We start from the raw sequence: 56,859 nt of genomic DNA, 5'->3' as shown, positions 1-56,859 counted from the left end.
GCGTTGCAGGCGGAATCGATTATTCTACAGGTGAGCGAAGAAGACTCAGGACAACTCGCCAAGCTTGCTGCTCTGGAGAAGCGTGCTCGTGGAAAAAAAGCCATCTTGACTGCAAATAATATCGCTTACTTTATGGCTAATAAATCCAATTCTTCTGATGGCGACAGAAAGAATCGAATGAAGGAAATTGCGAATAGCGCGATAAAAAATGGTGACGAGTATAGCGCCGCACGAGCGGTTGTTGCGATGGGGACGGCTTCGCGAAATGCACTTGCAAAACTTGGAAATGACGAGCTGTCAGCATCCATCAGTGCGTATCACTACCTTTTCAAAGAGAGGATGGACTCCATGTTTGCGAACTGTCATCGCAATCTATGGTTCGAATTCAAGAACCGGAATCAGCATGACGACATGCTGAAACTATTCCGGCACAGCTCCTTCGTATGGCGTCTCCATGGAGATGACCATAGAGAGAAAGAGTACATAAACGAGCTCGCTACGCTAATTTCAAACGATCGAAGCGCGGCATTACTTGAGGGAGCCGAGCTTGGTTATTTCGTTACCCGCATGGAGCGACTCCGCATTAAATAGGTGATTTTTATTGCCCCCGGTCAGCAGTGGTGGCATTGCGGCAGAGGCGAACCTACTGGCGTCGTAGGGGGGCGTTGCCGCATATTTCGTGGAGCGTCGACCCTACCAAAGAGCTTCAAATGGGCTGAGTTCGTGTGGAAGAATCGCGTCCGATTGCGGTAAGCCGATACTCGTCGCCATTGCGCCACGAGTATCGGCTTACCCTCTTCTCTTTGATCTGCCGGTGGGAATGCCGGTAGTCGACGTTGGTCGAGGAGTCCCCACCTATGTCGTCTCGCGAATGTCCGCTATACATCCGAGATGCGTCGCGTGGACCGGAAAGTGATGACCGGCGGCAACGGGTCGATCTGCGCCGGTCATGCGTCACGGACCGGCGGCCGGCCGCAGTCGGCGATGGATTCAAGCGGCCGTTCGACACAGCTTTTTAGATCGTCGACAATCGGTGCAGATAAGGGCGTAGCCTTTAGCGGTTACCGTCGATCAGATCGTTCAGCAGCGCATCGAACGCGGCCTGTGCGTCTTCAAGTTCCTGCAGGGCGGCATCAAAGGTTTGCAGCGCGAATGGCGATGGCTCGCCGCTGCCTTGCGGCGGAAATTGCTTCTGCATCGAGGCGAACGTACTCTGCACGCGCAGCGTGGCGGCCACCATGCGCTCCATCGCCTGGGTTTCTTCGGCTCGGGCCTGTTCCGGATTCATTCCTCTCTCCTTGGATGGTTTTCTTGAAGATCAGATCGTACACGCTGTGTCCGTTCTTGCCGCCCTTGGCAGAACGACTCCGCTGAAGGTTCCAACGGCACGCTGCGGGAGAAGCGATTTAATCGGGAAGGATTCCGCAGTCGCGCCGAGGCCAAGATACTCATCGGGCGTGGCTGCAAAATCCCGCCGCAGGTCACTATTAGTAAAATCAAATCTCGATGGTTATAGACATGAACCTCAATAGAACGCGCACGGCCGTGTGTTTGCTCGCGCTCTTATTCTTGTCAAAGGTTGGAGCGCAAGGCGTGAGGACCGAGCCGTTGCCTTGGCACCGGCGCCATCAAGTACTTGCCTACGGTAGCTGTGGATGTGCCGATAGTTGCTGGGTCGCGACGTTAAGCGATACCCGGACTCATGCAAAGGTGGCAACCTTACGCTGCGATTGCGCGGAAGTATTTTTTTCCAAGAATGACGGGAAGGAACAGGTATACGCACGGACCTGTGCGGCCTTTGAGGGCAATGACAAGTTTGGCCGTATTGTCCAAACCATGGAAGCTTTAACGCGCTAGCACCGGGATAGGCACCGCTATGCAGTGCAACGTTCGTGGCGAATGCTTCGAATGTCCGTTTTGCGCAAACACGACCCCCTTGCGGGTCGCCAACTACCGCTCCGACGAAGCGTGAGCTCAGGTGTCTTCCCACAGGTTTGCGCGCCGAGCCTTCAGACGCAGCGCACGTCGCACTACACCTGCCATAACCTGCCGAATCCCCAGACGGCGTGCCGCACCAATCCGCACAACGACTGTTCAGTTTCCGCACACAAATTCGCAGACGCCCTCCATTCCACGCGCCCTCCGCGGGTGGGAAGAAACCCGGATAGCCCCGCTTCGCCGCGCCCGCCTACCCTCGCGCGCATGCCGGTCGGGACGATGCAAGGCCCGATCCGGCGGGTCGGAATTTCCTCAGGAGCGTACATGGATAGCAGCAGCAACACGGCACTGTTCGACGCCGACATCTGGCACGGCAAGACTTTCAACGGACGCTGGCACGCCAGCCCGCACGCGGCCGACGTGATCGAACCCGCGACCGGCAACACGCTCGGCCGCCTCGGCCTCGCGGATGGCGCAGCGGTGGCCGAAGCGTCGGCCGCCGCACATCGCGCACAGCCCGCATGGTTCGCGCTGCCGTACGACGAGCGCGCGGCCGTCCTGCGCCGCGCGGCCACCGTCGCGGAAACGCACTTCGATGCGATCGTCGACTGGCTCGTGCGCGAAAGCGGCTCGACGCGCGCGAAGGCGTCGTTCGAGACGTCGGTCACGATCAAGGCGCTGCACGAAGCAGCCGGGCTGCCGTCGCGCGCGGCCGGCGAAGTGCTGCCGTCGGCGGCCGGCCGGCTGTCGCTCGCGCGCCGCCGCCCGCGCGGCGTCGTTGGCGTGATCTCGCCGTTCAACTTCCCGCTGTACCTCGCGATGCGCGCGGTCGCGCCCGCGCTCGCGCTCGGCAACGCGGTCGTGCTGAAGCCCGATCCGCGTACCGCCGTGTGCGGCGGCGTCGCGATCGCCCGCGTGTTCGAGCTCGCCGGCCTGCCGGAAGGCGTGCTGCACGTGCTACCCGGCGACGGCGCGGCCGGCGCCGCACTGGTTGCCGATCCGCACGTCGCGATGATCCAGTTCACCGGTTCGACCGCGGCGGGGCGCAAGGTCGGCGAAGCGGCCGGCCGCCACCTGAAGAAGGTCTCGCTCGAACTCGGCGGCAAGAACTCGCTGATCGTGCTCGACGACGCCGACCTCGAGCGCGCCGTCGCCAATACCGCGTGGGGGGCGTATCTGCATCAAGGCCAGATCTGCATGGCGACCGGCCGCGTGCTCGTGCAGCGCAGCATTCACGACCGCTTCGTCGCGAAGCTCGTCGAGAAGGCGCGAAGCCTGCGCGTCGGCGATCCCGCGAGCGCGGACGTCGGCCTCGGGCCGCTGATCAATGCCGCACAGCTCGACCATGCGGCGAGCCTGGTGGACGCAGCCCGTCGCGCGGGCGCGCGCGTCGAGACCGGCGGCGGCCATCGCGACCTGTTCTTCGAGCCGACCGTGCTGAGCGGCGTCGCGCCGGGCAACCCGGCGTTCGACGAGGAGATTTTCGGGCCGGTCGCGGTCGTCGTGCCGTTCGATACGGACGAGGACGCCATCGCGCTCGCGAACCGCACCGAATACGGGCTGTCGACGGCGATCCTGTCCGCCGACGTCGGCCGGGCACTCCGGATCGGCGAGCGCCTGAACACCGGGCTGCTCCACATCAACGACCAGACGGTCAACGACGAAGTGATCAACCCGTTCGGCGGCGTCGGCGCATCGGGCAACGGCTCGAGCATCGGCGGCGCGGCAAACTGGGAGGAGTTCACGCAGTGGCAGTGGCTGACGATCAAGGGTGAAGCGCCGCTGTATCCGATTTGACAAGGAGACCGAACATGTACACGGAAAACGATACCCGCGTCGTCACCGCGGCCGTCGCGCGCGCGGCCGGCGCACCCTTCTCGATCGAATCCGCCCGCCTGCGCGCGCCGCGCGGCGACGAGGTGCGGGTGCGCGTCGTCGCGACGGGCCTGTGCCACACCGACCTGATCGTGCGCGACCAGTACTACCCGGTACCGCTGCCGGCCGTGCTCGGTCACGAGGGCGCCGGCGTGGTCGAGGCGGTCGGCCCGAACGTGAAGACGCTCGCCGTGGGCGACCACGTGGTGCTCACCTATGGCGCGTGCGGCCACTGCCCGTCCTGTGTCGGCGGTCACGGCGCGTATTGCCGGCAGTTCTTCGGGCTGAATTTCGGCGGCGCCGACGCCGACGGACAGACCGCGATCCGCGACGAACACGGGCAACCGCTGCACGATCATTTCTTCGCGCAGTCGTCGTTCGCCAGCTATGCGCTCGCGCGCGAGAACAACGCGATCAAGGTGCCGCCGGAAGCGCCGCTCGAACTGCTCGGGCCGCTCGGCTGCGGGATCCAGACCGGCGCCGGCGCGGTGATCAATTCACTCGCGGTGCGCCCGGGCAGCAGTTTCGCAAGCTTCGGCGCGGGCGCGGTCGGCATGAGCGCCGTGATGGCCGCGCGCGTCGCCGGCGCGACGACCATCATCGCCGTCGACATCGTGCCGTCGCGGCTCGCGCTGGCGCTGGAGCTCGGCGCAACGCACACGATCAACAGCAAGGAAGTCGATGTCGTCGACGCGATCCGCGCGATCACCGGCGGCGGCGTCGACTACGCGCTCGAATCGACCGGGCTGCCCGCCGTGCTGTCGCAAGGGATCGAAGCGCTCGGCTCGCGCGGCACGATGGGCGTGGTCGGCGCGCCGAAGCTCGGGACGAAGGCGGAATTCGACGTCAACAACCTGCTGCTCGGCGGTCGTTCGATCCGCGGCATCGTCGAAGGCGACAGCGTGCCGCAGACGTTCATTCCTCAGCTCGTCCAGCTGCATCTCCAGGGGCGGTTTCCGTTCGACCGGCTGGTGAAGTTCTATCCGCTCGAACAGATCAACCAGGCCGCGGAGGACAGCAGCCGCGGCATCACGCTCAAGCCGATCCTGCGTTTGCCGCATTGAGCGGCGACGCCCCCGGTCGCGGGGTAAATCGCGACCGGGGGCGCGCATGGGCCTCGTGCGGCGGCGTAGCCGCCGCGAAAATACCGCGCCGCGGGCGCCGGGCTATATTACGCATTCGCGCGACACGCGGGCCGGCACGTCCGGCCCGAACCTTCGACCCAACTGGAGCGCAGCGTGAATGCAGCCCCCGAATCCCCTGCACGGCCGGTCGACCTCGACCGGCTCCGCGCCCGCTTCGCGGCGGGCGAACCGCTGCCGGAAACGGCGTTGCCGGCCGGCGTCGCGCGCTCGTGGCTGCGTTCGCGCGACGCCGGGCTCCGGCCGTGGCAAACCGCCCGCTACGAAATGCAGCGCGAACTCGACGAATCGCGCGCGGACCGTCGGCTGACCCGCTGCGTCGCGCCGGAAATCGAGCAGCTGTGGGCCGCGTTCGGCGGCAGCGAGTGGACGATCTTCTGCGTCAATCCGCGCGGCACGATCGTCCACGCGCGGCGCAGCCCGCATTGCGACAACACGCTGCTGACGCCGATCGTCGCCGGGCGCCGGATCGTCGAGCCGAACATCGGCACGACCGCGCCGAGCTGCGTGATTCACGACGGCACCGAGGCGGTCGTCGCGGGCGCCCAGCACTATCTCGACGAATTCTCGCGCGTGTTCTGTCTCGCGGTGCCGCTGGTCGGTTTCGACGGGGAAGTGATCGGCGCGCTGGACATCACCGGCGTCGGCCGGCGCAATGTCGTGCAGTTGCGCGAACAGTTCCGGCATGCGGCGCTGTCCGCCGAGCAGCGGCTGTATGCGATGCTGCGCGACTGCCATCTGCTGCAGGTGCAGTACGATCCGCGCTGGCTCGGCACGCCGCTCGCGGGCGTCGTCGCGCTCGACGAGGCGGGCCGCGTGCGCGCGGCGAGCCGGCTCGCGCGGCAGATGCTCGAGCTCGCGCCGGCCGGGCCGATCGAACCGCACGATCTCCGCCAACTCTTTCCCGGCGCGACGCCCGCGCAGCAGCGTCGTTTGCTGACACCGGCGCGTACGCCGCAGCGGATCGCGCGCGACGACGGCAGCCACATCTGGGTGCGGGCCGTGCGCGCACCGCTCGATCGGGCGGCGACGCGGCGGCAATCCGATGTGCTGGCAGACGCCGCCGACGCGTGCGGCACGGCGCCGGCCGCCAGCCCGCAGGCCAGCCTGCATGAGCAGTCGCTCGACGCGATCCGCCGGGCGGTCGACGAGCACGACGGCAATGTGTCGGCCGCTGCGCGGCAACTGGGCATCTCGCGCACCACGCTGTACGCGAAGCTCAGGCAGCTCGATGCAGCGGGAATCACGAACGCCGGCGCGCATTGATACTGCGTGCGGCGATGGCGCCCGCGCCCCCACCCGCCTCTCGTGCTGCCGCAACGTGAGCCCCACGATCCCGACCGCGCCGACCCCGCCGCCCAAGATGCCGATCCACGGCCGTTCGGCGTCACGGGAAACCGCCGGTCGTGCATGCCGGCCATGCTTCGCGGCGAGCGCCGCCGGCTTCGACGATTCAGCCGCCGCCACGTCCACGTCCGCGTCCACGTCCGCAGCGCAGCAACATGGCGACGTGGCGACGTGGCGGCGCGGCGTCAGCCCGGATAACCGCCCAACCTGCCCCCAACCCCGAACCCGTCGTCCGGCGCCGGCAGTCGCCCGAGCACCCGCTCGACCTCCAGCGCGACCGCGATGAGTTCGCGATCGGTGCCGGCCGCGCCGTCGAGTGCGAGGCCGACCGGCAGCCCGTCCGCCGTCAGGCCGGCCGGGACGGTCATGCCCGGCACGCCGGCATTGCTGCCCGGCTCGGTATTGCGGATGTAGGTCGAGAACACCGAAGCGGTTTCGCCGTTGAGCATCATCGTGTCGCCCGCCGGGATCGGGCACGCGGTGGCGATCGTCGTCGGAAAGACCAGTGCGTCGGCACCGCTGTCTGCGAGGCACTGCCGATACGCGGCACGCGAACGCGTCCGCCGGTCGAGCGCGGTGCGGTAGGCCGCTTCGCCGATCCCGTCGGGGCCGGTGACATGGCGGGCGATCTTCGCGACGTCCGGGCTCCCCACGTTCGCGACGATGTCGTCGACCGTCAGGTCGTAGCCGTTCTCGACCAGGTACGCGTGCATCGACGAACGGAATTCGTACATCGCGATGACGGCCGGCTCGTCGTCGAAGAACCCCGGATAGTCGTTCAGGTCGAGGTCGACACACTCGAATCCCGCCTGCTCCAGCTTCGCCACCGCGGCATTCGCGACCGCGTCGACGTCCGGCGCGAGGCCGCGCCAGAACGTCGTGCGCGGAATCGCGAGACGCACGGGGCGCGTCACGCTGCGCACAGGGGGCGACAGCGGCGCGGCGGCGCCGGCGAGAATCGCGTCGAGCAGCGCGATGTCCTCGACCGACCGCGCGATCGGGCCGACGGTGTCGCGCGTGCGCGAAATCGGCGCCACGCCGCCCGACGGGTAGCGCCCCACGGTCGGCCGCAGGCCGACGGCACCGCACAACGCGGCCGGAATCCGGACCGAGCCGCCGGTGTCCGTGCCGAGCGCGGCGGGCACCACGCCCGCGCCGACCAGCGCGCCCGAGCCGCTGCTGCTGCCGCCCGGAATCCGGTTGAAATCGTACGGGTTGCGTACCGCGCCGGTGACGCGGTTGTTGCCCGACACGCCGAATGCCAGCTCGTGCAGGTTGGCCTTGCCCGCGATCAGCGCCCCGTGCGCGAGCAGCCGCGCCACCACCGGCGCGTGCTGCGGCGGCACGCGGTTATGCAGCGCCAGCGTGCCGTTGCCGGTCGGCAGGCAGGCGGTGTCGATGTTGTCCTTGATCGCGATCGGCAGGCCCAGCAGCGCGTGCGGGGTGGCCGACGTCGCGAGGTCGCGGTCGCAGCGGGCCGCTTCGGCGAGCAGCCGCGCATCGTCGACGCACGTGAAACCGTTCAGGTAGCGCCAGCGTGCGTGCCGCTCGATCAGCGCGTATGCGTACTCGACACAGGAAAACTCCCGGCGCAGGATCGCGTTCCGGGCTTCGGTGAGCGTCAGGGTTCCCAGGGTGGGCATCGTCGTCGTTCCTCGTCACGGGGGATCGCCACAAGGTAGGGCGTGCCGATTTTGACGCCCATCATCACAATGGATGACCCCGGCCGACGGCCGCGCCGCCGGTCACGCCAGCGCGGCGGCCAGGCTCGCGCGGTTGGCGACGCCCTTCTTCGCCATCACGCGCCGCAGATGCGTGCGGACCGTCGCCAGTCCGATGCCGAGCGTGCGCGCGACGTCCTTGTCGGTGTAGCCGGCGGCGACGAGCCGCGCGACGTCGCTCTCGCGTTCGGTCAGCCCGGTACACGCATGACGCCGCCTCAGCAGCGCACGCCGGAAAAACGGCTCGATGCCGTTCAGCAGCAGCTTGTCGCGCTCGGTGAAGTCGGGCCGGCCCTGTGCACGCCAGATGCGCAGGTCGCCGACGTGCGTCGCGCCATCGAATGCATAGACGTTGATCCCGTGATGCATGCCCTCGCGGCTCAGGAAGTCGCCGTAGAACGCGGTGCGTTCCAGCTCGCGGCGACTCATCACCTCGTCGACGCAGGTCGCCACGCGGCGCGCGCACAGTTGCGACGTAACCGGGTCGATATGCTGGAACCACGCTTCGTACCGCGCGATCTGCGACGGGTCGAGGTTGTACGAGAATCCGTTGCGCCAGAGCCCGGTTTGCGCGTCGCACTCGAACGACGCGGCGAAATCCGCGCGCATCAGCCGGGTGATCTCGGGCAACACGACCGTCCTCACGTCGACGACCGGCCCCAGTTCTTCCAGGCGGGCGACGATGTCGCCGAACAGCCGAAGTTCCTCCGGCGTGATCTCGGAGACGGAAAGGTTCATGATGCGGCCGCGACCGTCGCCTGCCATAACGCGGCCACGCCGATGTAATCGTCGACCTTGAAAGCCGAGCCATCCTGAACATGGACCCAGCCGAACGTGCGAGCGGCCAGCGGCTTGTCGTGGTCGTCCGTCGCGATCTTGACGATCGCATGCGCGCGGATATGCACGACTCCGTTCGGATAGTCGGACGACGGGTTTGCCAGCGTCACCGTCACGAACGGGCCGAGATCCTGCAACAGCTGCGCAGCCGGCGGATTGTCGGCCATCAGCAACGAGCCGCCCTTCACGCGGTCGTCCACGCGAATGGCCGTGCCGCCCGGCCGCCGGTGCGCGGCGGTCGGCAGCGACATCCACAGCACGTGCGCCGGGTTGAGATAGACCACATCGGGTTCGCCCATCGCGTCGCGGGTTTCAATCCGGGTAATCGGCATGCAGGGTCTCCAGTCGAATGTCGGGCACCGCGTGCGGGTGCGCCGGCACCATGATGATGCCGCAATATGTCGGCTTGCAACGTGCCCGTCGATGCATGGCGCGACCGCCCTCGACCGGGAAGCCGCGCCACGCGCCCGTCATTGCTTGGCCGGCGCGCCGATGCCGTCGATATCGGGTGCCCAGCCCGTCGGATTGGCAAACTTCAGCGTGTTGGCGCTGCCCTGCCGGAACGCGCCCGTTACCGTCAGCGTCGACACGTTCCCCCATCCGCCTGTCGACGGGAACGACACGGACACGGGGGCCGCGCCGTCGAAGCTGAGCTGCGCGCTGCGCGGCGCCGAATCGCCGTTCACGTAGGCGATCGCGACGCTATAGGTGCCGTCCGCCGCCACCGAGATGCCGTTGATCGTCAGCGTGCCGTTGCTGGTCCCGTCACCATTGCCGACATAGCCGACGTCCTGCCCGCCCGAGCACGCGCCGCATGACGACACGCGTGCCGCACCGCCGAGCGTGTTGCCGGCCGCCTCGGCCTCGTAGGCCAGCGGCGGCGGCGGCGGAACCTTCACGGGGCCGGCCACCACGGCGATCGACGTAACGTCGGGGGCCGCCGTCGTGCCACCGAGGCTCGACAACGTCAACGTGTTCTGCCCGGACTGCAGGTTGACGAAGACCGTCACCGTGCCGACGGCCTTGCCCGTGGGCGGAAACGCGAGTGTCGTGCCGTTGCCGCCGTTCGCACCGAGCCGTGCCTCGACGGTTTCCGTCCCGGTGTTCAGGTACGCAATCTGCACATAACCGCCCGCCGTTTGCGAGCTCACGTCATTGAACGTCACCGCACCCAGCCCCGTCACCTTCCTGCCGCTTGCACACGCCGCGCAGTCCGCAACGGTCGCGCCGCCCGACAGGGTGCCCGGCAGGTAGGTGGTCGACGGCAGGTCCGTGCCGCTCAGCACGAGCATCACCGTGCCGCCGGCCGGCACACTCGCGACCGTATAGGAACCCGTGGCCGCACCGAGATCCTTGTGCGCCCAGACGTCGCGGACGACGGCCGAGGTGCCGGCGGCGAAACCCAGTTGCTGCCACGTGACCGTCATGTCGCTTGCCGCCGTACCGTTGTTGAACAGCAGAACCGCGCGTTTGCCTGCGCCGGCCAGCAGCTTCGCCCACACCTGCTGCCCGTTGGCGTCGGCGACCTTCAAGCCCTGCAGGCCCAGCATGTCCTGGTCGATCGCGATCAGCTCGGGATTGGTCAGCAGGCTCACCGTCTCGCTCGACAGCGACTTCGACAGGTCGTTGCCGAGTATCATCGGCGCGCCGGCGATGGCCCACAGGTTCACGTGCGCAAGATCGTTCGCCGCCGTCATGCCCATGCCGGCCACCATCATGTCCGGGTCGTTGTAATAACCGGTGTGCTGGCCTTCGGGGTGATAGTTGCCGTTGAAGTTGCCGAGCACCGAGCCGAACTTCGGCACGCCGCTCCCCGGCCCGTAGATGTCGCCCGTCGTGCGCCATGACGTCGCGATGCCCGCGCCCCAGTCCCACGGCCCGAGGTTGTAGTCGGGATAGCCGCTTTGGCCGAGCGTGCCCCAGTCGCACATGTTCAGCACCAGCCGCTTGCCGGTGGCGACATAGGCTTTCTGGATCGCCTGCGAGATCGCCGTATAGGCTTGCTGCGGATCGTATCCGGCCGCACGGCCGCCGCACCAGTCGACCTTGACGAAGTCATAGCCCCATTGCGCGAACTGCAGGAAATCGTGATCGTAGTGCGCATAATCGCTGCCGACGAAATGCGTGCCGTTCGTGTTGCCGCAGCCCTGCGGCCCGGAATCGATATAGATGCCGGCCTTCAATCCCTTGCCGTGAATGTAGTCGGCCATCGCCTTCATCCCGCCCGGCCACTGGTTGGTGGGATTGCCGTTCATGTCGACGTTGAGGATGAAATTGCCGTTCGCGTCGCGCTTTCTCGACGTCCACCAGCCTTCGTCGATATTCACGTACTGGTACTTGTTGCCCGTCGCGAGGTTCGCATTCAGCGCAGCCAGCCCGTCCGCCTGCGCCTTGATCGTATCGAAGCTGACGTTTTCTTCGAGGCTGTTCCATGACGACCAGCCCATCGGCGGCGGATTCACCGCGATCTGCTGCAGTGCAGTCGGCGACGTGTCCGTCGTGGTCGTGCTGCCGCCCGTCGTCGAGGTCGCTCCCGTTCCCGTCGCCGACGTGCTCGTTCCCGGCGACGAACCGACATCGTCGCCTCCGCATGCGGACAGGCCGATCGCTGCCGCCGCAAGGCATATCATCAATATTCCTAAATGATTTGTGCGCTGCATCTTCGTCTCCCGATTGTTGTGAACGACGCACGTCGATCAGCCTTGTGCGCGTACGCAGATTAATGACGTTCGTTTCCCCGTTTCAATCTTTGCGGCACGCGGCCACATATTGGGAGATGGCGGTTTTCCCGTTGCCCGTCGCCTTGTCGCCAATGGTTTAAGCAAATGACCGCAAAAACCCAATCTTTGGAAACTCGATCGACTGGACGGAAACAATTCGGATCGTTGTTGCCGGTTTGACGCGAAACCGGACAGGCGTGTTGCCCCCGCCATGAGCGGGCGGGCTGCCGGACCACGCGGACGCATCGCCTACGCGCGCGACGTTGCGTGCGCGAGCTTCGCCACCAGTTCGTCGTACACCACCCGGATACGCCGCGGCATCGGGCCGCGCCGCGGCCGATACACGTGCAGTTTCCACGGCTCGGGTTCGATGCTCGGCAACAGGCGCACCAGGCGCCCCTTCTGGACGTGCGGCCTGACCAGGTACTCCGAGCACTGACCGAACCCGATCCCCGCGCACACGGCCTCGATCTCCACTTCGGTGTCGTCCGTCAGATAGGCCGGCGATGACGGAACGAATTGCTGCTCGCCGCGAAACACCCATGGCCACGGCCGTCCGTTCGCGCGGTCGATCAGGCAGGTCACCGGCATCGCCGCGAGTTCCTTGCGGCTTTTCGGCTCGCCCATCCGCATGATCAGCGACGGTGCCCCCACGACCCACATCGGCAACGGCCCGACCATGCGTGCGACGAAGCGGTTGTCGCCGATTGCGCCGACACGCACGCCGATGTCGATCTGCTCGTCGACCACCGGCGACGGCGCATCCGACAGCCGCAGGTCGGGCACGAGGTCCGGATACCGCTGCATCAGGTCGATCAGGATCGGCTGGACGTAACGACGCCCCATGCCTGACGGCGCCGTGACCCTGACGATACCGGCGGGTTCGTCGGCCTGCCCGGCCGCCGGCCCGAACAGCCCGTCGACGGTAGACAGCGCCGCCTTCGCGTCGCGCGCGAACGACTGCCCGAACGCGGTGATCCGGATGCTGCGGGTCGTCCGGTGAAACAGCGTTTCGCCGAGCATCTCCTCCAGTTCGCGCACCGCGCGCGTCACGACCTGCGGCGACACGCCGAGACGCGCCGCCGCCTCGCGGAACGTGGGTGCCGCGGCCGCCGCGGCAAAAATCTTGAGGAGATCGAGTCGATTGAGCATGGCGAACCCTTCTGACGTTCCCTGAGCGACGCGTTTAATTCCGAAATCAGGAATTCTGAATGCGAGATTGTTCCATTTTATTGCGGCAACCGAGCGACCACAATGAGCACCAGACGTCGCATTGACGTGGATGATCAACCCCTCAGGAGCAACACATCATGAACGCAAGCACGCAAACCGCCCCACTCGCAAACCGCGTCGCCGTGGTGACGGGCGCCAGTTCCGGCATCGGCCGTGCGTCGGCGATCGAACTCGCGCGACGCGGCGCGAAGGTCGTCGTCAGCGCCCGGCGCAAGGCCGAACTCGATCGACTGGTCGACGAGATCGTGACGGCCGGCGGCGACGCCCGCGCATTTGCCGCCGACGTCGCGAACGAAGACGATCTGCGCAAGCTCTTCGATTTCACGGTAGCGACCTACGATCGCCTCGACATCGCGTTCAACAATGCCGGCACGGAAGGCGTATTCGCGCCGCTGCTCGAGCAGAATGCCGAGCGTTTCGACAAGGTGTTCGAGCCGAACGTGCGCGGCGTCTTCAACTCGATGAAGTACGCGGCCGAGATCATGCTGCGCCAGGGGTCCGGCAGCATCATCAACAATGCGTCGATGGGCGGGCTGATCGGATTCGAGAATGCGTCGGTCTATATCGCGAGCAAGCACGCGGTGATCGGGATGACGAAGACGGCGTCGATCGAGTGGTTCAAGCACGGCGTGCGCGTCAATGCGCTGTGCCCGGGGCTGATCGAAACGCCGTTCCATCACCGCGGCATCTGGCCGTCGGACGATGCGCAACAGGCATTTGCCGCATCGACGCCGGCAGGACGGTGGGGCTCGGCCGAGGAGATGGCGACGATCGTCGCGTTCCTCGCATCGGACGATTCCAGCTATGTGTCGGGGCATGCGCTCGTGGCCGACGGGGGCTATTCGGTGGCGTGAGATGCCAGGCGCGATCCGTGGCGCGGCTTCACGGCGCCGCGGCTGCCTCCTCCCGCTTCGCGTGAAGCCGTAGCGCGAGCCACGCGATCCCGACCGCGCACGCACCGACCACGCCGCCGAAGGTGCCGATCCACGGCAGCCCGAAATCGCCGGCGATATGGTTGCCGAGAAGCGCGCCCGCGCCGATCCCGACGTTGTACAGCCCGGAGAAGATCGACACCGCAAGATCGGTCCCCTCCGGTGCCAGTTTCAGCACCCACGCCTGCATCGCCAGGCCGAAACAGACGATCGCGCCGCCCCATACCAGCGTATGTACGGACAGCGTCACGATGTTCAGCGCGCACGGGAACAGGATCAGCAGGCATCCCGAGAGCGCGACGATCGAAGCCAGCAGAAAGTCGTCCGGCCGGTGCGGGAACATGCGGTTGAAGCAGATTGCGGCCGGCATCCCGGCGACACCGAACAGGATCAGCACGTACGTAATCCGGCTGCTGCTCGCGTGATTGACGCTTTGAACGAACGGCTCGATGTACGTGTACGACGTGAAATGCGCGGACACGACCAGCACCGTAATCGCGTACAACGCGACCAGCGCCGGTTTGCGCAGGAACACGCCGACGCTGCTGAGCGACCCCGCGCCCTGGCTCGGCAGCGCAGGCAACGTCGCGCGCAGCAGCAGCAACGCAATACCCGCCGCGCCCGCGACGATCAGGAACGTGACACGCCAGCCGAATGTCTCACCGATCACGCGTCCGAGCGGAATGCCGGCGACCATCGCGATCGACGTGCCCATTGCGAGCATGCCGAGCGCGCGGCTTTTCCGGTCGGGCGGCGCGATCCGCACGGCCAGCGGAACGGAAATCGACCAGAACACCGCGTGCGCGCAGGCGATGCCGAGCCGGCCGATCATCAGCACCGTGAAATTCCACGCAACGCCGGTGACGACGTGGCTGCCGATGAACACCAGCAACGCGCAGGACAGCAGCTTGCGCCGCTCGACGTGACGCGTGAGCAGCGTCAGCGGCAACGACACGACGGCGACGGTCCATGCGTAAATCGTCAGCATCAGCCCGACGTCGGTGGGCTGCATGTGAAGGCTGTCGCCGATCGAGCCGAGCAGCGCAACCGGTACGAATTCGGTGGTATTGAAGATGAAGGCGGTCAGGGCCAGGGCCAGTACGCCCCACCATGAGTGCTCGGAACTGAAGGCGTCCGGTGTTGCCATACCTGGGATCGACGAGGGTTGGGGCGCGTGCGGCGCGGAAATCGCGGCCTGGCGTATCGCCGCGATTGTACCAGCGGCGCCTGACACGGCGCGGCGCGGCGTGGCCGCGGGACATGGTCATGACACGGCCTTGCGCCGATAATGTGCGGCACGCTTTCGCGCCCCGTTCGCTCGCCCCTTGTTCGCTCGCCTCCGGCGAGCCAGGAGATTCACATGCGCATTGAAACGTCATTTCTGTTCGATCTCGACGGCACGCTCGTCGACAGTGTCTATCAGCACGTGCTCGCGTGGAAGGAGGCGCTCGATGCCGAAGGCATCGAACTGTCGGTGTGGCGCATCCACCGCAAGATCGGCATGAGCGGCGGCCTGTTCCTGAATCAGCTGCTGCGGGAGACGTCGGGCAACCTCGACGCCGAACGCGTCGAGCGCCTTGCCCGCCTGCACGCGGCCGCGTACCAGCGGCTGCGCGCGCAGGTCCGGCCGCTGCCCGGCGCGCGCGAATTGCTGGCCGCGCTGTCGGCCGCGGGCATCCGCTGGGCGATCGCGACCAGCGGACGAATGGAAACGGCCGCCATCAATCTCGAGGCGCTCGGCGTCGATCCGGCGAAGCACGTCGTGGTCACGCGCGACCAGGTCAAGTACGCGAAGCCCGACCCCGACCTGTTCCTGACGGCCGCCGCGCAGCTGAACGTGCCGATCGAGCACACCGTCGTGGTCGGCGACAGCATCTGGGACATGCTCGCCGCAAGCCGCTGCCGCTCGCTCGGCGTCGGGCTGCTGTCGGGCGGTTACGGCAGCGACGAGCTGGAACGCGCAGGCGCGCTGCGCGTGTACGACGATCCGGCCGATCTGCTGTGGCATCTCGACGAGATCGCCGCGCGGCCGTAGGCGTCGGCCGGCCTGTCGGCGCTGACAACGGGGCTACACGACGGGCGGTGCAGCAATTGCGCACAATTGTCCGGCATTCACGTCGGGCTTCGCGGTAGGCACAAAGAGCGTGATGCGTACAACGTCAGGATCAACGCTCACTGCGAGCGACGCCAGCGCGTTTTTGCCAACAAATAATGGCCACACGCGAATATCTGCGAAACCGTGAATTTCACGCATGCGAGAAACATAATTAGCGATTCGCGAGTAGACGCGATTATTTAATTCGCCGATCTATTACAAGATCACTTCCCCTGACATCAGTGGCCGCGATTCCGCATCCCGGTAGACTAGACGAGTTTCGATGAACGAATACGCGTTGCCGACACGCTGACAGGAGCCGCCTGCATCTATCAGCAAGTCAAAGCGGAAACGCTGAGGCAGCAGGAATGCGCTGCCGTTCGTCTCCTGCGAGGGCTGTCCGTTTCTTTACGCCGGTCTAGTACGCAGGATGATGTGACAGTTGTTTTCATTTTTTGCCGCTCGATTTTTTGGGGTATGGATTAATTCTTTCCCCGTCCATTTCAAAGATCACTATCAGAAGCTCTATGCCGGACGTATAGAAAGTGCCGCATTATGAAATCAAGACATCATCGATCCCATTCTCATTGCCGAAGTGGAAGGAATACGCTGGCGTCAACGGGTGTGTTCCCTTGAATACACCGCACGGGGTTTGCATGGACAAGCTTGCTCCGGGTGAACCCAAGCCCCTCAAGCCTCCCGAGTCCGAACCAGCAAAACCCGAGGCGCTGAAAGCGCCTGATCCAGCAACGATGCCTCCACCCACGCAAGCATCGCCTCGCAAGTCGTCCGAGCCAGCCGACGCCGAAGATTGCGAGCATCCCCCTCCCTTCGACCTGCTGGATGTTCCTGAGGCGATGAAACGAATGAAGTGGCCTGTTGCGGCCAGGCTCGCCAGACGATGGTTCAGTGGCCCCAAGCACGTTTGGGACAACAGCTTCAAAACGGACCAGCCGTTTGACAATGCCACCGTCACCCTTGACTGGGCCCTCAAGTTTGGGAAAGTCAAAAAGCGGTATGACGAGCTTATCTCGAAAAATATCTACAATGAAAATGCCAGAGCAAGGTTGAGAGATATGCTGCGGCATGTGGTGAAAGAAAAATTCGCGTCTTCGGTAGCTTTCGATTTTCAGACGGTCGGTGACAAAGGTAATCTCGTCGAATTTTGCAGAAAATGGCAATTTCAGCTCGTTAACGTGTCCAGCTTCGACACCACAGGAGGTCTCCCGTATGCACCGACAGATTTGACGGCTGCTCTGGCGAACTTCAACATCTATGCCGCCATTGGGCGTGCGGAGTTTTCCGGAGACAGATATTACAAATACGATAATCATGAAAAAATCAAATCCTACTGCATCGACTTGACCGCATCCATAACACATATCTATGCGTACATAAAAGACAGCTATTCCTTCAATGACGAGAAGTCGCCATCGAGTAGCCAGTACCTGGGACACTGGAATAAGAATGGCATGGTTATTACGAACGGAGGAAGAATCAGGGAGCTTCTGTATCGAGGCGGCGTCAATTCGAATCTTGGCAACTCCATCGAGGTTGAGTCGAAGATCAAATGGAAGTATCTGATCGATGATTTCCTGGATAAACCGATCGACACGCGAAAAGGTCTAGTCAAGAAATTCAGGTCGTGTGATGTGTACTATCCTGTTTTCAACAAAACCTACAACGACTGGCGAATCAAGCATAATCGCGGAGAGGATTTTGTGATATATTCAGAATTACGATATCTTAAATTGACAAATCCCATTAAATTAAGCCTGGGTGAAATATGCAGGTCACCAGAAAAAATTTAATCGTGATCGCGCTCGTTTTGGCGCTGGCGATTCCGTCTCTTACATTGCGGAAATCATACGAGGGTTGCGAAAGCTATACTCGGGCTCTTAACGGAGGAACGAAAGAGTTCGGTGGCGAGAAATACAGAATCGAGCTATGTGGGGCACGTCGCTCGTTTGGCGACGGCGACGAAATTCGGCTCCAAGTGATAGGGCCGGCAGGGGATGTGCTGGCGGAGCGGTATTTCGCGGTGCGCACGATTAACGATGCGGCCCCTCGGGAACTAGAGTACGGCGACGACAATATTTTCTACTACGACCAATCGAAGTCGTCTCCGTTGCGCTTCGTCGCCATGCCGCCTTCCAGGATGGACGGGTGGACGGCGCGAATACCTTTGCTGCAACGACTGATCGCGTCATTTTCATGACGAGCAGCATGCGATCGTCAGGACTCGCGTCGATCCAGCAGCGCTGCAAGGACGACCGCACGTCTCGATCGGGGTCGTAGCGGTAAACATAAAGGGCGCGCGCGGATCGCTCACCGGTTCCTTCCACGCGGGCCTCGCATGCAACGATGATCACCCGTCACCGCAACCGCCAAGCCGGTCAATCGTCATCCACCCGCTTGTCGATCAGGTACCGACCCCGTTCGACGCCCGCGCGCAGCGCCTCGACCTCGGTCAGCCACTCGGGGCCGGCCGGCTCCGGCACGATCAGCTCGACGCGTGCGCCGCCGACATATATCTGAACCTCGTCGCGCCAAGCGCCGCGTTCGTCGCGCCGGGCCCAGACGAGGATTTCGTGGCCGCGATACGGGTCGCGAACCTGTGCGTCCTGTTGATGTTGCATGGTGGCCTCCTGTCCTTATCTGCGATTCCGATGCAAAAAATGCGCGCCGCATGACCGCCGCGCGCGCCGCGAACCTTGTGCGCACGCGCCGTGCCCGGCCGGCACGCGGCTTGCGTCCCGTTGCGTATCGACCGTATCGACCGTATCGACAGTCTTGACCGCTCCGGGCCGCCTCGCGCGGGCCGCAAGGATTTCCCATCATGATCGGCCACCTCGAACTTCTCGGACGCCTGCTGCTGGCCGCGCTGCTCGGCAGCGTGATAGGGCTCGAACGCGAACGCCTGAACTGGGCCGCCGGGCTGCGCACGCACATGCTCGTGTGCGTAGGCTCTGCGCTCGTGATGCTGGTGTCGACGTTCGGCTTCGAAGACGTGCGCGGGCAAAACGGCGTCGTGCTCGACCCGTCGCGGGTCGCCGCGCAGGTGGTGTCGGGCATCGGCTTTCTCGGCGCGGGCTCGATCCTGCTGCGCGGCGAAGTCGTGCGCGGGCTGACGACCGCCGCGAGCCTGTGGGCCGTGGCCGGTGTCGGCCTTGCCACGGGCGGCGGCATGTACATGGCGTCGATCGGCGCGACGGCGATCGTGCTCGCGATCCTCGCGGGCGTGAAACCGCTCGAGCGCCGCTTCATCGCGCAGCGCCAGCAACGCACGCTGCGGCTCGTGGCCGAACGCGGCGGCCTGACGCTCGGCACGCTGCACGAAGCGCTCGGCCCCGGCCGGGTGCGCGTGAAGCGGTTCATCGTCCAGCAGTCGGACGACGATCCCGGCACCGACGACATTTCGGTTTCGTTCTCGCGCACCAGCGGACCGGAATTTGCCGCCATCTGCGAAACGCTGCAAAGCATCGCCTGCGTACGGACCTGTCAACCCGATACCGCGTCAAGGAGCTTCGCGTGACCCGCACCGACCTGCTCTCCCATCTCGTGTCGTGCCAGCTCGCCGCGCGCATGCGGTCAGGCGCATGGCTCCCGACCCGCCAGCTCGTGGGCGCGCAGCGCGCATGGCTCGCGAGCCATCGCGCCGAATGCGGATGGCTCGAGCGGATCAAGATCGCGGACGCGTCGACGACGATCGCGCAAGGCATCTACGACATCGCGGTCGCGCACGGCGATCCGGCCAGCGGCGAACGCGTGCGGCTCGACGCGGATTCGCCGGAACTGCAGGCGCTGCGCGCACGCTGCGACGCGCTGCTGCAGCATATCGACGGCGACCGGGACGTCGACGCGCAATGATCGTTCGGGATCACGCGACACGCGCCGACGCGACGGCCGACGGCCGACAGCGCCCCGCACGTTCCCGACCCTGTGCCCGGTGTTCTCGCTGCCCCGGATCCGGATCCATCCGGGCGAGCTGCTGGTCGACGCGGCCGTGCGTCGCGGCACGCATTCGACCACTATCTATCCACTGATCGCCCGCATACGTGCGACGCCCGCGACGGGCACGTCGCTTGCGCGGTGAGCCGGTTTCGACCGGACGGAGCTCACCCATGCGAACCGACGCCCTCGACGGACAGGCACTCGACTACTGGTGCGCCCGCGCGCTCTGCGCGGACGACGAAGACACGCTGCGCTTCACCGCCGTGACGCCGACCGTCGTCGTGACGGCCGCCTGCGACGCGTTCCGGCACCTGGATGCCCCGTTCACGCCATCGACATCGTGGGCCGACGCCGGCGCGGTGCTCGACCGCGTCGACGGTCTGCGGATCACCCGCCACGGCGACGACGTCGAATGCGACGCCACCTTCGCCGACGGCCCGTCGACCTGCGGCGCGCACGCCCGCGATGCACGCGTGGCGCTGCTGCGCGCGTTCGTGCGTGCGCGCTTCGGCGACGAGATCGACCCGCCGCCGCCGTTCGCGCACCGGATCGAACACGGCGCCGTGGTGCGCTACGCCCCCGGCGTGCCGCTGCCCGACGCGGACGACGATCGCGGCACCGGCGACAGCACGGATATCCGCTCGATACCGCGCATGTAAGTGCATGCATGTACCCGGCGTTCATGTAAAAACGACAGTCCCGGCACCGGCCGGCTTCCTGCACACGCGTTGCCCGGCGGGACACCGCCCGGCGGGCACGCGCGTTGCGGCACACCGGCGTTATCGACTGCCGCCATCCGCTCCGCGCCACGCCATGGACTCCACGCCGACCTTCGCCCCGCACCTCTATTTCTGCGACGCCCGCCTCGTCGGGCCGCTCGACGCATGGCCGCAGACATTCGCGCACATCGCGGGCATGGGCTTCGATCACGTGCTGGTCGGCGGCTTCTGGGCCGCGAGCGTCGCCGGCTTTCCGCGTCACGTGGCCGATTTCCGGCGTCCGGCCCAATCGTTCGCGACACGTGCGAGCGCACTCGAAACCTTCTCGCGACTCGCCCAGCTCGCCCAGGGCCACGGGCTGCGCCTGCTGCTCGAAGTCGTGCCCGACCGCATCGCGCGCGACAACCCGCTGCGCGCCGAACATCCGGACTGGTACGTCGAGCGCACGCACGACGACGCGCTGATCGATCCGCGCGGCACCGCGCACGCGCTGGACCTCGCCCACGCGAACCTCGGGAGCGACGCGGTGCGCGACGCGCTGGCAGCCTGGTGGTGCGCGCACCTCTGCGCATTCGCCGATGCGGGTGCCGCCGGCTTCCTGGTCGACGCGCCGCATCATCTGCCGGCCGACTGGTGGCCCGGCTGGCGCGCGGCGCTGCGCCGGGCGCGCCCGGACGTCGCGGTGCTCGCGGGCGTGCCCGGCCATGCGCGGGACGCGCTCGCACAGCTCGAGGGCACCGGGTTCGACGCGGTGTTTTCATCGGTACGCTGGTGGGACCTGCGCGCACCGTGGTTCGTCGACGAACACCGGCTGCTGCGGCGCATCGGCTCGCCGATCGCGTTTCCCGACGCGTTCGACGGCGCGCGCCTCGCCGACGACTGGCCCGACGCGCCGGACGACACCGTCGCCCGCGCCTATCGCCGCGCGCTGTGGACGGCCGCGGCCGTCGGCACCGGCTGGCTCGTGCCGATGGGCTTCGAACGCGGCGTCACGGTGCCGCTGATGGCGCGCGACGCCGATGCGGCGCGCTACCGCGCCGCGTTCGAGCGCGCGCGCTTCGACCTGTCGGGCGCGATCGCCGATGCGAACGCGTGGCGCCGCGCCACGCCCGTCGCGGCCGCGCGCGGCGAAATCGTGCAGCTGAGCGCGCCCGGCGCGGCGGCGACCACGCTGCTGCGCGGCATCGGGCCGTCGCTCGAACACGATGAAGCCGCGCTGCTGATCGCCCTGAATCCCGATCTCGACGCGGCGGCAACGGTCGACCCCGCGACGATCCTGCCCGGCGTGCCGGGCGGCTTCACGCGCGTCGTCACGCACGACGGTACGCGAGCCACCCCGCCGGCCGCGCTGGAACCGTTCACGCTCGAACCCGGCGCCTACGCGCTGCTGCATGCGTGGCCGGCACCGCCCGCCACGACACGCGCCGACGCCGCGAGCGAGCGCGGCGCGTTGTCCGCCGCGCTCGCGGCCGACCGGATCGCGATCGAGCACGTCGAGCCGTCGGTCGACGGCGGCCGCTTCGCGGTCAAGCGCGTGATCGGCGAGACGCTCGTCGTCCATGCATCGATCTTCACCGACGGACACGCGCATCTCGCGGCCGCGCTGCAGTGGCGCGCCGCCTGCGACGACGACTGGCGCGAAATCCCGTTCGAAGCCGAACCGAACGACGGCTGGCACGCACGCGTCACGCTCGACCGGCTCGGCCGCCACGAGTTTCGCGTGATCGCGTGGCGCGACGACTGGGCGTCGCTCGTGGACGACGTCGCGAAGAAAAACGCGGCCGGCCAGGACGTGACGCTCGAACTGCGCGAAGCGCAGCTGCTGCTCGCGACCGCGCTCAGGCTCGCCGATCCGCTCGATGCGCGCGCGCTCACGCGGATGGAACAGCTGGCCGCCGGGTTCAAGGACGCGCCGGCCGACGCGCGGCTCGCGCAACTCGGCGCGGCGCCGCTCGCCGATGCGTTCGCGGCGCTGCGCTACCGTCCGTTCGTCACGCATACGACGCCCTTCCCGGTCGACGTCGAGCGCCGCGCGGCGCGTTTCTCGAGCTGGTACGAGATGTTTCCGCGCTCGGCGAGCGACGACCCGGACCGGCACGGCACGTTCGACGACGTGATCGCGCACCTGCCGCGCATCCGCGACATGGGTTTCGACGTGCTGTATTTCCCGCCGATCCACCCGATCGGCACGACCGCGCGCAAGGGGCGCAACAACAGCCTGACGGCCGGCCCCGACGACGTCGGCAGCCCGTATGCGATCGGCTCGCCGGACGGCGGCCACACGGCCGTGCATCCGCAGCTCGGCACGCTCGAATCGTTCCGCGCGCTGGTCGACGCCGCGCGCGGTCACGGGCTCGAGATCGCGCTCGATTTCGCGATCCAGTGCTCGCCCGACCATCCGTGGCTCGCCGCGCATCCGGGCTGGTTCGCGTGGCGGCCCGACGGCTCGCTGCGCTTCGCGGAGAATCCGCCGAAGCGCTACCAGGACATCGTGAACCCCGATTTCTACGCGCCCGATGCGTTGCCCGACCTGTGGCTCGCGCTGCGCGACGCAATACTGTTCTGGGTCGACGCGGGCGTGCGGATCTTCCGCGTCGACAACCCGCACACGAAGCCGCTGCCGTTCTGGGCGTGGATGATCGCCGACGTGCGCGGCCGGCATCCGGACGTCGTGTTCCTGTCCGAGGCGTTCACGCGGCCGGGGATGATGTATCGCCTCGCGAAAGTCGGCTTCTCGCAGTCGTACACGTACTTCACGTGGCGCGAGTCGAAGCGCGAATTCATCGACTACCTGACCGAGCTGACGGTCGGCCCCGCGCGCGAGTTCTTCCGCCCGAACTTCTTCGTCAACACGCCCGACATCAACCCGCGCCACCTGCAGAACGCGCCGCGCACGCAGTTCGTGATCCGCGCGGCGCTCGCGGCGACGCTGGCCGGATCGTGGGGCATGTACTCGGGTTTCGAGCTCGGCGAATCGGCGCCGCTGCCGGACAGCGAGGAATACGCGGACGCGGAGAAGTACGAGCTGCGCGCGCGCGACTGGCGCCGCGCCGCGCACATCGGCGCCGAGATCGCGCGGCTGAACCGCGCGCGACGCGCTCACCCGGCCCTGCAGACGCACCTCGGCATCACGTTCGCCGACGCGGACAACGACGCGGTGCTCGTGTTCGTGAAGGCGACGCCGGCGTTCGACAGCGTGGTCGCCGTCGCGATCAGCACCGACCCGTGGCATCCGCAGGTCGCGAACTTCACGCTCGACGCATCGCTGTGGCGCGGTTTCGGGCTCGTCGACGGCGAACCGCTCGACGCGCTCGAACAGGACGCCACGCACGCGGAAACCTGGCGCGGGCACCGCCAGTACGTCTCGCTCGATCCGCACGTGCGGCCGTATGCGATCTGGCGGCTCACGCCGTCTCCAGGCGCCGCGCGGGCGGCGGCGCGCGAACCGGGCGACGCCCGGCCCATTCCGGGAGCCCATGGATGATGAAACGCGAAGATTCCCTCGACGACGTACGCCGCGCACAGTTCCCGTCGCTCGAGCCGGCCGGCACGCCGCGCCGGCGCCGCGCGCGCCGCCGCGCGCCGGCCCTCTGTGCGGACGATCCGCTGTGGTACAAGGACGCGATCATCTACCAGGTGCACGTGAAGTCGTTCTACGACTCGAACAACGACGGCATCGGCGATTTCCCCGGCCTGATCGCGAAGCTCGACTACATCGCCGAACTCGGCGTCGACACGATCTGGCTGCTGCCGTTCTACCCGTCGCCGCGCCGCGACGACGGCTACGACATCTCCGACTACCGCGACGTGCATCCCGACTACGGCACGCTCGCCGACGTGCGGCGCTTCATCCGCGAAGCCCATGCGCGCGGCATCCGCGTGATCACCGAGCTGGTGATCAACCACACGTCGGACCAGCATCCGTGGTTTCAGCGCGCGCGCCGCGCGAAACCGGGCTCGAATCACCGCGACTACTACGTGTGGTCCGACACCGACACGAAATACGCGGGCACGCGGATCATCTTCCTCGATACGGAAACGTCGAACTGGACCCACGACCCGCTCGCCGGCCAGTACTACTGGCACCGCTTCTATTCGCACCAGCCCGACCTGAACTTCGACAACCCGGCCGTCGTGCGCGAGGTGCTGCAGGTGATGCGTTTCTGGCTCGACCTCGGCATCGACGGGCTGCGGCTCGACGCGGTGCCGTATCTGGTCGAACGCGAAGGCACGAACAACGAGAACCTGCCCGAGACGCACGCGATCCTGAAGCAGATCCGCGCGACGATCGACGCCGAGTACCCGAACCGGATGCTGCTCGCCGAGGCCAACCAGTGGCCGGAAGACGTGCAGGAGTATTTCGGCGACGAGAACGAATGCCACATGGCGTTCCACTTCCCGCTGATGCCGCGCATCTACATGTCGATCGCGAGCGAGGACCGTTTCCCGATCGTCGACATCATGCGGCAGACGCCGGCGCTCGCGCCGAGCAACCAGTGGGCCGTGTTCCTGCGCAACCACGACGAACTGACGCTCGAGATGGTCACCGACTCCGAGCGCGACCTGCTGTGGCAGACCTACGCGAGCGACCGGCGCGCGCGGCTGAACCTCGGCATCCGGCGCCGGCTCGCGCCGCTGATGGAACGCGACCGGCGCCGCATCGAGCTGATCAACTCGCTGCTGCTGTCGATGCCCGGCACGCCGGTGATCTATTACGGCGACGAACTCGGGATGGGCGACAACATCCATCTCGGCGACCGCGACGGCGTGCGCACGCCGATGCAGTGGTCGTCGGACCGCAACGGCGGCTTCTCGCGCGCCGACCCCGAACTGCTCGTCTTGCCGCCGGTGATGGGCTCGCTGTACGGCTATGACGCGATCAACGTCGAGGCGCAGACGCGCGACCCGCATTCGCTGCTGAACTGGACGCGCCGCATCCTCGCGACGCGCCGCGCGTCGCAGGCGTTCGGGCGCGGCACGATCCGCTTCCTGCGCCCGGATAACCGCAAGGTGCTCGCGTACCTGCGCGAGCTGGACGGCCACGATCCGGTGCTGTGCGTCGCGAACCTGTCGCGCGCGTCGCAGGCCGTCGAACTCGACCTGTCCGGGTTCGCGGGCCGCGTACCGATCGAGATGACGTCGGATTCCCCGTTTCCGCCGATCGGCCAGCTCCCGTATCTCCTCACCTTCCCGCCGTACGGCTTCCTGTGGTTCGTGCTCGCCGAACACGGCCGCGAGCCGTCGTGGCGGCAGCCGCACGCGGAAGCGCTGCCCGAATACGTGACGCTCGTGATGCGGCGCGGCGAGGCGCGGCCGAACCTCGAGCAGCTGCACACGCTCGCGCACGATGCGCTGCCGTCGTGGCTCGCGCGGCGGCGCTGGTTCGCGTCGAAGGACCGCACGATCGGCGAAGCCCGGCTGAACGTCGTCACGCCGGTGCCGGGCGAGCCGTTCGAGTATGCGGAGGCCTGGGTCGAATCGGGCGCGCAGCACGACGTCGAACGCTACGTCGTGCCGCTCGCGGCCGCATGGGGCGGCGAGACCTCGCAGCCGCTGTTCACGCAGCTCGCGCTCGCGCGCGTGCGGCGCGGCCACACGATCGGCTACCTGACCGACGCGTTCGCGCTGCCGGCGTTCGCACGCGGGATGCTGCGCAAGCTGCGCGACGGCGCCGTGGTGCCGACCTCCGACGGCGGCCGCCTCGTGTTCCTGCCGGAGGACGCGCTCGCCGCGCTCGACCCCGGCGACGACGCCGAAGTGCGCTGGCTCGCGGCCGAGCAGAGCAACAGCTCGCTCGTGATCGGCGACGCGATCGTGCTGAAGCTGGTGCGCAAGGTCGCGCACGGCGTGCATCCGGAAGCGGAAATGAGCCGCTACCTGACGCGGATCGGCTACCCGAACACCGCGACGCTCGCCGGCGAAGTCGTGCACGTCGACCCGGACGGCACGCCGCATACGGTCGCGATCCTGCAGCGTTATGCGGACAACCAGGGCGACGCGTGGACGCGCTCGTTCGACTTCCTGCGCCGCGCGGTGGACGAGCTCGCGCTGCCGGCCGCGGACAACGACGAAACCGACGACGCCGACGAGGAACCCGAAGCGCTGCTCGGCTACGCGGCGTTCGCGGGCATCATCGGCACGCGGCTCGGCCAGTTGCACGTCGCGCTCGCGCAGCCGTCCGACGACCCCGCGTTCGCGCCGGAGCGGGCGACGCCCGGCCATGTCGACGGCTGGTGCGCAGACGCGATCGCGTCGTTCGAGCGCGCGCTCGACGTGCTGCACACGCGGCTCGAAGCGCTCGATCCCGCGATGCGCGCGGCGGCCGACACGCTGCTCGCGTCGCGCGACGCGGCCGTGCGGGCGCTCGGCGAACTCGTGCCGCGCACGCTCGACGCGCAATGCATGCGGATTCACGGCGATTTCCATCTGGGGCAGGTGCTCGACGTGCAGGGCGACGCGCTGCTGATCGACTTCGAAGGCGAGCCAGCGCGCCCGCTCGAGCGCCGCCGCGCGAAGTCGCATCCGCTGCGCGACGTGGCGGGCCTGCTGCGCTCGCTGTCGTATGTGAGCGCGACCGCGCAGTTCGCGATCGAGAAGGCGCCGCCGCAGGCGGCCGGCCGCAAGCGTGCGCTGTTCGACCGCTTCGGGCAGGCTGCCGCCGACCGTTTCGTCGACTGCTATCGCGCGGCCGCCGACCTCGCGCCCGCGCGCTTCGTCGATCCGCGCTACGCCGACCGCTTGCTCGCGCTGTTCCTGATCGACAAGGCGTCGTACGAGCTGTGCTACGAAGCGGCGAACCGCCCCGACTGGCTGGGCGTGCCGGTCGGCGGGCTCGCGACGCTGGTCGAACGGCTGCTCGACGACGGCGGCGCATCCGACGACGGAGGCACGCGATGACCGATACGCTGTTCGAACGATCCGACATCGACGCGCTGCTCGCCGGACGTCATCCCGATCCGTTCGCGTGTCTCGGCCCGCACGGGCAGACCGGCCGCACCGTCGTACGCGCGCTGCTGCCCGGCGCGACCGGCGTGCACGTGCTGTCGCCCGACGGCGACGAACTCGGCACGCTCGCCTGCGTCGATCGCGCCGGCTGCTTCGCGGGCACGATCGCGCGCAACGGCGGCGCCCCGCACTACCTGCTCGCGGTCGACTGGCCGGACGCGCGGCAGGTGATCGACGATGCGTACGCGTTCGGCACGCTGCTCGACGACGCAACGCTCGCGCGCCTGTCGGCCGGCGACCCGGCCGCGGTGCTCGACTGCCTCGGCGCGACGCCCCTGCGCATCGACGACACCGACGGCGTGCGCTTCGCGGTCTGGGCGCCGAACGCGCAGCGCGTGTCGGTGGTCGGCGATTTCAACGCATGGGACGGCCGCCGCCATCCGATGCGGCTGCGGCAGCCGTCGGGCGTGTGGGAACTGTTCGTGCCGGGCATCGGCGCGGGCGAGCGCTACAAGTACGAACTGCGCGCGGCCGACGGGCGCGTGCTGCCGCACAAGGCCGATCCGTGCGCGCGCGCGACCGAGGCGCCGCCGCGCACGGCGTCGGTCGTCGCCGACGTCGCCGCGCTCGACGCGTTCGCGTGGCACGACGACGGCTGGATGCACGCGCGGCCGCGTGCCGACCGCTACCGCGTGCCGTGGTCGATCTACGAGGTGCACGCGGAATCGTGGCAACGCGTGCCCGACGAGATGAACCGCAGCGCGACGTGGGACGAACTCGCCGAGCGGCTGATTCCGTACGTGAAGGGGATGGGCTTCACGCACGTCGAGTTCATGCCGATCGCCGAGTACCCGTTCGGCGGGTCGTGGGGCTACCAGCCGCTCGCGCAGTTCGCGCCGTCCGCGCGCTTCGGGCCGGTCGACGGTTTCGCGCGGTTCGTCGACCGCGCGCATGCGGCCGGCATCGGCGTGCTCGTCGACTGGGTCCCCGCGCATTTCCCCGACGATCCGCATGGCCTTGCGCAGTTCGACGGCACGGCGCTGTACGAGCACGCCGACCCGCGCGAAGGCCTGCATCCCGACTGGCACACCTGCGTGTTCAACGTCGGCCGTACGGAAGTCGGCGCGTTCCTCGCCGCGTCGGCGCTCGCGTGGGCGCGCCGGTATCACGTCGACGGCATCCGCGTCGACGCGGTCGCGTCGATGCTCTACCGCGACTACTCGCGCAAGGAAGGCGAATGGGTGCCGAACGTGCACGGCGGCCGCGAGAACCTCGAATCGGTCGCGTTCCTGCGCATGCTGAACGACACGCTGCACGGTGCGGCCGCGCCGGCCGGTGTCGTCACCGTCGCGGAGGAATCGACCGCGTGGCCGGGCGTCACTGCGCCGACCGGCGACGGCGGCCTCGGCTTCGACTTCAAGTGGAACATGGGGTGGATGCACGACACGCTCGCGTACCTGCGCGAAGACCCGGTGCACCGCCGCTATCACCACGACCGGATGACGTTCGGGCTCGTGTACGCGTTCTCCGAGCGCTTCGTGCTGCCGCTGTCGCACGACGAGGTCGTGCACGGCAAGGGCTCGCTCGTCGCGAAGATGCCGGGCGACGCATGGCAGCGGCTCGCGACGCTGCGCGCGTACTTCGGCTTCATGTGGGCGCATCCCGGCAAGAAGCTGCTGTTCATGGGCAGCGAATTCGCGCAATGGGCCGAGTTCGCGCACGACGCGACGCCGCACTGGGACCTGCTCGACGCGCCCGCGCATCGCGGCGTGCAGCGGCTCGTGCGCGACCTGAACCGCACCTATGCGGCGGAACCGGCACTGCATGCGCTCGACTGCCACGCGGCCGGCTTCTCCTGGCTGATCGGCGACGACCGCGACAACAGCGTGTTCGCGTTCGCGCGCCGCGACGACGCCGGGCACCTCGTGGTCGCCGTCTGCAACTTCACGCCGGTGCCGCGCGCGGCCTACCGCATCGGCCTGCCCGCCCCCGGGCAGTGGCGCGAGCTGCTGAACACCGACGCCGCCCCGTACGGCGGCACCAACGCCGGCAACGACGGCGCCGTGTGGGCCGAGGCCGTGCCCGCGCACGGCGAGGCGTGGTCGGCACTGCTGCGCCTTCCGCCGCTCGCGACACTGTGGCTGACCCCCGCCTGATTACCCGCGCCCTCGACACGGAGATCCGCCCCATGCCGACCGCCCTGCCCACCCGTCTCGAATCCGGCCGCAGCTATCCGCTCGGCGCGACCTGGGACGGCCTCGGGACCAATTTCGCGGTGTTTTCCGCGCACGCGCAGCGCATCCAGCTGTGCGTGTTCGATCCGACCGGCCGCAAGGAACTCGCGCGCCTCGACCTGCCCGAATGCACCGACGAGGTGTGGCACGGCTACCTGCCCAACGCGCATCCGGGCACCGTGTACGGGTTTCGCGCGGACGGCCCGTACCAGCCGCAGCACGGCCATCGCTTCAATTCCACCAAGCTGCTGCTCGACCCGTACGCGCGCAAGCTGGTCGGCCAGTTCCGCTGGTCGGACGCGCTGTTCGGCTATCGCGTCCATTCGAATCGCGCGGACCTGTCGATGGACCGCCGCGATTCGGCGCCCGCGATGCCGAAGTGCGTGGTGGTCGACGAGGCGTTCGACTGGAGCAACGACCGGCGCCCGCGCGTGTCGTGGCGCAACACGGTGATCTACGAGACCCACGTGCGCGGCACGTCGATGCGCCGCGCCGGGTTGCGCCCGCCCGAACGCGGCACGTTCTCGGCATTCGCGCACCCAGCGTTCATCGATCACCTGCTGTCGATCGGCGTGACGACGGTCGAGCTGCTGCCCGTCCACGCGTTCCTGCAGCAGCGCGCGCTCGTGAACCGCGGGCTGCGCAACTACTGGGGCTACGACACGGCCGCGTTCTTCGCGCCGGAGCCCGCGTATCTCGCGACGCGGCGGCTCGACGAGATGCGCATCGCGATCCGGCAGCTGCATGCGGCCGGCATCGAGGTCGTGCTCGACGTCGTCTACAACCACACGTGCGAGGGCAACGAGCTCGGCCCGACGCTGTCGTGGCGCGGCCTCGACAACGCGAGCTACTACCGGCTCGTGCCGGGCGACCAGCGCTTTCATGTCGACGAGACGGGCTGCGGCAACACGCTGAACCTGTCGCATCCGCGCGTGGTGCAGATGGTGATGGATTCGCTGCGCTACTGGGCCACCGCGTTCAACGTCGACGGCTTCCGCTTCGACCTCGGCGTGACGCTCGGGCGCGAGGCGCACGGCTTCGATCCCGGCGCGGGCTTCTTCGACGCGCTGCGGCAGGACCCGGTGCTCGCGCAGCGCAAGCTGATCACCGAGCCGTGGGACCTCGGCCCCGGCGGCTACCAGCTCGGCCGCCACCCGCCCGGCTTCGCCGAGTGGAACGACCGCTTTCGCGACACCGTGCGGCGCTTCTGGCGCGGCGACGCGGGCCAGCGGCCGGAGCTCGCCGCGCGGCTCGCCGGGTCGGCCGACCTGTTCAACCACCAGCGGCGCCACACGTGGGCATCGATCAATTTCGTCACCGCGCACGACGGCTTCACGCTCGCCGATCTCGTCTCGTATTCGGCGAAACACAACGAAGCGAACGGCGAGGACAACCGCGACGGCCGCGACGACAACTGCAGCGCGAACTGGGGCGCCGAAGGGCCCACCGACGATGCCGCGATCCGCGCGGTGCGCGCGCGCGTCGCGCGCTCGATGCTCGCGACGCTGTTCACCGCGCTCGGCACGCCGATGCTGGTGGCCGGCGACGAGTTCGGCCGCACGCAGCACGGCAACAACAACGCGTATTGCCAGGATAACGAACTGTCGTGGCTCGACTGGGATCTCGCCCACAGTGACGAAGCCGTGACGCTGATGCGCTTCGTGTCGCGGCTCGCCGCGCTGCGGCGCATGTATCCGGTGATGTCCACGCCGGGTTATCCGTCGGGCGACCGCAACGCCGCACCGGGCATGGCCGAGATCGACTGGTTCGACGAGCGCGGCGTCGCGATGACCGTGCCCGCGTGGCAGGACCGCGAACGCCGCGCGCTGACGATGCGGCGTGTCGGCACGGGCCGCACCGGGCGCACCGAGGCGCTGCTGGTGATGCTGAACGCGTCGTCCGAGACGATCGTGTTCGCGCCGCCCGCGCCGATGCTCGAATACCGCGTGCTGGTCGACACGGCCACGCCGGACGCCGGCCCGCGCAACTGGCCGGCCGACGGGCTCGACGTCGCCGCGCATGCAGCCGTGATCGCGGTGGCCGCCGTGCCGCCCGACCCGCCCTCCTGAGGACCGCCATGACATCCCGTTCCGATCGTCCAACCGGCACGCACGCGTTCGAATCGTCGTTCGGCGCGACCTGCGTCGATGCCGAACGCACGCGCTTCCGGTTTTGGGCGCCCGCCAGCCGCACGGCCGCCGTCGAACTGCACGACGATAGCGAACACACGATCCCGATGACGCCCGTCGGCGACGGCTGGTTCGAGACGGTCGCGCCGTGCGGCCCTGGCGCGCTGTATCGCTACCGCCTCGACGACGGTCTCGCGGTGCCCGACCCGGCGTCGCGCTTCCAGCCCGGCGGCGTGGACGGCCCGAGCCAGGTCGTCGATCCGGCGTCGTATCGCTGGCGCGACGGCGCATGGCGCGGCCGGCCGTGGCACGAGACTGTGCTGTACGAGTTGCACGTCGGCGCATGCGGCGGCTACGCGAGCGTCGAGCGGCGGCTGCCGGCCATTGCCGCGCTCGGCGTGACCGCCGTCGAGCTGATGCCCGTCAACGCGTTTCCCGGTTCGCGCAACTGGGGCTACGACGGCGTGCTGCCGTTCGCGCCCGATGCGTCGTACGGGCGGCCCGAGGAGCTGAAGGCGCTCGTCGACACCGCGCACGGGCTCGGGCTGCAGGTGTTCCTCGACGTCGTGTACAACCACTTCGGCCCCGAAGGCAACCTGCTGCCGCGCTACGCGCCCGCCTTCTTCCGCGACGACCGGCGGACCGCGTGGGGGCCCGCGATCGATTTTTCGCACCCGCAGACGAGCGCGTTCTTCATCGAGAATGCGCTGTACTGGCTCGACGAATTCCGTTTCGACGGGCTGCGCATCGACGCCGCGCACGCGATCGGCGACGACGCGTGGTTGCGCGAACTCGCGCGCCGCGTGCGGGCGCATGCGGGCGACACACGCCACCTTCATCTCGTGCTCGAGAACGAACGCAACACGGCGAGCCTGCTCGGCCCCGGCGGTTTCGATGCGCAGTGGAACGACGATTTCCACAACAGCGCGCACGTGCTGCTGACCGGCGAGCGCGACGGCTACTACCGCGCGTACGCCGACGCGCCGCTGCGCCATCTCGCGCGCACGCTCGGCGAAGGTTTCGCGTACCAGGGCGAACCGTCGCCGCTGCACGACGGCGCCGCGCGCGGCGAGCCGAGCGCGCACCTGCCGCCCACCGCGTTCGTCACGTTCCTGCAGAACCACGACCAGATCGGCAACCGCGCGTTCGGCGAGCGGCTGCGCGCGCTCGCGAACGACGACGCGGTGCGCGCGGCCACCGCGCTGATGCTGCTCGCGCCGCCGATCCCGCTGCTGTTCATGGGCGAGGAAGACGGCAGCACGCAGCCGTTCCAGTTCTTCACCGACTATCGCGGCGCGCTCGCCGACGCGGTGCGCGAAGGCCGGCGCCGCGAATTCGCGGCGTTTCCCGCGTTCGCCGATCCCGCGCATCGCGACCTGATTCCCGACCCGAACGACATCGCGACGTTCGTCCGTTCGTCGTCGCACCATCCGCCGGACGACAACTGGCCCGATGCGGCCGCATGGCAGCGCTTCTACCGCAGCGCGCTGACGGTGCGCGCGGTGCTCGTGACGCCGCATCTGCCGGGTGCGCGGGCACTCGGCGTCGACCTGCTCGCGGGCGACGGCGACCCTGCGGCGCTCGTCGCGCGCTGGCGCCTCGGCGACGGCAGCACGCTGACGATCGCGCTGAATCTCGGCTCGCTCGACGCGGCACTGCCCGAACTGCCGGTCGGCAAGATCGTGTTCGAGACGCCGCCGCGCGCCCGCGACCGGCTGCCCGACCTGAAGCTGCCGCCACGCGCGTGCATCGCATGGCGGGACGGCGCGGTCAACCACGATGCGCGGCATCATCGCGCGAACGGACAGAGCCGATCATGACGACCGACGTTTCGATCTCGACACTCGCGCAGGCGGCCGGCCTCGAAGCCGACTGGACCGATGCCGGCGGCCTCGCGCGGCGGGTGGACGACGGCGCGCTCGCCGCGCTCGTCGATGCGCTGGGCTGGCCGTGCGGCACGGCGGCTCAGCGCGTCGACAGCGCGGCGGCGCTCGCAGGCGAACACACGGCGGTGCCGCGCGTCGTGACCGGCGACGCGGGCCTGCCGCTGCCCCTGCCCGCCGCACTTGCGCAACCGGGCGCGCGCTTCCGGATCACGCTCGAAGCGGGCGGACACATCGACGGGCGCCTGGATGCGCACGGCGCATTGCCGCCGCTCGCGATGCCCGGTTACCACGCGCTCGACATCGGCGACCGGCGCATCGGGCTGACGATCGCGCCGCCCCATACGCCCCCGTTCGACACGCGTGCGACGGATGCGGGCAACCGCTGGGGCATCGCGGCGCAGCTCTACAGCCTGCGCCGCGCGGGCGACGGCGGCGCGGGCGACTACACCGCGCTCGCGCGGCTGGCCGCACGCGCGGCGCGGCATGGCGCACAGGCAGTGGCGATCAGCCCGACGCACGCCGGCTATCCGGCGCTGCCCGCGCACGACAGCCCGTATTCGCCGTCGTCGCGGCGCTGGCACAACGTCGCGTATCTCGACTGCGACGCGGTGCCGGGCGCCGAGGCCGTGCGTCACGTGTCCGGCGCGGCAGCCGATGCGCCGCTGATCGACTGGCCGCACGTGCTGCCGCTGAAGCTGCGCCGCCTGCGCGCGTGCTTCGACGCGTGGCGCGCCGACGACGCCCCGTCGCGCGACGCGTTCCAGCGGTTTCGCGCGACGGGCGGCGCGGCGCTCGACGCGCATGCGCGCTTCGATGCGCTGCAGGCGTTCTGCATCGAACACGGGCTCGGGGCGGACTGGCGGCAGTGGCCGGCGCCGTGGCGCGACCCGGCATCGGCGGAAGTCGACGCATTCGCGCACACGCATGCCGATACGGTCGCGTTCCATACGTTCCTGCAATGGTGCGCCGCGCGCGCGCTCGGCGACGCGCAGCATGCGGCACGCCGCGCCGGCATGGCCACCGGGCTGATCGCCGATCTCGCGGTCGGCTCCGATCGCGCGGGCAGCGACGCATGGGCGCACGGCGCGACACTGCTGCGCGGCGTATCGCTCGGCGCGCCGCCCGACCTGTTCAACGCGGCCGGCCAGGCGTGGGGCGTGACGACCTGGACGCCGGACGCGCTGCGCGCGGAAGGTTTCGTGCCGTTCATCGAGCTGCTGCGCGCGGCGTTCGCGCACGCGGGCGGCATCCGCATCGATCACGTGCTCGGCTTCGCGCGGATGTGGATCGTGCCGGACGGCGGCTCGCCGCGCGACGGCGCGTACCTGCGTTATCCGGTCGACGATCTGATGCGGCTCGTCGCGCTCGAAGCGGCCCGCCATCGCGCGCTCGCGATCGGCGAGGATCTCGGCACGGTGCCCGCCGGGTTTCGTGAACGGCTCGGTGCGCAGGGGGTCGCGGGCATGCGCGTGCTGTGGTTCGAGCGCGATGCGGGCGGCGCGTTCCGGCAGCCGTCCGAGTGGGACCGCGACGCGATCGCGACGACGTCGACTCACGATTTGCCGACCGTGGCCGGCTGGTGGCGCGGCGTCGACCTGGCCTGGCGGCAAGCCGCGGCCCAGGCCGCCGCGCAGCACGACGACGCGGACAGGCACGACGTGGCCGCTCCCGCACCGGACGACGCCAGTGCGCACGATTCGGACGAAATCGTGCAGGCGCGCGAGCACGACACCACGCCGCGCCCGGAAGCCGGCAACGCGGCGCCGCCCGACGCGTCCACCGGCCTTCCCGCCGCGCACGCGGAACGCGCCGCCGAACGCGCGGCGTTATGGCATGCGCTGCAGCAGGCCGGCTGCGCGCCGGCCGGCGGCACCGCCCCGCCGGCCGATGCCCCGCCGGTCGGCGCGATCCTCGCGTACGTCGCGCGCAGCCCGTCGCCGCTCGCGATCGTGCCGCTCGAGGACCTGCTCGCGCTCGACGCGCAGCCGAACCTGCCGGGGCCGCCGTGCGGGCATCCGAACTGGCGGCAACGGCTGCCGCGCACGATCGACACGCTGTTCGACGCCGACGTGCGCGAACGCATCGCCGCCGTCGTGCAGGCGCGCCGTTCGAGGGAGCGCGGCGCATGACGCCGCGCGCGACGCTGCGGCTGCAGCTTCATGCCGGTTTCACGTTCGACGACGCGGCCTCGCACGCCGACTACTTCGCGCGGCTCGGCGTGAGCCACCTGTACCTGTCGCCGGTCTCGGCCGCCGAACCGGGCTCGCGGCACGGCTACGACACCGTGGATTACGGCACGCTCAATCCCGAACTCGGCGGCGAAGCAGGTTTCAATCGGCTCGTCGACGCGTTGCGCGCGCGCGGCCTCGGCGTGATCGTCGACATCGTGCCGAACCATATGGGCGTCGGCGGCTCGTCGAACGGCTGGTGGAACGACGTGCTCGAATGGGGCCCCGCCAGCCCGTATGCGCGCCATTTCGACATCGACTGGCATCCGCCCGATCCGGCACTCGACGGCAAGGTGCTGCTGCCGTGTCTCGGGATGCCCTACGGCGACGCGCTCGCGGCCGGCGACATCACGCTGAACGCAGACCCAGCCAGCGGCCGTTTCTTCATCGCGTGCCCCGGACGGCGGCTGCCAGTGGCGGCCGCCACCTATGCCGACATCCTGCGCCTCGCGAACCGCGCGGACCTGAACGCGCTCGCCGAACGCTTCGACGCCGCGCCGGCGCGCGACAGTGCACGGCTGGCCGCCGCGCATGCCGCGCTGCGCGATCACGCGGCCGCGCACGGCCCGCACGCGCTCGACGCGGTGCTGCGCGGCGCCGATCCGCGCGTCGCGCGCTCGCGCACCAGCCTGCACCGGCTGCTCGAACGCCAGCATTACCGGCTCGCGTGGTGGCGCACGGCCGCCGACGAGCTGAACTGGCGGCGCTTCTTCGACATCGCGACGCTCGCGGCCGTCCGCGTCGACGACGACGCGGTGTTCGACGCCGTTCACGCGCTGCCGTTGCGCCTGCACGCGGCCGGGCTCGTCGACGGCATCCGCGTCGATCACGTCGACGGCCTCGCCGATCCGCGCGCCTACTGCCGACGGCTGCATGCACGACTGGCCGCGCAGCGCAGCGCGCCACCGTATGTCGTCGTCGAGAAGATCCTCGCGCCGGGCGAATCGCTGCGCGCCGACTGGGGTGTTGCCGGCACGACCGGCTACGACTTCATGAACGACGTCGGCGCGCTGCTGCACGACCCGGCCGGCGCCGAACCGCTCGCCGCGCACTGGGCGGCCGTGTCGGGCTCGACGCGCACGTTCGCGCGGGAAGCGCTCGACGGCAAGCGGCGCGTGCTGATGCGCCAGCTCGCCGTCGAGCATGCGCGCGCCGCGCGGCTGCTGCACGGGATCGCGCGCGCGTCGCCCGCCACGCGGGACGTCAGCCTGATCGCGATTCGGCGCGTGCTCGGCGAACTGGCGGTGCGGCTGCCCGTGTACCGAATGTATCCGGCACCGCGCGAGGAGCCTGACGATGCCGACCGCCGCGTGCTCGCGCTCGCGTACGAAAGCGCGTGCGCGGCCATCGATCCGGCCGACCGGTTCGCGCTCGATCGCGTCGCCGCGTGGCTGGGCTTGCCGGCCGCACGCGTGCCGCGCGCGAACGCCGACGCGCTGGCCGCGGCGCGCGTCGCGTTCGCGCAGCTCACCGCGCCGCTCGCCGCGAAAGGCGTCGAGGATACGGCCCACTATCGCTACGGCCGGCTGCTGTCGCGCAACGAGGTCGGCACCGACGCCGGCGACTTCAGCCTGTCGCGCGGCGCATTCCATGCCCGCAACCGGCGCCGCGCGCGCACCGTGCCGCACGGGCTCGTCGCGACGGCCACGCACGACCACAAGCGCGGCGAGGACGCGCGCGCACGGCTCGCGGTGCTCAGCGAGATCCCGGACGCATGGCGCGCGGTATCGCTCGACTGGAGCGCGCTGAACCTGCCGCACCGGGGCCGCGCGCATCGCGATCTCGCGTGGGCGCCGGGGCCGGCCGCGGAGGCGATGCTGTACCAGACGCTCGTCGGCTGCTGGCCGCCGGCACTCGCGCCCGACGATGCGGCCGGGCTGGCCGGACTCGCCGCGCGCGTCGCGCAGTGGCAGACGAAAGCATTGCGCGAAGCGAAGCGGCACAGCGACTGGCTGGCGCCCGAACCGGACTACGAGCACGCCTGCGAAACATTCGTCCGCGCGATCCTGACGCCGCGCGGCGCCGGCGATTTCGCGCACCGGCTGCATGCGTTCGTCGCGCGGATCGCACCGGCCGGCGTCGTCAACAGCCTGACGCAGACGACGCTGCGGATCGCGTCGCCCGGCGTGCCAGACCTCTATCAAGGGACCGAGTGCTGGGATCACTCGCTCGTCGATCCGGACAACCGGCGCGACGTGCCGTTCGACGCACTGGCGGCCGAACGGGTCGACGATCCGGTCGCGTCGTACCTGCCGGCCTGGCCCGATGCGCGCGTGAAACGCGCGCTGATCGAGCGGATGCTCGCGCTGCGCGCGCGGTGGCCGGCGACGTTTGCGGACGGCGCGTACGTGCCGCTACGCGTGCGCGGCGGGCTCGCGCGGCACGCGGTGGCGTTCGCGCGGTGCGACGCGGCCGCCACCGTGGTGATCGTCGCGACGCGGCTCGCGAGCCGGTTGCTGGGGGAAGCGCCCGGGATGCCGCGCGTGGCGCCCGCACAGTGGGGCGATACGGCTGTCGTGCTGCCGCGCGGAATCGCGGGGCCGTGGATCGACTGGCTGAACGATCGGGACACGATCGATGTGCCCGACGGGGTGCTGGCGCTACGCCGCTGCCTGGCCGGATTGCCTGTTGCGGTGCTCGTGGCGGCGCGTGTCGGCAGCTGAAGGCGCGCGGCCCTGCAGACGTGTGTCGCACCTCGCATGCCGGCGATCGTCGATCCAATCGACCGAACGTCGGCGACCTTGCGCACGTGCCCAAGCGCGATTGCCCCGTCACGACCACTCTTCGGGCGGTATCGCCCCGCCGTCGTCCTCCCATAGCGGGTTGCCCTTCCTGTCGCCGTCGTGCGCGGCCACGGGCCCGCTCGTCCCGCTCGCGCCACCTGAGCCGCCCGCGCCGCGCCCGGCCGGTCGACGCGTGTCGCGCGACGCCGCCTTGGCCGGCCGCACGCGTGTACGCGTCGGCGTCACCGTGTGCTGTCCGCCGCCGTGCCGCGCGTCGGTTGCGCCCGTCTCGTTCGTCTTGTTCGCCTGTCGTGCATTCGAAGCCGCGTTCATCTTCGTCTCCCGTGTCAAAAAAAACGGACGAACGATCGCCGCAATTTCGGTGCCGCCGCCGGGCAAGCATCTTGCTGATCACGGTCATGACGAACCGACGTCCGGAGGAAGCGATGCCGACCGACCGCAACCCGCCGCCCGCCACGCGCCATCGGCTCGGCGAATGGATGGCGTGCGAAGAAGCCCACATGGCCGCGTTCCGCGAACGGATCGCGGCGGAGGCCCGCGCCCATGCCGGCGACCGCTTGCGCACGCCGGCCGTGCAGGCCCTCGCGCGGCTGTTCGACGACCACGCCGTCCTGCGCATGGGCCTGACCCGCGCGATCGACGAGGCGCTCGACGCGGGCCTGCGGCTCGGCTACGCGTCGATCGGCGAGCTGATGACGGTGCTCGATCACCTGATGACCTATACGCCCCCTTTCAGCGAAGCGAGCCTGATCGTGTGCCCGATCAACGCATTCCTCGACTGGCCGATGTGCATGCCGTCGGGCCATGCGGTGTTTCGCGACGCGACCGTCAACGCGCACCTGAAGTGCGTGCTGAACGTGTGGTGCGACTTCCTCGGCGGCCCGCATTCGCGCACGCATCTCGACACGTCGGCGCCCGACGGCTGGTTCTGCGACGCGGCGCGCAGGCGCCTGGGGCTGTCGCAGTTCCAGTATCGCGACGACCAGCCGCACCTGGGCTTCGACTCGTGGAACGACTTCTTCACGCGACGCTTTCGCGACGGCGCGCGCCCGGTCGAGGCACCCGACGATCCGCACGTGATCGTCAGCGCATGCGAGGCCGCGCCGTACCACACCGAATCGAAGTTGAAGCTGCGCGACACGTTCTGGATCAAGGCGCAGCCGTACTCGTTGCGCGACCTCTTCACGCCCGCATGGCTGCCGCTCGCCGAGCGGTTCGTCGGCGGCGACATCTACCAGGCCTACCTGAGTGCGTACAACTACCATCGCTGGCATGCACCGGTGCGCGGCGTCGTCACGCACGCGTACCGTGTTGACGGAACCTACTACTCGGTCGCGGAGGCCGAAGGCACCGACCCGGCCGGGCTGAACGACTCGCAGGGTTACATGACGGCCGTCGCCACGCGCGCGGTGGTCGCGCTCTCCTGCGACGATCCCGGCATCGGCACCGTGGCGGCCGTGTTCGTCGGGATGGGCGACGTGTCGTCGTGCGTGATCGACGTCGTGCCGGGGCAGCGCGTCGACAAGGGCGACGAGATCGGCTACTTCCAGTTCGGCGGGTCCACGTACTGCCTGCTGTTCGAAGCCGGTGTGATCGACCGCTTCCTGCCCGCGCCGCCGTTCGACAGCCGGACACCGGTCGTCCAGGTCAACGCGGGCGTCGCGATCGCGCGGTGAACGGCGCGGCGCCGTGCATCACGCGTCGTTCATGTCACTCAGGTCAGTCACGTCGGTCGCGACCCCGTCATGCCGCTGCACGCACTTCAGAACCGACAAGCCGCCGGCCGTCAACACGGGCCGACGCTCGCCGGACGCGTCGTCGCGCTGCATCACGATCAGTTGTTGCTCGACGAGGGCGACGACGTCGTCGCGGTCGATCTGGATCTGCTCCGGTGCGTGATGCACCAGGAACAGCACGGCAAATTCATGGGCGGTCAGCATGCTCGTTCCCCGTCTGCGGCTACGTGCGATACGACGAACGGTCGCATCGGCATGCGGCGCGAATCGTGCGCCGGCAACCGGTCATTCATGCAGGGAACATGCCAGCCGACACGACGCGCACCGCACCGCGCGCTCGGCACGCAGCGCGATGTGGCACCGGGCGATGCCTGCGACGCGCGGCAAAGTTTTCAACGGCGTGTAATGCGGGCGGCCGGATCGCCGGATGCGGCGCGGAACGACGCTTCGGGAAGCGCGACGGGGGTCAGGACTTCCCCGGCCCAAACAGCCCGGCCCGCGCCCGACCGCCCGGCGCACGGAAATAACCGCTATGCAGCACCACGTCCGCCCCGCCGCCGTCGGCCAGCACCTCCGCGCACGCGGCCTCGATGCGCGCACGGCCGCGTTCGAACGCATCGCGCAGGTCGGCCTCCAGCGCGGACTGCGCGCCGAAATGATCCTCCAGCGCCTCGACCGTGATCGCACAGGTCTGCGGCACGCCATCGACGTCGACGACGAAACTCAACTGCAGCGCCGCTCCGTCGAACACGGGCGGCGTGTCGGTCAGCGTCACGCGGCGGGCGGCATCGGCCGGCATCGGCTTACGCCCCCCGCGACGCGAGGCGCTCGACCAGCGCGCCGTTGAACGCGGGCAGGTCGGCGGGCTTGCGGCTCGTGATCAGGTTGCCGTCGCGCACGACCTCCTCGTCGACCCACTTGCCGCCCGCATGACGGATATCGTCCTGCAGGCTCGGCCAGCTCGTCATCGTGCGGCCCTCCACGAGCCCGGCCGACACGAGCAGCCAGCCGCCGTGGCAGATCGCCGCGATCGGCTTGCCGGCGCCGACGGCCGCCGTCACGAATTCGCGCGCCGCCGGCAGCATCCGGATCGCGTCGCCGTTCACGACGCCGCCAGGCAGCACGACCGCGTCGTAATCGCCTTCGCGCGCATCGTCGAACGTGCGGTCGACCTTCACGCGCCCGCCCTTGTCGACGTGCCGGAAACCCTGGATCTCGCCGCGCTTCTGCGAAATCACGTCGACCTGCGCGCCCTCGGCCGAGAGCGCGCGCTGCGGCTCGACGAGTTCGGCTTCCTCGAATCCGTCGACCGCGAGGATGGCTACCTTGCAATGCTCCAGCCTGCCGCTCATGTATGTCTCCTTCGGATGGGCGGCACACGTCGTGCCGCATCGGTCGTCCAGCAATCGGCATGCCGGCCGCCGGGCGCGCTGCATCTGCACGCGCAGGGTCGCACCCGCTCGCATCGCGACCCCGGCCGGGGAACGACCCGCGATCGCATCGAGGCCGGCACGCGCATGCGCCCGGCCGGCCCGTTCGACGTCGCCGCGCGCCCGGCTGCAAAGATTTCAACGGGATGTAATCCGATGCGGCACGTCGGCCCGCATCGATTACTGCAGGTGCCGCGCCGCATCGAGCATCGCGTCGGTCAGTTCGATCGTCAGCGTCAGGTTTTCGTCGGTGTCGGGCAACTGCTCGAGCGTCTGCTGCACGGCCTCGTGCAGCATCGCGTGCACGCGCGTGCGTGCGCCGTCGTCGAGATCCGCGTAATGCTCCATCGTGTCGCAGTCGAGCGCGAGCACGACCGAATACCGTGCCGCCTCGGGCGGCGCCTCGAGCGCATTCGCCCATGCCGCATGGAACATGACCCTGCCCGTCGCGACGTCGACATGAACCGTCGTATCGAGATCGTCCACGTCGACCGCCTCGCCGTCGACCTCGTCGTTCTCCAGCCAAATCCGGGAATTCGATTGCATGATGTCCTCCTGCGTGGTGGCCGCGCGCCCGTCCCGGGAAACCGCGCCGCCATCGCGCCGCGCCGGCCGCGCCGGCACGACACCGTCAATAACCGCTCGAACCCGCGCTGCCGGCCCCGCCGCCGCCGGTGCCCGTCGACCCCGGCGAGCCGCCGTTGCCGGCGCCCGTGCCACCTGTGCCACCCGTGCCACCCGTGCCGCCGCCAGCACCGCTCCCGCCCGCGCCTGCGCCGTTGGGGCCGCCGCCCGGCTTCACGTGGTCGGCCGCGCCGCCGTGCGAGCGCATGCCGTGCGTCGCGCCGTGCCGCTGCGTGCGGGCCGGCGGGGGCGGCGCGGCCGTGTTGCCGTTGGTGCCCGGTGTCGACATGTCCATCGACGGAATGGGCGCGCCCGTCCCTTCGTCGGGGCGCTGCGAATTCTGCCCCCATGCGGCCGGCGCGGCCGCGACGATCGCGACGGCGGCACCGGCGAGCACGCGCCGCGCGACACACTTCGATTCGAATGCTGGCTTCATGACGTTTTCTCCCTGGTGATGATTCCGTAACGGGCATGCCTGCTCGTTCCGTTTCGCAACGCCCTTCCAGCAATGCCCATGCCGACGTCCGCACGCGCCCGCGGCGCGGCACGCGGATTGCGTCGCCCGTCTCCGCAGGACCATCCCTCGACCCCAACACGGAGCCCCGTCACATGCCTTCCGCTTCTGCTTCCCACGCACACGGCAAGCGCCTCACGCGCCGTCCCGGCCGCGCCCGCAGCGCCGATCCGGCACACCGCAAGCGCTGGTCCGGCGAAGTCACGCAACGCAGCGATGCGCTCGACATCGAGCCCGACATCTTCAAGTCAGACGATCCGGCGGCGATCGCCGCGTCGCTGAAGCGTTCGGCCGAACACAGCCGCCGCCGCAAGGCGTCGCCGTTCCAGTCGGCGATGTCGATGCTGAACTTCTACGTGAACCGCGCGGGCCGCAATCTGCCGAAAACGCGCCGCACGACACTCGAACGCGCGAAACGCAAACTGCGCGAAGCATTCGGCCGCAAGCCCTGACCGTTTGCGCGTCCGCCTTCCCCGCCCACCGCGAGCCCGCGCATGCATGAGACGCTCTGGTACCTGATCATCGGCGCGGTGCTGCTGGGCATGGGCGTCGCGACGTCCGCGCTGCGCCACCTGCCGTGCAGCACCGCGATGATCTATCTCGTGCTCGGCGTCGCGCTCGGCCCGGCCGGCGCCGGCCTGCTGCATCTCGACCTCGAACGCGACGCGCCGCTGCTGCGTGAAATCGTCGAAATCGCGCTGCTCGTGTCGCTGTTCGCGATCGGGCTGCGGCTGCGCGTGCCGCTGACCGACCGGCTGTGGCTCGTGCCGTGCCGCCTCGGCTTGCTCGCGATGATCGTCACCGTGCCGCTGCTCGCCGCGTGCGCGGTACTCGCGCTCGGGCTCGGCTGGGGCCCGGCGCTGCTGCTCGCGGCGATCCTCGCACCGACCGACCCCGTGCTCGCGCACGACGTGCAGGTGCACGACCCTGGCGATCGCGATCTCGTGCGCTTCGCGCTGTCCGGCGAAGGCGGGTTGAACGACGGCATCGCGTTGCCCTTCGCGCTCGCGGGGCTCGCACTGTGCGGCACGCGCGAAGCGACCTACGGGCTCGCGCCGCTGTCCGGCGCGTTCGCGCTCGTCGCGCTGTGGGGCATCGCGGGCGCGGCCGCGATCGGCGGCGCCCTCGGCTGGGTGACGACGAAACTGATCGGCTGGCTGCGCACCCAGTACGCGCAGGCGCTCGGCCTCGAAGGCTTCTTCGCGCTCGCGCTGATCGTGCTGTCGTTCGGCGCCGCGCAGCTCGCGCATACGTTCGGCTTCATCGCGACGTTCGCGGCCGGTGTCGCGATGCGCCGCGTCGAACACCGTGCGAGCGGCGACCGCAAGCCACGCGAAGTGATCGGCCAGATCGATTCGGAAGACGTCGTCGCCACCGAGAAGCATCCGGAGAAGGCGCACGCGTTCATGACCGAATCGGTGCTCGGCTTCACGATCGAACTCGAACGGATCGCGGAAGCCGTCGTGATGACGATGGTCGGCAGCGTGCTCGCGACGCTGCCGGGCCCGCTGCTCACGTGGGGGGCGGCCGCGCTGGCCGCCGTGCTGTTCGTCGTCGTGCGACCGCTCGCGGTGCTGGTCACGCTTGCCGGTTCGCGTGCGACGCAGGCGCAGCGTCGGCTGATGGCCTGGTTCGGCATTCGCGGGATCGGCTCGTTCTACTACCTGCTGTTCGCGATCGAGCACGCGCCGTCCGGCGCGGTGCGCTCGCTGGCGGCACCGGTGCTGGCCGTCGTGTCGGCGTCGGTGATCGCGCACGGGATCTCCGCGACGCCGCTGATGAACTGGTATCACCGGCTGCAGCATCGGCGCTGACGGGTTCACGTCGGCGCCCCGAGCCGCGCACGCATCGACGCCGTGATGCGCTGGCGCGTGTGCGCGTAGCCTTCCCACGGGTCGTGTTTCAGCGCGTCGAGCCGTGCGCGGAGCGTGTCGATCGTCCATTGCGCGCCGCCCGTCGTAGCGGGCACCTCGTCCCATTCGAGCGGCACCGACACGCCCATGCCGGGCCGCGCACGCACCGAGTACGCGGCGATCGTGCTCGCGCCGCGGCCGTTGCGCAGGTAGTCGACGAAGATCCTGCCGCGCCGGTGGCGCGGCCCCATCGTCGCGGTGAAGCGCTCGGGCAGCGTAGCGGCGACGTGCTGCGCGACCGCGCGGGAGAAGTCCTTCACGTCGTCCCAGCCCGCATGCCGCGTGAGCGGCACGACGACATGCAGCCCCTTGCCGCCGCTCGTCTTGCAGAACGACACGAGCCCCAGTTCGTCCAGCAACCCGCGCACGATCTGCGCGGCGTCGATCATCGCGCGCCACGGCAGCGCCGGATCGGGATCGAGGTCGAACACGATCCGGTCGGGCCGCTCGATGTTCGACGCGTGCGCGTTCCACGTGTGCAGCTCGATCGTGCCCATCTGCGCGGCGCCGAGCAGCGCATCGACGCTGTCGATCGACAGCAGCGGGCCGTGGCCGGGATCGAGTCCCTCGAGCTGCTTGACGAACGGGATTTCGCGGCGCTCCGCATGCTTCTGGAAGAACAGTTCGCCGGCGATGTCGCCCGGCGCGCGCACGAGCGACACGGGCCGGCCTTTCAGGTCGGGCAGCAGCCACGGCGCGACCCACAACCAGTAATGCGCGAGGTCAATCTTGCGCGTGCCGCTGCGCGGGTCGAGCACGCGATCGGGATGCGTGATGCGCACGCGGCCGACATGATCGACGCCCGGTTCGCCGTGCGCGCGGCCGGTGGACGCATGCGATCGTGCGCGCGGCCGGCGGTCGTGACCGGTATCGGTATGCGGTGCATGCGGGTGGTTGTCATGCGGGTTGCCATGCGCTGCGTGAGGTTCGTCCATCGTCGTCTCCGATTCGGTATGGCGCGGCACCTCGCGGACGATCTGCCGCGCCGGCTTGTCTTCGCGCAGCGCGATGAACGACGCCTGCCGCACGATCCCGTCGCCCGTCCATTCCGCGAATTCGCATTCGGCGACGAGCGTCGGCTCGACCCAGTGCACGCGTGTACGCGACCGTTCGCGCGGCGGCGGGTCGAACGGCGTCGTGTCGCGCTCATGCTTGCGCAGCATGGCCGCGAGCCGGTCGAGCAGGCGCGTGTCGAACCCGGTGCCGACGCGGCCGACATAGCGCAACGGCGGCGTGCCGCGTGTCCGCTTGCCGCCCGCGTCCGGCGCATGGACGCCGAGCAGCAGCGCGCCGAACCCGTGCCGGCTGCCCGACGGCTCGGTGTAGCCGCCGATCACGAACTCCTGCCGCCGCCGGCATTTCAGCTTGATCCAGGCGGGCGAGCGGCCGCCGCGATAACGCGAGTCCGCGCGCTTGCCGATCAACCCTTCGAGCCCCGTGTCGCACGCGTGCGCGATCAGCGGCACGACGTCGTCGCCGAGATCGGGTGAAAAACGCAGCCGGGCCGGATCGCTGCCGGCGAGCAGCGGTTCGAGCAGCGCGCGACGCGCGGCGAGCGGCACGTCGCGCAGGTCGTATCCGTCGAGAAACGGCAGGTCGAACACGAACAGCGTCACCTCATCCGAGCGGCCCGCGCCGAGCGCGTTCTGCAGTGCCTGGAAATCGGGCAGGCCGTTCTCGCCGAGCACGACGGCCTCGCCGTCGAGCCATGCGTTGTCGACCTCGAGCGCGGCGAGCGCATCGCGCGGCGCACGCAGTTTCGCGGTCCAGTCGCGGCCTTCGCGCGTCATCAGCGTGACGTGCCGCCGCGCGCCGCGACCCGCGATCCGCGCGAGGATCCGGTAACCGTCGAATTTCACTTCGTAGCGCCAGTCGCCGTGCGCGGGCGGCGCATCGACCAGCGTCGCGAGTTGCGGCGCGACGCGCTCGGGCAACGCCGCACGCACGGCGCCGTCCACGTGCGACAGGTCGGCCGACGGCCTGCCCGGGTCGTCGTGCGGCGCGTCGCTCATGTCTGGCGCATCGCCGTGGCCGCGCCGCGCGGCACGCGCAGGGGGCGGCTTGTCGCCGTTCCCCTTCGTGCGCGCGGCCTGCGTGTGCCCGTCATGCACGCTGCCCGGCCGCTGCGCGACGACATCGAATGCCGCCGCATCGCGCGCGTCGTCGTCGCGTTCCTTGATCAGCAGCCATTGCTCCTGGCGCCCCTGCTGCCGCCCGCTGCGCACCAGCGCCCAGCCGCCGTGCAGCTTCGCGCCGTCGAGCCGGAACGTCAGCTTGCCGGCACGGTAGCCCGCGCGTGCCTGCGCGACGCCGCCGTCGGGCGTCCACGTTCCTTCGTCCCACACGACGACCGAGCCCGCGCCGTAATGTCCGGCCGGAATCTCGCCTTCGAACGACGCGTATTCGAGCGGATGATCCTCGACGTGCACGGCCAGCCGTTTCACCGCCGGATCGACACTCGGCCCTTTCGGCACGGCCCACGATTTCAGCGTGCCGTCGAGCTCGAGACGGAAGTCGTAGTGCAGCCGCCTCGCGTGGTGTTCCTGGATCACGAAGCGCAGCGGCCGGGCCGTGCGCGCGGACGTTCCCGCCTGCCGCGACTGACGCGACTGCCGCGACTTCCTCGCGTCCGCCTCGGCGGGTGCGCGCCGCCGCCCGTGCGCGCCCTCGGGTTCCGGCGTCGCATCGAAGCGGCGTTTGCGGCGATAGGGGTCGAGTTTCGCGGCCATCGCGTCGTTCTCCGTTGCGCGATCATGCGGCGTGCTTGCGGCGCGCGGCGATCTTCTTCGCCGGGTGCGCCACGGCCGTGCCGTGCTTCGCGGCCGCGCGTTTTGCGGGCGCCTTCGCGGTGCCCTTTTCAGCGCCCTTCTCGGCCCCCTTCGCGGCAGCCTTCGCAGCCCCCCTCGCGCCCCCTTTCGCCGGTGCTTTCGCAGCCGGTTTGCGCCGCGCACCGGCAGCACGCGAAGATGCCGGCGCCCCGGCATCCGCCTCGTCGCCCGCCTCGTCGCCCGCCTCGTCGCCCGCATCGGCTGCCCGCGCACTGCCGCCCTTCAGGCTGCGTTTCAGCAATTCGGTCAGGTCGACCACGTTGGACGCCGCGCGCCCCGTCTGCGCGGGGCGATCCTCGATCTCCTCGATCCGGCCCGCGCGCACCTTGCGCTCGACCAGGTCGAGGATGTCGTCGCGAAACGTGTCGTGATACTCGTCCGGCGTCCACGAACCCGACATGTCGTCGATCAGCTTCTTCGCCATCGCGAGTTCGCGCGCACTGACGCCCGCGCGCTTCGCGTCGCCGGCCGGCACCGACAGTTCGTCGAGCGGGCGCAGCTCCTCCTGCCAGCGCAGCGTGTCGAGCGCGAGCAGCGGCCCGACCGGGATCAGCGCGCCGAGATGCTGACGGTCGCGCATCACGACGTGCGCGATGCCGATCTTGCCGCTGTCCTTCAGCGCATCGCGCAGCAGCGCGTAGACCTTTTCGCCCTTGCGGTCCGGCACGAGGTAATACGGCGTGTCGAGATACAGGAACGACACCGCGCCTTCGTCGACGAACGTGACGATGTCGACCGTCTGCGTCGATTCGGGGTTCGCCGCGCGGATCTCGTCGTCGGTCAGCACGACATAACGTTCCTTCTCGTACTCGTAGCCGCGCACGATGTCCTCGCGCGTGACTTCCCTGCCGGTGCGCTTGTTGATCTGCCGGTAGCCGACCGGGTCCATCGAGCGCCTGTCGAGCAGCCGGAATGACGGCTTCACGGTACGCGTGGCCGGGAACAGCTGCACGGGCACATGAACGAGCCCGAAGCTGATCGCGCCTTTCCAGATCATCCGTGCCATCGAGGTCCTCCTTGCGGCGTGTGTGGTCCGGCGAACGTCACGGCCTGCGGCAACGGCTGCGCCGCACGATGCTGACGTGGCCGTTGCGCTCCAGGATCGCCGCGTCGACGTCGGACAGGTCGGTCGCGCCGAGCGCCTGCCGCACGCTTTCGCGGATGTCGGTCGGCGTGAGCAGCGCGGCGCGCATCTGCGCGTCGTCGAAGCGGCCGTTGCGATACACCTCGCGCTCGACGCCCACCAGCAGCCGCTCGAGCCGGCGCGAGCGCACGCAGGCCCAGCCGATCGCGCGATGCAGCAGCGCGATCGCGAACGACGCCGCGACGGTCGCCACGAACGGCGACGCACCGACCACCGCGCGGCTCAGGATCGCGCCGAGCAGGATCCCGACCACGTAGTCGAACGGCGAACGCTGGCCGAACGCGCGCCGCCCCGCGATGCGGATCAGCACGAGCGCGACCAGGGACACGACGATCGCGCGCAGCGCCATCTGCCCGGGGCCGAGCATCCGGCCCTGTCCGAACAGCGCGACGACGATGTCCATGATCGCGCGGCGCTAGGCCGGCAACTCGGCGGCCTGCTGCTCGCGCGCCCACACGCGATGGTGGCCGAGGAGGTCGGACAGCGTATTCAGGATCGCGTCGAGATCGACGGCCTGCCCGACGCACACGCCTTCGGCCGGGTCCGGCAGATGCGCGGCGCTCAGCAGTTGCCGCCCCGACCCGACGGCCGCGATCGGCTTCAGGTGCTTGAACGCCTCGCGCACGAAATGCCGCGCGTCGGCGCTGTGCGCGAGGTCGCGGCCATCGCCGTCGCCGCCGCACACGAACACCGCGTCGAACATCACCGACGGCATGCCGGCCAGCGTCGCCTGCGGCACGATGCTGCCGATCGGCGCGAGCGTCGGCGCGACGATCGTCGGCACCGCATGCGCGGCCTGCAGCGCGTCGCGCACCTGCTCGACGAGCGCCTGGCTCGCACCCGGCGTCGCGATCAGCGCAATCTTGCGCGAGCGGATGCCGGGCTTCGAGCGGCCGATCAGGCTCAGCGCGGGCGAGCGCTGCGCGACTACAGGCGTCGCGCCCGCATGCGGTGCGGGCAACCCGAGCCGTTCGGCGACCTGCGCGGCCAGCCCCGCGTCGAAGCGCGCGATGATGTCGTTGACCACCCGCTCGCGAATCCGCGGCTGCGTCACCTTGCCCAGCTCGAAGCAGTACGCGTCGCGGATATGCCGTTGCTCGATCTCCGTCATGCTCTGGTAGAACAGCGCGGCCTGCGAGAAATGATCGGCGAACGATTCGCTTCGCACGCGTACCTTCTCGCCTTCGAGCGGCTCGTGCACGGTCTCGAAGCCGCCGCCCGACGGCGCCGGCGGGGTCTCGCGCGGCCAGCCGCCGCTCGTCGAATTCGGTTCGTAGGACGCCTGCCCGACGTTGATCGTCTGCCGGTGCATCGCATCGCGCTGGTTGTTCGCGAACGGGCACACCGGCCGGTTGATCGGGATCTCGTGGAAGTTCGGGCCGCCGAGCCGGCTCAGCTGCGTATCGGTGTACGAGAACAGGCGCCCCTGCAACAACGGGTCGTTCGTGAAATCGATGCCCGGCACCACATGGCCCGGGTGAAACGCGACCTGCTCGGTTTCCGCGAAGAAGTTGTCGGGATTGCGGTTCAGCGTCATCCGGCCGATCGGCCGCACCGGCACGCGCTCTTCCGGCACGAGCTTGGTCGGGTCGAGCAGGTCGAAGTCGAACTGGCCCGCGTCGGCCGGATCGATCATCTGCACGCCGAGCTCGAACTCCGGATAGTCGCCGCGCTCGATCGCCATCCACAGGTCACGCCGGTTGAAATCCGGATCGTGGCCGGCAATCCGCTGCGCCTCGTCCCACAGCAGCGAATACGCGCCGCTCACGGGCCGCCAGTGGAATTTCACGAAGCGCTCGGCGCCGTCCGCGTTCACGAAGCGGAACGTATGCACGCCGAAGCCGTCCATCGCGCGAAAGCTCGCGGGCAGCGCGCGGTCCGACATCAGCCACAGCACCATGTGGGTGGCCTCCGGCACCAGCGACACGAAATCCCAGAACGTGTCGTGCGCGGACGCGCCGGTCGGCATCTCGTTCGGTGCCTCGGGCTTCACCGCATGCACGAAGTCGGGAAACTTGATCGCGTCCTGGATGAAGAACACCGGCATGTTGTTGCCGACGAGGTCGTAGTTGCCCTCTTCCGTATAGAACTTCACCGCGAAGCCGCGTACGTCGCGCACCGTGTCCGCCGAACCGCGCGGGCCCTGCACCGTCGAGAAGCGCACGTACACCGGCGTTTCGGCGGCCGGGTCCTGCAGGAACGCGGCCTTCGTGAAGTCGGCCATCGGTTCGTAGACGCGGAACACGCCATGCGCGGCCGAGCCGCGCGCGTGCACCACACGCTCCGGAATGCGCTCGTGATCGAAATGCGTGATCTTCTCGCGCATGATGAAGTCTTCGAGCAGCGACGGGCCGCGCGTACCGCCGCGCAGCGTGTTCTGGTTGTCGGCGATCCGCACGCCCTGATTGGTGCGCAACGCTTCGTGGTCGGGCCGCGAACGGTGTTCGTCGAGCTGGCGCGACTTCGCGCTGTCGGTCGACTGCGCGGGCGCGGTCTTGCCGGCTGATGTGGAACGGGTCATCGAAAGATCCTCGTGGCATTCGGGTGGGCAGCCGCCACGCAAACCGCCGCGCCGCGGCGCGGGCATGCGGACGGCAGCGAAAACCGGTACGACGGGCGCGATCGCGCCCGCGATGCCGGCTGTGAAATCAGGGCGCGGCCAGCGCCGCGTCGAATTCGGCGCGTGTCACGTCGAGCGTCACGCTGCATTCGATCGCGGCATCCTCGACGCGCGGCTTGCGTTCGTCCACCGCGCGCCGCGCGCGGTCGCACAACCGCGTGCGCACGCGCAGCCGGTCGGCCGCGTCGAGCAGTGCATAGCGATCGACGACGTCCGGATCGAACCGCAGGTCGACCGCGCAACGCCATTCGCGCGCGTCCTCGTCGGACGGCACACGCACCCACGACACCTGGATCGTCAGGCCGCCGGATGCGTCGTCCGCATGCACGACGACGGTCGACTGCGACGGAAAGCCGATCGCGAGCGCGTGTTCGAGTTCGGCCACGCGCTGCGACCGGTCGGGCGCGGCACTCATCGTCGCACGACGCCCAGCAGCAGCGTGACCAGGAAGATCACGACGAAGATGTAGAACAGGATCTTCGCGATCTCGGCCGCGCCGGCCGCGATGCCGCCGAAGCCGAACAAGGCGGCGACGAGCGCGATGATGAAGAAGATGATGGCGTATCGAAGCATGGAACCCTCCTGGATGACAGCGGTCGTCACCAAACGTCGTCGTCGGTCACGCATCGTGCTTGTGTTTCGGTTTGCCGCGCACGGGCGTGGCAGCCATTTTCTCGAGCTCTTTCTCGCTCATCGACTCGGCCATCGACTTCGCCGGCGGTTTGAGGTCCTTCATCTTCGTTTCACCGCGCTTGGCCGACAGCGCCGCGCCTGCGGCACGCTGCTGCGCCTGGGATTTTGCTGGCATGGTTGCACTCCTGTCGTGGATGGATGCGCGGGCCGACACGACGGGCGGCGCCGCGCGCGGTTGAAGATCGGTTCGGCGGGCAAGCCGTCACGTCACGCGGCATCGCGACGCCGCAGGTCGGCCGCGGGAATCTTCATCGCCTGCCGATACTTCGTCACCGTACGACGCGCAAGAAGAATGCCGCGGCCCGCGAGGTTCTCCGTGAGCGCGACGTCGGACAGCGGCTCGGTTTGCCGCTCGGCCGCGATCATGTCGCGGATCAGCACCTTCGCCGCCGACGCCGAGCACACGCCCTTGCCGGCCGCCTCGAGCTTGCGCGGGAAGAAATGCTTGAACTCGAACGTGCCGTGCGGCGTGGCCATGTACTTGTTGCCCGTCGCGCGCGACACCGTCGATTCATGCAGGTCGAGCGCTTCCGCGATGTCGCGCAGCACGAGCGGCTTCATCGCGATCTCGCCGTAACGAAAGAAATCGCGTTGCCGCTCGACGATGCATTCGCCCACGCGCTGGATGGTGTCGAAGCGCTTCTGCACGTTGCGTATCAGCCAGCGCGCTTCCTGCAGCTGCTGGCCGAGCGGTGAATCGCGCTCGCCGCTCGACTGCGCGAACAGCGTCGCGTAGCGCTCGTGCAGGCGCGCGCGCGGCAGCACGGCCGGATTGATCGTCACGATCCATTCGTCGCGTACCTGGCGCACGATCACGTCGGGCACCACGTAGTCGCCGCGCGTGCTGCCGTAGTGATTGCCGGGGCGCGGGTCGAGCCCGCGCACCAGCGCGCAGGCGGCGTGCATCGTCTGCGCGTTGCAGCCGAGACGCCGCTGGATTTCCGCCGTCTCGCGGCGGGCGAGCCGTTCGAGATGCTCGTGCGCGATCGCCTTCGCTTCCGCGAGCGCCGGCGTGCCGGCCGGAATCGCGTCGAGCTGCAGCACCAGGCATTCGGACAGCGAACGCGCCGCGATGCCCGGGCGGTCGAGCATCTGCACGAGCCGCAGCGCGATCGCGAGATCCTGCTCCGACAGCAGCAGCGCCGGATCGGCCGCGGCCCGCAGCTCGGCGAGCTCCTGGCGCAGATAACCGTCGTCGTCGAGCGCGTCGATCACGATGCGCGCGGCCTCGCGATCGTGCCTGTTCAACGGATACAGCCTGAGCGCGTCGTGGAGCTGCTGATGCAGCGACGGTTCGGCGGCGATCCATTCGCCCGGCGACAGGCCGTCTGCATCGTCGCCCTGGCGGTTCGTGCCGCGCGGCGCGGGTGCCGCCGTCAGCGGCACCTCGCCGTCGGGCGGCCGGACATCCTCGGGCTCGGGCGCCGCTTCGGGCGCGGCCGCTTCCGCCGGCTGCTCCGGCGCGCCGTCGGCGGCTTCCTCGTCGCCCGGGCCGTCTTCGAGAAACGGGTTCATGTCGAGCGCCTGCCGCAATTCCTGTTGAAATTCGAGCGAGGACAACTGCAGCAGCCGCAGCGACTGCTGAAGCCTCGGCGTAAGTGCCAGATGCTGTCGCATCTGCAACGCAAGCGAGACGGGCATCGAAAGCCTCCTGATTGTTCGGTTCGCGGTAGGTCGTCTACACGACTTACGCAGCTTTCGTGCCAATCTGGCGAAGCGCGTCGCCTCGCGGTTCTCGCGGGTTCGCACCCCGCTTCGTCGCTGGCCCGGGCCGCTTTTTTACAAGCCCGCGGCAAGTTTGGGGCACGCAATTCGCTCGTCCGGAAGGGCGTCCGGATGTGCCCCGAACGCCCTCGCCTGCCTGCCGTGCGTGATGCGCGGAAAACGCCCGATCAGTACTGCATCGGCGGCGGCGTGCCCGGCAACGGCCGGTCGCCCTGCGCACCGTTCGGCCCCGGCGGCGGCACGTCGGCCGGTTCGCCGCCGGCCGCGCCCTGCGGCATCATGTTGCCCGGCGACGGACGCGTGTCGTAGCGCGTATTCGCGTCCGGCATCGTCGTGGTCGACTGCGCGCCGCGGCCATCCGGCGGTGCGGGCGGCGCCCCGCGCGCACCGTAGGGGCCGTTCGTCGGTTGCGTGCAGGCAGCAAGCGCGCACGCGGCGGCGAACGCAAGGGCGCCCGCGCGTATCGTCTGGATCGTGTTCATCGAATACCTCCGTCGGATCGATGGCTCAGAGCCGGTTGAAATGGATATCGCCGGCATAGGCGGTCGGCGTGCGGCGCGCCATCATCGTGTCGAATTCGGCCGCGACGCGCGCGAGCGTGCCGCGCTGCCGGTCGATGCCGGCCCGCTCGAGCGCGGCGAATGCGTCGGCGTCGAACGACACCGACAGCGACGCCGGATGGCCGTCGACGCGAAAGCCGATATGCAACGCACCGGCCGGCCGCTCCTCGATGTGGAACGGCATCGCGCGCGCTTCGAAATGGCGGCCGAGCGTCTCGGCGATCTCGCGCAGCACGCCGGGTTTCACGCGGACGCTCATCGCCGTGCCTCCGCATGCAGGCGCGTTATCCCGCCGACCGACGGCGCATGCACGGGAGGCTGCCGCGACGGCGGTTCGCGCTCGGGCGGCGCGGTCCCGGGCGGATCGCCCGCCGGTTGCCGGTACGGTTCGGGCAGGTCGGGCGGCAAACCGCCGGGATCGGGGTCGTCGGGATCCGGCTCGAGGTCGGGAAACGGCGGGATGGGCCGCTGCAGCCATTGCGCGGGATCGTGTTTCATCGGCATTCCATCGGGGCGGGTTCGGATCGGCATCGTGTGCGGCGGTCGTGACTGGATACGGAAGTCCCGCAATGCGCATGCCGTCCGGTCGCGACGCCCGCATGCGGGCGCCGGCGCGAACACGCGCGGCCCCATGCGACGCGTCGTGCCTTCGCTACACCGTTCGCTGCAAATCTTTCAAGCACCTCGTTATACGTCGTACGCGGCCATCACGAGCCACAGCTCGCGGCCGTTGTCCTTCACGCATGCCGCCAGCGCATACGAATCGGACGGCTCGCACGCGCGCTGCAGCGCGAAACGCGCCGGCTCGGTCGAACCGAACGTCTCGTCGCCCAGCGGCCGCACGTCGGCCTTGCCTTCGAACATCCGGCGCTCGGGCCGGTAGATCAGCGGTTCGTGTTTCCATTCGTTGAAATGGCTCTTCACCGAATCGAATCCGCCGCCGCATACGTTGATCTCATAACGCACGCCTGGTCGTCGTTTCGGAATCGTCATCGTGCCTCCGCTCGGAATGCGCACGCCAGGCACCGGTCGGGCTGCGCGTCGTCATCGCAGTCGATACGGCAAGTCGTGTGCCGCGTCCGCGACCCGGGCACGGCCGTTGCGGCAAGCCCGGCTCCTCGTCACCGATACGGAGCCACGCGATGAAGGATTCGACCCGGCCCGGCCGCGACACGCCGGCCCCCGAGCGGCATCCCGACCCGACGCCGCCGCTGAAGCACCAGGACCGCGCGCGCACGCGCCATTCGGAACGCCATATCGACAAGCAGCTCGAGGACACGTTTCCGGCCAGCGACCCGCCGGCGACCGGCGGCGTCACGCGGATCGAACCGGACACGCCGCCCGGCACGCACGACGAAGGGCCGTGGCGGAGCCCGCGCGAACGCGACGACGGCGCGTGACGTACCCGAGCGGTACCCGAGCGACCCGCGCGTGCAGGAAGGCACGCGGCTTGCGGACTCCGCCGACGAACTCACCGAACCCACCTGCAAGGAGGAAGTCATGCATCGCGTCAACGAAATCATGTCGCAGGACGTCGTGCGCATCGCGCCGACCGACTCGATCCGTCATGCCGCGCAACTGATGGAGCGCTACGACATCGGCGCGCTGCCCGTGTGCGACAACAACCGGCTGATCGGGATGGTGACGGACCGCGATCTCGCGGTGCGCGCGATCTCGGCCGGCAAGCCGCCGGAAACGCGGATCCACGAGGTCGCATCGGGCCCGATCGAATGGTGCTTCGACGACGATTCGCTCGACGAGATCCAGCACTACATGGCCGACGCGCAGTTGCGCCGCCTGCCCGTCGTCGATCACGACAAGCGGCTGGTCGGCATGCTGTCGCTCGCGGACATCGCGACGCGCTCGGCCGGCCCGGAGCGCGACGACGTCGCGAACACGCTGGAAGGCGTGTCGCAACCGAAGCAGACGTGACGGTGCGATCCTCGCGCCGCACGCTACCCGCGCGACCCGCAGGGCCCGCCCCGGGCACCGTCGCGCCCCACGCAGACTGGAGGAAACCATGCAGACTTCCGATCAAGGCCAGACCCGCATCATCGGCAAGGGCGCCGCAACGGCGGCCGGCCCCGGCCCCGACGTGATGGCGGCCGATACGCTGGAAGGCGACAAGGTCTATACGACCGACGGCGACGATGTCGGCAAGATCAAGGACATCATGCTCGACGTGCGCTCAGGCCGCATCGCCTATGCGGTGCTGTCGAGCGGCGGCATCCTCGGCATCGGCGACAAGCTGCACGCCATTCCGTGGAGCGCGCTCACGCTCGACACCGAACGCAAATGCTTCCTGCTGTCGGTGTCGTCCGAGCGCATCCGCAACGCGCCGGGGTTCGACAAGGACCACTGGCCGGCGATGGCCGATCCGCAATGGGCCGAGC

General features: G+C 69.0%; 50 protein-coding genes and 1 pseudogene (2 of these 51 running past the window's edge). 25 read left to right on the top strand and 26 right to left on the bottom strand.

Annotated elements, in window-relative coordinates:
- A protein-coding gene (locus tag FOZ70_RS33990; protein WP_219707650.1) for a metallophosphoesterase crosses the window boundary here: on the top strand, positions 1–591 show its 3' portion. It extends 2,724 nt beyond the left edge of the window; 591 of the gene's 3,315 nt are visible here — the last part of the coding sequence; the start codon falls outside the window, past its left edge; it ends in the stop codon at positions 589–591.
- A gap of 463 nt (positions 592–1,054) precedes the next feature.
- Here FOZ70_RS33990 and FOZ70_RS33985 read toward each other — a convergent pair whose 3' ends face one another.
- The gene (locus tag FOZ70_RS33985) at positions 1,055–1,288 is read right to left on the bottom strand and encodes a hypothetical protein (protein WP_011549124.1); all 234 of its coding nucleotides are present in this window, start codon (positions 1,286–1,288) and stop codon (positions 1,055–1,057) included.
- Between the two features lie 974 nt (positions 1,289–2,262).
- Between FOZ70_RS33985 and FOZ70_RS33980 the strand changes: the two genes are divergently transcribed.
- The 3 genes from FOZ70_RS33980 (at position 2,263) to FOZ70_RS33970 (ending at position 6,221) form a co-directional block, all read left to right on the top strand.
- Positions 2,263–3,735 (top strand): benzaldehyde dehydrogenase, encoded by a 1,473-nt coding sequence (locus FOZ70_RS33980; RefSeq protein ID WP_059485866.1) that lies wholly within the window; start codon positions 2,263–2,265, stop codon positions 3,733–3,735.
- Positions 3,736–3,749: 14 nt separating this feature from the next.
- Entirely contained in the window at positions 3,750–4,877 is a 1,128-nt protein-coding gene (locus FOZ70_RS33975) for an NAD(P)-dependent alcohol dehydrogenase (protein ID WP_059675826.1), read from the top strand.
- 174 nt (positions 4,878–5,051) lie between these two features.
- Positions 5,052–6,221, top strand: coding sequence for a helix-turn-helix domain-containing protein (locus FOZ70_RS33970; protein ID WP_346656428.1), 1,170 nt, complete (start codon positions 5,052–5,054; stop codon positions 6,219–6,221).
- 266 nt (positions 6,222–6,487) lie between these two features.
- Here the strand turns inward: FOZ70_RS33970 and iaaH are convergent, their stop codons facing one another.
- The 5 genes from iaaH to FOZ70_RS33945 all read right to left on the bottom strand — a co-directional run bounded on the left by iaaH (position 6,488) and on the right by FOZ70_RS33945 (position 12,732).
- Positions 6,488–7,945 carry an indoleacetamide hydrolase gene (gene iaaH, locus FOZ70_RS33965; protein ID WP_124475580.1) on the bottom strand — a complete coding sequence of 486 codons (1,458 nt, stop codon included), beginning with the start codon at positions 7,943–7,945 and terminating at the stop codon, positions 6,488–6,490.
- Between the two features lie 102 nt (positions 7,946–8,047).
- Complete coding sequence (locus tag FOZ70_RS33960; RefSeq protein WP_059620497.1) at positions 8,048–8,761, bottom strand: helix-turn-helix transcriptional regulator; 714 nt, start codon at positions 8,759–8,761, stop codon at positions 8,048–8,050.
- Entirely contained in the window at positions 8,758–9,192 is a 435-nt protein-coding gene (locus FOZ70_RS33955; RefSeq protein WP_219707649.1) for a hypothetical protein, read from the bottom strand. The genes FOZ70_RS33960 and FOZ70_RS33955 overlap by 4 nt, the downstream gene beginning before the upstream one ends.
- A 138-nt stretch (positions 9,193–9,330) precedes the next feature.
- Positions 9,331–11,490, bottom strand: a complete 2,160-nt coding sequence (locus FOZ70_RS33950) for an alpha-galactosidase (protein ID WP_224051830.1) — start codon at positions 11,488–11,490, stop codon at positions 9,331–9,333.
- Positions 11,491–11,829: 339 nt separating this feature from the next.
- The gene (locus FOZ70_RS33945; protein ID WP_219707675.1) at positions 11,830–12,732 is read right to left on the bottom strand and encodes a LysR family transcriptional regulator; all 903 of its coding nucleotides are present in this window, start codon (positions 12,730–12,732) and stop codon (positions 11,830–11,832) included.
- 158 nt (positions 12,733–12,890) lie between these two features.
- On the opposite strand from FOZ70_RS33945, the gene FOZ70_RS33940 reads away from it, so the two are divergent.
- Positions 12,891–13,667, top strand: a complete 777-nt coding sequence (locus FOZ70_RS33940) for a glucose 1-dehydrogenase (RefSeq protein WP_021161532.1) — start codon at positions 12,891–12,893, stop codon at positions 13,665–13,667.
- Between the two features lie 28 nt (positions 13,668–13,695).
- Here FOZ70_RS33940 and FOZ70_RS33935 read toward each other — a convergent pair whose 3' ends face one another.
- Positions 13,696–14,892 (bottom strand): sugar transporter, encoded by a 1,197-nt coding sequence (locus FOZ70_RS33935; protein ID WP_059707795.1) that lies wholly within the window; start codon positions 14,890–14,892, stop codon positions 13,696–13,698.
- 213 nt (positions 14,893–15,105) lie between these two features.
- On the opposite strand from FOZ70_RS33935, the gene FOZ70_RS33930 reads away from it, so the two are divergent.
- The 3 genes from FOZ70_RS33930 (at position 15,106) to FOZ70_RS33920 (ending at position 18,058) form a co-directional block, all read left to right on the top strand.
- Complete coding sequence (locus FOZ70_RS33930) at positions 15,106–15,780, top strand: HAD family hydrolase (protein WP_021161534.1); 675 nt, start codon at positions 15,106–15,108, stop codon at positions 15,778–15,780.
- Between the two features lie 716 nt (positions 15,781–16,496).
- The gene (locus FOZ70_RS33925) at positions 16,497–17,651 is read left to right on the top strand and encodes a DUF6402 family protein (protein WP_219707648.1); all 1,155 of its coding nucleotides are present in this window, start codon (positions 16,497–16,499) and stop codon (positions 17,649–17,651) included.
- Between the two features lie 2 nt (positions 17,652–17,653).
- Positions 17,654–18,058, top strand: coding sequence for a hypothetical protein (locus tag FOZ70_RS33920; protein WP_060156544.1), 405 nt, complete (start codon positions 17,654–17,656; stop codon positions 18,056–18,058).
- A gap of 178 nt (positions 18,059–18,236) precedes the next feature.
- Here the strand turns inward: FOZ70_RS33920 and FOZ70_RS33915 are convergent, their stop codons facing one another.
- Entirely contained in the window at positions 18,237–18,479 is a 243-nt protein-coding gene (locus FOZ70_RS33915) for a DUF6566 family protein (protein ID WP_021161537.1), read from the bottom strand.
- A 200-nt stretch (positions 18,480–18,679) separates the two neighbouring features.
- Between FOZ70_RS33915 and FOZ70_RS33910 the strand changes: the two genes are divergently transcribed.
- The 11 genes and pseudogenes from FOZ70_RS33910 (at position 18,680) to treY (ending at position 38,598) form a co-directional block, all read left to right on the top strand.
- Positions 18,680–19,375, top strand: coding sequence for an MgtC/SapB family protein (locus FOZ70_RS33910; RefSeq protein WP_059492710.1), 696 nt, complete (start codon positions 18,680–18,682; stop codon positions 19,373–19,375).
- Positions 19,372–19,710 carry a hypothetical protein gene (locus tag FOZ70_RS33905; protein WP_060147878.1) on the top strand — a complete coding sequence of 113 codons (339 nt, stop codon included), beginning with the start codon at positions 19,372–19,374 and terminating at the stop codon, positions 19,708–19,710. Before FOZ70_RS33910 ends, FOZ70_RS33905 begins: the two co-directional genes overlap by 4 nt.
- A gap of 37 nt (positions 19,711–19,747) precedes the next feature.
- Positions 19,748–20,061, top strand: a pseudogene (locus tag FOZ70_RS38555) (endonuclease); the annotation flags it as partial.
- Positions 19,965–20,453 (top strand): phage protein NinX family protein, encoded by a 489-nt coding sequence (locus FOZ70_RS33900; protein WP_219707647.1) that lies wholly within the window; start codon positions 19,965–19,967, stop codon positions 20,451–20,453. The pseudogene FOZ70_RS38555 and the gene FOZ70_RS33900, both read left to right, overlap by 97 nt.
- Before the next feature lie 154 nt (positions 20,454–20,607).
- Positions 20,608–23,997, top strand: a complete 3,390-nt coding sequence (locus FOZ70_RS33895) for a maltotransferase domain-containing protein (RefSeq protein WP_219707646.1) — start codon at positions 20,608–20,610, stop codon at positions 23,995–23,997.
- On the top strand, positions 23,997–27,410 hold the full coding sequence (treS, locus tag FOZ70_RS33890; RefSeq protein WP_219707674.1) for a maltose alpha-D-glucosyltransferase: 3,414 nt from the start codon (positions 23,997–23,999) through the stop codon (positions 27,408–27,410). The genes FOZ70_RS33895 and treS overlap by 1 nt, the downstream gene beginning before the upstream one ends.
- Entirely contained in the window at positions 27,407–29,614 is a 2,208-nt protein-coding gene (gene glgB, locus FOZ70_RS33885) for a 1,4-alpha-glucan branching protein GlgB (protein WP_219707645.1), read from the top strand. Before treS ends, glgB begins: the two co-directional genes overlap by 4 nt.
- Positions 29,615–29,646: 32 nt before the next feature.
- Positions 29,647–31,761 (top strand): glycogen debranching protein GlgX, encoded by a 2,115-nt coding sequence (gene glgX, locus FOZ70_RS33880; protein WP_219707644.1) that lies wholly within the window; start codon positions 29,647–29,649, stop codon positions 31,759–31,761.
- A gap of 8 nt (positions 31,762–31,769) precedes the next feature.
- On the top strand, positions 31,770–33,641 hold the full coding sequence (gene treZ, locus FOZ70_RS33875) for a malto-oligosyltrehalose trehalohydrolase (protein WP_048028970.1): 1,872 nt from the start codon (positions 31,770–31,772) through the stop codon (positions 33,639–33,641).
- Positions 33,638–35,836, top strand: coding sequence for a 4-alpha-glucanotransferase (gene malQ / locus FOZ70_RS33870; RefSeq protein WP_219707643.1), 2,199 nt, complete (start codon positions 33,638–33,640; stop codon positions 35,834–35,836). The genes treZ and malQ overlap by 4 nt, the downstream gene beginning before the upstream one ends.
- A complete protein-coding gene (gene treY / locus FOZ70_RS33865) occupies positions 35,833–38,598 on the top strand; it encodes a malto-oligosyltrehalose synthase (protein WP_219707642.1) in 2,766 nt (921 codons plus the stop codon). The genes malQ and treY overlap by 4 nt, the downstream gene beginning before the upstream one ends.
- Before the next feature lie 108 nt (positions 38,599–38,706).
- Here the strand turns inward: treY and FOZ70_RS33860 are convergent, their stop codons facing one another.
- Entirely contained in the window at positions 38,707–38,991 is a 285-nt protein-coding gene (locus FOZ70_RS33860; RefSeq protein WP_059648781.1) for a hypothetical protein, read from the bottom strand.
- 113 nt (positions 38,992–39,104) lie between these two features.
- Here FOZ70_RS33860 and FOZ70_RS33855 point away from each other — a divergent pair, with 113 nt between their 5' ends.
- A complete protein-coding gene (locus FOZ70_RS33855) occupies positions 39,105–40,355 on the top strand; it encodes a phosphatidylserine decarboxylase family protein (protein ID WP_059648780.1) in 1,251 nt (416 codons plus the stop codon).
- A gap of 18 nt (positions 40,356–40,373) precedes the next feature.
- Here the strand turns inward: FOZ70_RS33855 and FOZ70_RS33850 are convergent, their stop codons facing one another.
- The 5 genes from FOZ70_RS33850 to FOZ70_RS33830 form a co-directional block, all read right to left on the bottom strand.
- Complete coding sequence (locus tag FOZ70_RS33850; protein ID WP_021164227.1) at positions 40,374–40,619, bottom strand: hypothetical protein; 246 nt, start codon at positions 40,617–40,619, stop codon at positions 40,374–40,376.
- Positions 40,620–40,881: 262 nt separating this feature from the next.
- Positions 40,882–41,214: a DUF1488 domain-containing protein gene (locus FOZ70_RS33845; protein WP_059485895.1), complete on the bottom strand. Its 333-nt coding sequence runs from the start codon at positions 41,212–41,214 to the stop codon at positions 40,882–40,884.
- 4 nt (positions 41,215–41,218) lie between these two features.
- Positions 41,219–41,767: a type 1 glutamine amidotransferase domain-containing protein gene (locus tag FOZ70_RS33840; RefSeq protein ID WP_059524495.1), complete on the bottom strand. Its 549-nt coding sequence runs from the start codon at positions 41,765–41,767 to the stop codon at positions 41,219–41,221.
- Positions 41,768–42,025: 258 nt separating this feature from the next.
- On the bottom strand, positions 42,026–42,391 hold the full coding sequence (locus FOZ70_RS33835; RefSeq protein WP_219707641.1) for a hypothetical protein: 366 nt from the start codon (positions 42,389–42,391) through the stop codon (positions 42,026–42,028).
- Positions 42,392–42,476: 85 nt separating this feature from the next.
- A complete protein-coding gene (locus FOZ70_RS33830; protein WP_219707640.1) occupies positions 42,477–42,905 on the bottom strand; it encodes a hypothetical protein in 429 nt (142 codons plus the stop codon).
- Between the two features lie 173 nt (positions 42,906–43,078).
- Between FOZ70_RS33830 and FOZ70_RS33825 the strand changes: the two genes are divergently transcribed.
- Positions 43,079–43,435, top strand: coding sequence for a DUF3175 domain-containing protein (locus FOZ70_RS33825; RefSeq protein ID WP_021161217.1), 357 nt, complete (start codon positions 43,079–43,081; stop codon positions 43,433–43,435).
- Positions 43,436–43,477: 42 nt separating this feature from the next.
- Positions 43,478–44,797, top strand: coding sequence for a cation:proton antiporter (locus FOZ70_RS33820; protein WP_021161218.1), 1,320 nt, complete (start codon positions 43,478–43,480; stop codon positions 44,795–44,797).
- Between the two features lie 5 nt (positions 44,798–44,802).
- On the opposite strand, the gene ligD is transcribed toward FOZ70_RS33820, so the two are convergent.
- From ligD to FOZ70_RS33760, 12 genes are all read right to left on the bottom strand, one after another.
- Positions 44,803–47,625 (bottom strand): DNA ligase D, encoded by a 2,823-nt coding sequence (gene ligD, locus FOZ70_RS33815; RefSeq protein WP_219707639.1) that lies wholly within the window; start codon positions 47,623–47,625, stop codon positions 44,803–44,805.
- A 22-nt stretch (positions 47,626–47,647) separates the two neighbouring features.
- Positions 47,648–48,730 carry a Ku protein gene (locus tag FOZ70_RS33810; protein WP_219707638.1) on the bottom strand — a complete coding sequence of 361 codons (1,083 nt, stop codon included), beginning with the start codon at positions 48,728–48,730 and terminating at the stop codon, positions 47,648–47,650.
- Positions 48,731–48,767: 37 nt separating this feature from the next.
- Positions 48,768–49,271, bottom strand: coding sequence for a YetF domain-containing protein (locus FOZ70_RS33805; RefSeq protein WP_021161221.1), 504 nt, complete (start codon positions 49,269–49,271; stop codon positions 48,768–48,770).
- Positions 49,272–49,283: 12 nt separating this feature from the next.
- Entirely contained in the window at positions 49,284–51,389 is a 2,106-nt protein-coding gene (katE, locus tag FOZ70_RS33800) for a catalase HPII (protein ID WP_219707637.1), read from the bottom strand.
- Positions 51,390–51,516: 127 nt separating this feature from the next.
- Positions 51,517–51,903, bottom strand: coding sequence for a DUF3022 domain-containing protein (locus FOZ70_RS33795; RefSeq protein ID WP_048028564.1), 387 nt, complete (start codon positions 51,901–51,903; stop codon positions 51,517–51,519).
- Entirely contained in the window at positions 51,900–52,061 is a 162-nt protein-coding gene (locus FOZ70_RS33790) for a DUF1328 domain-containing protein (RefSeq protein ID WP_081052496.1), read from the bottom strand. Before FOZ70_RS33790 ends, FOZ70_RS33795 begins: the two co-directional genes overlap by 4 nt.
- Before the next feature lie 46 nt (positions 52,062–52,107).
- Positions 52,108–52,296, bottom strand: coding sequence for a DUF3008 family protein (locus FOZ70_RS33785; protein ID WP_021161225.1), 189 nt, complete (start codon positions 52,294–52,296; stop codon positions 52,108–52,110).
- A gap of 92 nt (positions 52,297–52,388) precedes the next feature.
- Positions 52,389–53,822 carry an RNA polymerase factor sigma-54 gene (rpoN, locus tag FOZ70_RS33780; RefSeq protein WP_059485908.1) on the bottom strand — a complete coding sequence of 478 codons (1,434 nt, stop codon included), beginning with the start codon at positions 53,820–53,822 and terminating at the stop codon, positions 52,389–52,391.
- A gap of 251 nt (positions 53,823–54,073) precedes the next feature.
- Positions 54,074–54,388 carry a hypothetical protein gene (locus FOZ70_RS33775; RefSeq protein WP_021161227.1) on the bottom strand — a complete coding sequence of 105 codons (315 nt, stop codon included), beginning with the start codon at positions 54,386–54,388 and terminating at the stop codon, positions 54,074–54,076.
- Between the two features lie 25 nt (positions 54,389–54,413).
- On the bottom strand, positions 54,414–54,725 hold the full coding sequence (locus FOZ70_RS33770; RefSeq protein ID WP_219707636.1) for a hypothetical protein: 312 nt from the start codon (positions 54,723–54,725) through the stop codon (positions 54,414–54,416).
- Positions 54,722–54,970, bottom strand: a complete 249-nt coding sequence (locus FOZ70_RS33765) for a hypothetical protein (protein ID WP_081052495.1) — start codon at positions 54,968–54,970, stop codon at positions 54,722–54,724. Before FOZ70_RS33765 ends, FOZ70_RS33770 begins: the two co-directional genes overlap by 4 nt.
- Positions 54,971–55,153: 183 nt before the next feature.
- A complete protein-coding gene (locus FOZ70_RS33760; RefSeq protein WP_021161230.1) occupies positions 55,154–55,459 on the bottom strand; it encodes a hypothetical protein in 306 nt (101 codons plus the stop codon).
- A gap of 149 nt (positions 55,460–55,608) precedes the next feature.
- Here FOZ70_RS33760 and FOZ70_RS33755 point away from each other — a divergent pair, with 149 nt between their 5' ends.
- The 3 genes from FOZ70_RS33755 to FOZ70_RS33745 form a co-directional block, all read left to right on the top strand.
- Complete coding sequence (locus FOZ70_RS33755; protein ID WP_219707635.1) at positions 55,609–55,866, top strand: hypothetical protein; 258 nt, start codon at positions 55,609–55,611, stop codon at positions 55,864–55,866.
- Between the two features lie 100 nt (positions 55,867–55,966).
- Positions 55,967–56,398, top strand: a complete 432-nt coding sequence (locus FOZ70_RS33750; RefSeq protein WP_042976181.1) for a CBS domain-containing protein — start codon at positions 55,967–55,969, stop codon at positions 56,396–56,398.
- An 88-nt stretch (positions 56,399–56,486) separates the two neighbouring features.
- Positions 56,487–56,859, top strand: the 5' portion of a protein-coding gene (locus FOZ70_RS33745; protein ID WP_021161233.1) for a PRC-barrel domain-containing protein. 110 nt of this gene lie beyond the right edge of the window; the window shows 373 of its 483 coding nt (coding positions 1–373); it begins with the start codon at positions 56,487–56,489; its stop codon lies beyond the right edge, outside the window.

Source organism: Burkholderia sp. COPS (assembly GCF_019425585.1).
In the GTDB taxonomy this organism is placed as follows: Bacteria; Pseudomonadota; Gammaproteobacteria; order Burkholderiales; family Burkholderiaceae; genus Burkholderia; species Burkholderia cepacia.
Note: the sequence above shows the minus strand (reverse complement) of the source record. Positions and strands in the feature narration are given on the sequence as shown.

Excerpts from the sequence above, each read along its gene's own strand:
- FOZ70_RS33770 (WP_219707636.1), bottom strand. The coding sequence starts at position 54,725 with ATGAGCGTCCGCGTGAAACCCGGCGTGCTGCGCGAGATCGCCGAGACG.
- FOZ70_RS33765 (WP_081052495.1), bottom strand. The coding sequence starts at position 54,970 with ATGCCGATGAAACACGATCCCGCGCAATGGCTGCAGCGGCCCATCCCG.
- FOZ70_RS33915 (WP_021161537.1), bottom strand. The coding sequence starts at position 18,479 with ATGCAACATCAACAGGACGCACAGGTTCGCGACCCGTATCGCGGCCAC.
- iaaH (WP_124475580.1), bottom strand. The coding sequence starts at position 7,945 with ATGCCCACCCTGGGAACCCTGACGCTCACCGAAGCCCGGAACGCGATC.
- FOZ70_RS33860 (WP_059648781.1), bottom strand. The coding sequence starts at position 38,991 with ATGAACGCGGCTTCGAATGCACGACAGGCGAACAAGACGAACGAGACG.
- FOZ70_RS33955 (WP_219707649.1), bottom strand. The coding sequence starts at position 9,192 with ATGCCGATTACCCGGATTGAAACCCGCGACGCGATGGGCGAACCCGAT.
- FOZ70_RS33910 (WP_059492710.1), top strand. The coding sequence starts at position 18,680 with ATGATCGGCCACCTCGAACTTCTCGGACGCCTGCTGCTGGCCGCGCTG.
- FOZ70_RS33935 (WP_059707795.1), bottom strand. The coding sequence starts at position 14,892 with ATGGCAACACCGGACGCCTTCAGTTCCGAGCACTCATGGTGGGGCGTA.
- FOZ70_RS33825 (WP_021161217.1), top strand. The coding sequence starts at position 43,079 with ATGCCTTCCGCTTCTGCTTCCCACGCACACGGCAAGCGCCTCACGCGC.
- FOZ70_RS33835 (WP_219707641.1), bottom strand. The coding sequence starts at position 42,391 with ATGCAATCGAATTCCCGGATTTGGCTGGAGAACGACGAGGTCGACGGC.
- FOZ70_RS33895 (WP_219707646.1), top strand. The coding sequence starts at position 20,608 with ATGGACTCCACGCCGACCTTCGCCCCGCACCTCTATTTCTGCGACGCC.
- FOZ70_RS33845 (WP_059485895.1), bottom strand. The coding sequence starts at position 41,214 with ATGCCGGCCGATGCCGCCCGCCGCGTGACGCTGACCGACACGCCGCCC.
- treY (WP_219707642.1), top strand. The coding sequence starts at position 35,833 with ATGACGCCGCGCGCGACGCTGCGGCTGCAGCTTCATGCCGGTTTCACG.
- rpoN (WP_059485908.1), bottom strand. The coding sequence starts at position 53,822 with ATGCCCGTCTCGCTTGCGTTGCAGATGCGACAGCATCTGGCACTTACG.
- FOZ70_RS33945 (WP_219707675.1), bottom strand. The coding sequence starts at position 12,732 with ATGCTCAATCGACTCGATCTCCTCAAGATTTTTGCCGCGGCGGCCGCG.
- FOZ70_RS33820 (WP_021161218.1), top strand. The coding sequence starts at position 43,478 with ATGCATGAGACGCTCTGGTACCTGATCATCGGCGCGGTGCTGCTGGGC.
- FOZ70_RS33930 (WP_021161534.1), top strand. The coding sequence starts at position 15,106 with ATGCGCATTGAAACGTCATTTCTGTTCGATCTCGACGGCACGCTCGTC.
- FOZ70_RS33960 (WP_059620497.1), bottom strand. The coding sequence starts at position 8,761 with ATGAACCTTTCCGTCTCCGAGATCACGCCGGAGGAACTTCGGCTGTTC.
- FOZ70_RS33785 (WP_021161225.1), bottom strand. The coding sequence starts at position 52,296 with ATGCCAGCAAAATCCCAGGCGCAGCAGCGTGCCGCAGGCGCGGCGCTG.
- FOZ70_RS33810 (WP_219707638.1), bottom strand. The coding sequence starts at position 48,730 with ATGGCACGGATGATCTGGAAAGGCGCGATCAGCTTCGGGCTCGTTCAT.
- FOZ70_RS33840 (WP_059524495.1), bottom strand. The coding sequence starts at position 41,767 with ATGAGCGGCAGGCTGGAGCATTGCAAGGTAGCCATCCTCGCGGTCGAC.
- FOZ70_RS33750 (WP_042976181.1), top strand. The coding sequence starts at position 55,967 with ATGCATCGCGTCAACGAAATCATGTCGCAGGACGTCGTGCGCATCGCG.
- FOZ70_RS33775 (WP_021161227.1), bottom strand. The coding sequence starts at position 54,388 with ATGAACACGATCCAGACGATACGCGCGGGCGCCCTTGCGTTCGCCGCC.
- FOZ70_RS33790 (WP_081052496.1), bottom strand. The coding sequence starts at position 52,061 with ATGCTTCGATACGCCATCATCTTCTTCATCATCGCGCTCGTCGCCGCC.
- FOZ70_RS33975 (WP_059675826.1), top strand. The coding sequence starts at position 3,750 with ATGTACACGGAAAACGATACCCGCGTCGTCACCGCGGCCGTCGCGCGC.
- glgX (WP_219707644.1), top strand. The coding sequence starts at position 29,647 with ATGCCGACCGCCCTGCCCACCCGTCTCGAATCCGGCCGCAGCTATCCG.
- glgB (WP_219707645.1), top strand. The coding sequence starts at position 27,407 with ATGACCGATACGCTGTTCGAACGATCCGACATCGACGCGCTGCTCGCC.
- FOZ70_RS33855 (WP_059648780.1), top strand. The coding sequence starts at position 39,105 with ATGCCGACCGACCGCAACCCGCCGCCCGCCACGCGCCATCGGCTCGGC.
- treS (WP_219707674.1), top strand. The coding sequence starts at position 23,997 with ATGAAACGCGAAGATTCCCTCGACGACGTACGCCGCGCACAGTTCCCG.
- FOZ70_RS33830 (WP_219707640.1), bottom strand. The coding sequence starts at position 42,905 with ATGAAGCCAGCATTCGAATCGAAGTGTGTCGCGCGGCGCGTGCTCGCC.
- FOZ70_RS33850 (WP_021164227.1), bottom strand. The coding sequence starts at position 40,619 with ATGCTGACCGCCCATGAATTTGCCGTGCTGTTCCTGGTGCATCACGCA.
- ligD (WP_219707639.1), bottom strand. The coding sequence starts at position 47,625 with ATGGCCGCGAAACTCGACCCCTATCGCCGCAAACGCCGCTTCGATGCG.
- FOZ70_RS33950 (WP_224051830.1), bottom strand. The coding sequence starts at position 11,490 with ATGATATGCCTTGCGGCGGCAGCGATCGGCCTGTCCGCATGCGGAGGC.
- FOZ70_RS33985 (WP_011549124.1), bottom strand. The coding sequence starts at position 1,288 with ATGAATCCGGAACAGGCCCGAGCCGAAGAAACCCAGGCGATGGAGCGC.
- FOZ70_RS33940 (WP_021161532.1), top strand. The coding sequence starts at position 12,891 with ATGAACGCAAGCACGCAAACCGCCCCACTCGCAAACCGCGTCGCCGTG.
- FOZ70_RS33925 (WP_219707648.1), top strand. The coding sequence starts at position 16,497 with ATGGACAAGCTTGCTCCGGGTGAACCCAAGCCCCTCAAGCCTCCCGAG.
- FOZ70_RS33980 (WP_059485866.1), top strand. The coding sequence starts at position 2,263 with ATGGATAGCAGCAGCAACACGGCACTGTTCGACGCCGACATCTGGCAC.
- FOZ70_RS33900 (WP_219707647.1), top strand. The coding sequence starts at position 19,965 with ATGCGAACCGACGCCCTCGACGGACAGGCACTCGACTACTGGTGCGCC.
- katE (WP_219707637.1), bottom strand. The coding sequence starts at position 51,389 with ATGACCCGTTCCACATCAGCCGGCAAGACCGCGCCCGCGCAGTCGACC.
- FOZ70_RS33795 (WP_048028564.1), bottom strand. The coding sequence starts at position 51,903 with ATGAGTGCCGCGCCCGACCGGTCGCAGCGCGTGGCCGAACTCGAACAC.
- treZ (WP_048028970.1), top strand. The coding sequence starts at position 31,770 with ATGACATCCCGTTCCGATCGTCCAACCGGCACGCACGCGTTCGAATCG.
- FOZ70_RS33755 (WP_219707635.1), top strand. The coding sequence starts at position 55,609 with ATGAAGGATTCGACCCGGCCCGGCCGCGACACGCCGGCCCCCGAGCGG.
- FOZ70_RS33805 (WP_021161221.1), bottom strand. The coding sequence starts at position 49,271 with ATGGACATCGTCGTCGCGCTGTTCGGACAGGGCCGGATGCTCGGCCCC.
- malQ (WP_219707643.1), top strand. The coding sequence starts at position 33,638 with ATGACGACCGACGTTTCGATCTCGACACTCGCGCAGGCGGCCGGCCTC.
- FOZ70_RS33760 (WP_021161230.1), bottom strand. The coding sequence starts at position 55,459 with ATGACGATTCCGAAACGACGACCAGGCGTGCGTTATGAGATCAACGTA.